General features: G+C 26.1%; 34 protein-coding genes, 1 CRISPR repeat array and 1 riboswitch (1 of these 36 running past the window's edge). Of the genes, 5 read left to right on the plus strand and 29 right to left on the minus strand.

Going from position 1 to position 47196, the window contains the following annotated elements; genetic code table 11:
• The 4 genes from KYD98_RS06040 to hydG form a co-directional block, all read left to right on the plus strand.
• Positions 1–1354: the 3' portion of an amino acid permease gene (locus KYD98_RS06040; protein WP_219778693.1), read on the plus strand. It extends 134 nt beyond the left edge of the window; the window shows 1354 of its 1488 coding nt (coding positions 135–1488); its start codon lies off the left edge, out of view; it ends in the stop codon at positions 1352–1354.
• 385 nt (positions 1355–1739) lie between these two features.
• Positions 1740–5474, plus strand: coding sequence for a collagenase (locus KYD98_RS06045; RefSeq protein ID WP_219778694.1), 3735 nt, complete (start codon positions 1740–1742; stop codon positions 5472–5474).
• 390 nt (positions 5475–5864) lie between these two features.
• A complete protein-coding gene (locus KYD98_RS06050; protein ID WP_219778695.1) occupies positions 5865–6113 on the plus strand; it encodes a TM1266 family iron-only hydrogenase system putative regulator in 249 nt (82 codons plus the stop codon).
• 67 nt (positions 6114–6180) lie between these two features.
• Positions 6181–7599: a [FeFe] hydrogenase H-cluster radical SAM maturase HydG gene (gene hydG / locus KYD98_RS06055; RefSeq protein ID WP_219778696.1), complete on the plus strand. Its 1419-nt coding sequence runs from the start codon at positions 6181–6183 to the stop codon at positions 7597–7599.
• 316 nt (positions 7600–7915) lie between these two features.
• Here hydG and KYD98_RS06060 read toward each other — a convergent pair whose 3' ends face one another.
• The 27 genes from KYD98_RS06060 to KYD98_RS06185 all read right to left on the minus strand — a co-directional run bounded on the left by KYD98_RS06060 (position 7916) and on the right by KYD98_RS06185 (position 42327).
• Positions 7916–9856: a [FeFe] hydrogenase, group A gene (locus tag KYD98_RS06060; protein ID WP_219778697.1), complete on the minus strand. Its 1941-nt coding sequence runs from the start codon at positions 9854–9856 to the stop codon at positions 7916–7918.
• Positions 9857–10348: 492 nt separating this feature from the next.
• The gene (locus KYD98_RS06065; protein WP_219778698.1) at positions 10349–10684 is read right to left on the minus strand and encodes a hypothetical protein; all 336 of its coding nucleotides are present in this window, start codon (positions 10682–10684) and stop codon (positions 10349–10351) included.
• 147 nt (positions 10685–10831) lie between these two features.
• Complete coding sequence (locus KYD98_RS06070; RefSeq protein ID WP_219778699.1) at positions 10832–11299, minus strand: UPF0158 family protein; 468 nt, start codon at positions 11297–11299, stop codon at positions 10832–10834.
• Positions 11300–11509: 210 nt separating this feature from the next.
• A complete protein-coding gene (locus KYD98_RS06075) occupies positions 11510–13120 on the minus strand; it encodes a beta-N-acetylhexosaminidase (protein WP_219778700.1) in 1611 nt (536 codons plus the stop codon).
• Between the two features lie 299 nt (positions 13121–13419).
• A complete protein-coding gene (locus KYD98_RS06080; protein WP_219778701.1) occupies positions 13420–13989 on the minus strand; it encodes a hypothetical protein in 570 nt (189 codons plus the stop codon).
• Positions 13990–14067: 78 nt separating this feature from the next.
• Positions 14068–14781: a protein kinase domain-containing protein gene (locus KYD98_RS06085; RefSeq protein WP_219778702.1), complete on the minus strand. Its 714-nt coding sequence runs from the start codon at positions 14779–14781 to the stop codon at positions 14068–14070.
• A 14-nt stretch (positions 14782–14795) separates the two neighbouring features.
• Entirely contained in the window at positions 14796–15020 is a 225-nt protein-coding gene (locus KYD98_RS06090; RefSeq protein ID WP_219778703.1) for a hypothetical protein, read from the minus strand.
• A gap of 297 nt (positions 15021–15317) precedes the next feature.
• Positions 15318–16400: a phage replisome organizer N-terminal domain-containing protein gene (locus KYD98_RS06095; protein ID WP_219778704.1), complete on the minus strand. Its 1083-nt coding sequence runs from the start codon at positions 16398–16400 to the stop codon at positions 15318–15320.
• Positions 16401–16687: 287 nt separating this feature from the next.
• A complete protein-coding gene (locus tag KYD98_RS06100) occupies positions 16688–17818 on the minus strand; it encodes a deaminase domain-containing protein (protein WP_219778705.1) in 1131 nt (376 codons plus the stop codon).
• Between the two features lie 205 nt (positions 17819–18023).
• Positions 18024–18836, minus strand: a complete 813-nt coding sequence (locus tag KYD98_RS06105; protein ID WP_219778706.1) for a class I SAM-dependent methyltransferase — start codon at positions 18834–18836, stop codon at positions 18024–18026.
• A 59-nt stretch (positions 18837–18895) separates the two neighbouring features.
• Positions 18896–19120 (minus strand): hypothetical protein, encoded by a 225-nt coding sequence (locus KYD98_RS06110; protein WP_219778707.1) that lies wholly within the window; start codon positions 19118–19120, stop codon positions 18896–18898.
• A gap of 572 nt (positions 19121–19692) precedes the next feature.
• A complete protein-coding gene (gene lysA, locus KYD98_RS06115) occupies positions 19693–20991 on the minus strand; it encodes a diaminopimelate decarboxylase (protein WP_219778708.1) in 1299 nt (432 codons plus the stop codon).
• Positions 20992–21009: 18 nt separating this feature from the next.
• Positions 21010–22209, minus strand: a complete 1200-nt coding sequence (locus KYD98_RS06120) for an aspartate kinase (RefSeq protein WP_219778709.1) — start codon at positions 22207–22209, stop codon at positions 21010–21012.
• A 245-nt stretch (positions 22210–22454) separates the two neighbouring features.
• Positions 22455–22625: riboswitch (Lysine riboswitch) on the minus strand.
• 110 nt (positions 22626–22735) lie between these two features.
• Positions 22736–23542 (minus strand): HAD family hydrolase, encoded by an 807-nt coding sequence (locus tag KYD98_RS06125; RefSeq protein ID WP_219778710.1) that lies wholly within the window; start codon positions 23540–23542, stop codon positions 22736–22738.
• Positions 23543–23754: 212 nt separating this feature from the next.
• Entirely contained in the window at positions 23755–25515 is a 1761-nt protein-coding gene (locus KYD98_RS06130) for a 1-deoxy-D-xylulose-5-phosphate synthase (protein ID WP_219778711.1), read from the minus strand.
• A 22-nt stretch (positions 25516–25537) separates the two neighbouring features.
• Positions 25538–25666, minus strand: a complete 129-nt coding sequence (locus KYD98_RS18160; RefSeq protein ID WP_258049666.1) for a hypothetical protein — start codon at positions 25664–25666, stop codon at positions 25538–25540.
• A 355-nt stretch (positions 25667–26021) separates the two neighbouring features.
• The gene (locus KYD98_RS06135) at positions 26022–26894 is read right to left on the minus strand and encodes a DUF4351 domain-containing protein (protein WP_219778712.1); all 873 of its coding nucleotides are present in this window, start codon (positions 26892–26894) and stop codon (positions 26022–26024) included.
• 212 nt (positions 26895–27106) lie between these two features.
• Positions 27107–28000: direct repeats of the CRISPR family, unit length 36 nt; unit sequence GTTTTAATACCATTCAATTTAACACAGCTCTAAAAC.
• Positions 28001–28074: 74 nt separating this feature from the next.
• Positions 28075–28767 (minus strand): type II-A CRISPR-associated protein Csn2, encoded by a 693-nt coding sequence (csn2, locus tag KYD98_RS06140; RefSeq protein ID WP_219778713.1) that lies wholly within the window; start codon positions 28765–28767, stop codon positions 28075–28077.
• Positions 28764–29069: a CRISPR-associated endonuclease Cas2 gene (gene cas2, locus KYD98_RS06145; RefSeq protein ID WP_219778714.1), complete on the minus strand. Its 306-nt coding sequence runs from the start codon at positions 29067–29069 to the stop codon at positions 28764–28766. Before cas2 ends, csn2 begins: the two co-directional genes overlap by 4 nt.
• Before the next feature lie 11 nt (positions 29070–29080).
• On the minus strand, positions 29081–29950 hold the full coding sequence (gene cas1 / locus KYD98_RS06150; RefSeq protein WP_219778715.1) for a type II CRISPR-associated endonuclease Cas1: 870 nt from the start codon (positions 29948–29950) through the stop codon (positions 29081–29083).
• Between the two features lie 2 nt (positions 29951–29952).
• Positions 29953–33930, minus strand: coding sequence for a type II CRISPR RNA-guided endonuclease Cas9 (gene cas9 / locus KYD98_RS06155; RefSeq protein ID WP_219778716.1), 3978 nt, complete (start codon positions 33928–33930; stop codon positions 29953–29955).
• A gap of 335 nt (positions 33931–34265) precedes the next feature.
• On the minus strand, positions 34266–35942 hold the full coding sequence (locus KYD98_RS06160) for an AAA family ATPase (RefSeq protein ID WP_219778717.1): 1677 nt from the start codon (positions 35940–35942) through the stop codon (positions 34266–34268).
• A 324-nt stretch (positions 35943–36266) separates the two neighbouring features.
• Positions 36267–36371 carry a MetS family NSS transporter small subunit gene (locus tag KYD98_RS06165; protein ID WP_219778718.1) on the minus strand — a complete coding sequence of 35 codons (105 nt, stop codon included), beginning with the start codon at positions 36369–36371 and terminating at the stop codon, positions 36267–36269.
• Between the two features lie 118 nt (positions 36372–36489).
• A complete protein-coding gene (locus tag KYD98_RS06170) occupies positions 36490–37974 on the minus strand; it encodes a sodium-dependent transporter (RefSeq protein WP_219778719.1) in 1485 nt (494 codons plus the stop codon).
• Between the two features lie 815 nt (positions 37975–38789).
• Entirely contained in the window at positions 38790–39545 is a 756-nt protein-coding gene (locus KYD98_RS06175; RefSeq protein WP_219778720.1) for a hypothetical protein, read from the minus strand.
• 249 nt (positions 39546–39794) lie between these two features.
• Positions 39795–40913, minus strand: a complete 1119-nt coding sequence (locus KYD98_RS06180) for a DUF1349 domain-containing protein (protein WP_219778721.1) — start codon at positions 40911–40913, stop codon at positions 39795–39797.
• A gap of 430 nt (positions 40914–41343) precedes the next feature.
• Positions 41344–42327 carry a Gfo/Idh/MocA family protein gene (locus KYD98_RS06185; RefSeq protein WP_219778722.1) on the minus strand — a complete coding sequence of 328 codons (984 nt, stop codon included), beginning with the start codon at positions 42325–42327 and terminating at the stop codon, positions 41344–41346.
• Positions 42328–42805: 478 nt separating this feature from the next.
• On the opposite strand from KYD98_RS06185, the gene KYD98_RS06190 reads away from it, so the two are divergent.
• Positions 42806–43363: a hypothetical protein gene (locus tag KYD98_RS06190; protein WP_219778723.1), complete on the plus strand. Its 558-nt coding sequence runs from the start codon at positions 42806–42808 to the stop codon at positions 43361–43363.
• Positions 43364–43504: 141 nt separating this feature from the next.
• Here the strand turns inward: KYD98_RS06190 and KYD98_RS06195 are convergent, their stop codons facing one another.
• Together KYD98_RS06195 and KYD98_RS06200 are read right to left on the minus strand one after the other, a co-directional pair.
• Positions 43505–45250: a 3'-5' exonuclease gene (locus KYD98_RS06195; RefSeq protein WP_219778724.1), complete on the minus strand. Its 1746-nt coding sequence runs from the start codon at positions 45248–45250 to the stop codon at positions 43505–43507.
• Between the two features lie 183 nt (positions 45251–45433).
• Entirely contained in the window at positions 45434–46660 is a 1227-nt protein-coding gene (locus KYD98_RS06200; RefSeq protein ID WP_219778725.1) for a chloride channel protein, read from the minus strand.
• Between the last annotated feature and the right edge of the window lie 536 nt (positions 46661–47196).

Here is a 47196-nt window from a genome sequence, read left to right on the forward strand (position 1 = left end):
AGCACTTTTAGCTTATGCACTAGTAAGTATTATGGTATATTTTTTAATAACTAGTTTAGGAGAAATGGCAACCTTTATGCCAATATCAGGTTCTTTCAGTTCATATGCCAATAAATTTATTGATCCTGCACTTGGATTTGCACTTGGTTGGAACTATTGGTATAACTGGGCTATAACAATAGCTGCTGAAATGGTTGCAGGTTCTTTAATTATGAAATATTGGTTTCCAAATGTAAATGCTTTATTCTGGAGTATATTATTTTTAGCAATAATAGTTGGTTTAAATATTTTATCTTCAAAAGCATATGGTGAATCTGAATATTGGTTTGCTGGAATTAAGGTAGTTACTGTTCTTATATTTTTAGCAATTGGTATTCTAATGATTTTAGGTATAATGGGTGGAGAAGAAATAGGATTTCATAATTACCTTTTAGCTGATGGCCCATTTCATGGAGGAATTAAATCTATATTTTCAATCTTCTTAATTGCAGGTTTTTCATTTCAAGGAACTGAACTTATAGGAGTTGCTGCTGGCGAAAGTGAAAATCCTGAAAAAACTATACCAAAGGCTATACATTCAATATTTTGGAGAATATTAATATTTTATTTAGGAACAATTGTTGTTTTAGGTGCTATAATTCCATTTACTAAAGCTGGTGTTGAGACAAGCCCATTTACAATGGTATTTGAAAAAGCTGGTATAGCTGGAGCTGCTTCATTAATGAATGCAATTATACTAACTTCTGTATTATCTGCTGGTAACTCTGGTATGTATGCATCAAGTAGAATGCTTTTTTCAATGGCTAAAGAAGGTATGGCCCCTAAGATTTTCTCTAAAACTAACAAAAGAGGTGTACCTGTAAATTCTGTAATTTTAACTACTTTAGTTGCTTCTGCTTGTTTTTTAACAGGCATATTTGCTGAAAGTACAGTTTATGTTTGGCTAGTTGCTGCATCTGGTCTTGCTGGCTTTATAGCTTGGGTGGGTATCGCTGTATGTCACTACAGATTTAGAAAAGCATTTATTCACCAAGGTAAAGATTTAAAGGATTTAAAATACAAAGCTATATTATATCCATTTGGACCTATACTAGCTTTAATAATGTGTCTAATTATAATGTTAGGTCAAGGATATTCTTGTATAAAACCTGAAGGAATTGATTGGCATGGTTTAATTGCATCTTATATAGGAATTCCTTTATTTCTTGCACTTTATATAGGTTATAAAATTAAACATAAAACTAAAATTATTCCTTTAGATGATGTTGATTTAACTTTCTCTGAAAATAATACAAATAACAATAAAGAAACTGATTCGGATGAAGTTAAACTTAACACTTTTCAATCAGCTTAATTAAATTAGTATAAAAGTATAAAAATAAAACTGAGGTTTTCTAAGTACAAGAAAACCTCAGTTTTTTATTGAATAATGAATCCTTTTTGCTACCTTATTTCAGTATTCTTAATATATTTATATTATAATTTATCCACTCTACTCTCTTATTAAAAGTTTTGTCTTAAAAAATTACACTTCATAATCATTAAGCTTTAAGTCTAATCAATAAATCCATTAATTTTAATATTTGCAACAATTAAACATTATATAGTATAATATTCCATGTTTTATAAAACTTGCTCAATTATACTTATAAGTAAATTTAATTGATTCTATAGGTTCTCCTACTAGTAGTATTAAAAATTTTATTAAATTATTAAAATAGAAAATTATGAGGTGTAAAATGAAAAGAAAAATTCTTACAATACTTTGTGCTCTAGCTTTAAGCTTTAGTCTAAGTTCAAAATGTTTTGCTAGTATATCTGTACCGACTAATAGCACAAATGAAAATCACTTAAGTAAAATTAGTTCAGTTGATGAAATTAACTCAGAGAACAATTACGATAAAGTAAAAGGTGCAGAAAAAACTTATTCAGAACCAACTACAAAAAAATATTCTTTTAAAGATCTTAATCAATTAAGTAATGAAGAAATTATTGAACTATCTTCAAAAATATCTTGGAAAGATATTTCTGATATTTTTAAATACAATGATGATACTCAAAAGTTTTATTCTGATAAAAATCGTGTACAAGCTATGATAGATGGATTATATCAAAAAGCTTCTACTTTTACAGCTACTGATGATAACGGAATTGATACATTAGTAGAAATTTTAAGATCTGGATTTTATTTAGGATTTTATAATGATTCTTTAAAGTATTTAAAAGATAGGAATTTTCATGATAAATGCATTCCTGCATTAATTGCTATGGAAAATAACCCAAACTTTAAGTTAGGTGAAGAAGGTCAAGATAAAGTAGTCCTAGCTTTTGGTAAGCTTATAGGAAATGCTTCTTGCAATCCAGAAATAGTCAATAAGTCAGTAGCAATTTTAGAACAATATAATAATGAAATAATTAATGAATATCCAGAGGATAGATTAAAATCTGATGCTGTCTTAAAAATCATGAGCGAAATAACATATGATATTAATGAATACAGTTATAATCATAATATAACAGATGGTAAAAACACTCCTTGGTCTGGAAAAATTGATACTTTCATAAATGCAGTTTCAAAGTTTGCATCTATTACTGACATAACTGAAGAAAATGGATGGCTTATAAATAATGGCATATATTTTACTGGTAAATTAGCTAAATATCATAGTAATTCAAAAATTCCACATAAAGTTATAGATACGTGTTTACATACTCTCCCTAATTCATCTGAACAATATATTACTGCTTTAAGTTCATTAAGAGATGAGTTTAAGTGTGAAACTTCAAGTGGTTCACTTGTAGATGTAGAGAAAATTCTTGAAGATGAAAAAAATATCTTCTTGCCTAAAACTTACACATTTGATGATGGAAAAATGATTATTAAAGCTGGTGATAAAGTATCCGAAGCAAAAATACAAAGACTTTATTGGGCTTCTAAAGAAGTAAAATCTCAATTTCATAGATTAATTGGAAGTGATACGCCTTTAGAACCTGGTAATGCAGATGATGTATTGACTATGGTGATTTATAACAATCCACAGGAATACAAAGTTAATAGACTTTTATATGGATATTCCGTTGATAATGGTGGTATATATATTGAAGGAAAAGGTACTTTCTTTACATATGAAAGAACTCCTAACGATAGTATATTTAGTTTAGAAGAACTTTTCAGACATGAATATACCCATTATTTACAAGGACGTTATTTAGTTCCAGGTTTATTTAATCAAGGAGATTTTTATAAAGGAAATCCTTCAAGACTTACATGGTTTGAAGAAGGTTCTGCTGAATTCTTTGCTGGTTCAACTAGAAATACTATACTACCTAGAAAATCAATGGTCTCAGGTATAGGTAAATCTGAAGCTGAAAGACTTAGTGCAAATAATTTATTCCATTCCTCTTATTCAGATGGATGGGACTTCTATAATTATGGATATGCTTTTTCAGATTATATGTATAATAATAATAGACCTTTATTCAAAAATTTAGTAGATTCAATGAAATCTAATGATGTTGATAATTATGATTCTATAATATCATCTTCAAGTAAAGATAAAAATTTAGATAGACAATATCAAAAACATATGGATAAACTAGTTAATAATTATGATAACTATAAAATACCTCTAGTATCTGATGATTACATGAAAAAATGTACTAATAAGAGTCTAGATCAAATAAAAAAAGATATTGAAAAAACTATGGGCTTAAGCAATTCTGAAATAGTTAAAGAAAAGTCTGAATATTTTAATACCTATACTTTAAAATCAACATATAAATTAGGATTAAATAAAGACGAAAATGAAAATTGGAATTTAATGAATAAAAAAATTAATGAAACATTGGAAAAACTAGATAAATTAGGATGGAATGGATATAAAACAGTTACAGCTTATTTTATAAATCCTAAAGTAAATTCATATAATGAAGTTGAATATGATGTGGTTTTCCACGGATTATTATCTCATAATGAAAACTTTAGTGAAGAAACTTCAATCTCATTAAAATGTCCAAGTGAGTGTAATGTAGGTGAAAAAATTCCATTTACTAGTGAATGTTCAACAGATAATAGTGAAATAGTATCTTATAAATGGGACTTTGGTGATGGTAACACTAGTACAGAAAAAGATCCTATTTACACTTATAAAAAACCTGGTAATTACACAGTAAAACTTACAGTTTTGGATTCTAGAGGATTAGAGGTAGAAGAAACTTCAGAAATAGTTATACATAAAATCCTTAATGGAAATCCAGTAACAGAAAAAGAATATAATAATGATTTTGAAAATGCTAATAAAATTCACTTAAATGACTTAGTTTCAGGAAACTTACAAGCAGATGATTTACAAGATACATTCTCTTTTGAAGTTACAAAACCTGATGACATAACTATTACTTTAGAAAGTAATAGTTGTGAAAAAAATAATTTGGTTTGGGTACTATTTAATACTGAAGATACAAATAAATCTATTGCTTTCCCAGAATACAATATGAATCAACTTTCAAAAACTATTAGTCTTGAACCTGGTAAATACTATTTAATTGTATATCAATGTTCAAAAGAAAAAACTGATTATAAATTTGTAATTGAAGGATCTTCAGATGAAAACTCTGAAACAAAACCGGATGAAATTCCTGAAGTAAATCCTGATGAAAACTCAGAAACAAAGCCGGATGAAATTCCTGAAGTAAATCCTGATGAAAACTCAGAAACAAAGCCGGATGAAGCTCCTGATTATGATACAATTAATGTAAAAGAAGAAGAATACAATGATGATTTTGAGTCAGCGAACAGTATTTTTAAAAACCAAGTAATGAGTGGTAATTTAGATCCTTCTGATAGATGTGATACTTATTGTTTTAATGCCTTAAGTGCTGGAACTATAAATGTAACTTTAGAAAATACTAACAGTGATTCCTCTACCGTTAATTGGCTTGCTTTTAATAATGAAGATACTAGTAACTATATTGGCTATGCATCAAAACAAGATGGTAATAAATTTTCTGGAAGTTTTAAAGTAGATAAACCTGGAAAATATTATATAGTAGCCTATGAAACAAATGGCAACAGTTCAGATTACAAGTTAAAAGTAGATGGAAATATTGAAAAATCATCAACAAGTAATGATGTTGTAGAAGATAAAAATGATGATTCCTTTGAATCTGCAAATAAAATCACAACTCACTCTACTATTTCAGATAGCTTAAATGGAGATGATAATCAAGATATTTATTGCTTTGATGTAACTAAAGCTCAAGATTTAGCTATTAATTTAAAGAGTTTAGATAACTTAGGTGTAGCATGGCAACTTTTTAGCGAAAAAGATTTAAATAACTATATTAGTTATGGTTCAAAATCTGGAAATTCAGTTATAGGAAATGTTAATGTTACTCCTGGAAAATACTACTTATTAGTATATAAATATTCATCTGATGATGGTACTTATAAATTAACAATAAAGCAAATTTAATATAAGAGGCTGAAAATTAGATTAAATCTAATTTTCAGCCTTTTATTATTAATTTCTAGATTCATTAATTTACTACAATATAAACGTTAAAGTCGTCCCTACATTATCTAATATTTAGTTTTATTTTAAACAAATTGTTAAAATATAATATTCATTCTAACTTTTGATTATAGTTAATTTTTTGATAAAAATATTAATTTGTGATAAAATTAATTCGAATCTTACTTTAAGGATATTCCTGAGAGAAAAGATAAAAGCTAACAAAATGTTCTGAAGTACATGAGGGGTCTACCCAAGTGATAAGGCAAGTATATAATTAAGTATATATCTCTATGCCTTTTTGGTATGGGATTTTTTTATTTACTTAATTAAGAAGGGAATGAAAATATTATGGATACAAGAATTGCATTAATAGGAATAATAGTTCATGATATAACTGCAACTGAAAAAGTAAATATCATATTACATGATTATAATAAGTATATAATCGGAAGAATGGGACTTCCTTATAAGGAAAAAAATCTCGCTATTATAAGTATCATAGTTGATGCTAGTAATGATATTATAAGTTCATTATCTGGTAAATTGGGTATGTTAAAAGGCATAAATGTAAAAACTATGTATTCAAAAATAGAATAAATTCTCGTTAACTTTAATGTTGTCAGAACAGCTTTATTAAAATTCATATAGAAAGAAGATGTTTGACATGTATAATGTAAAATCAAATGTAGCAACTGAATTTATTAACCATGAAGAAATTTTAGAAACACTTAAATTTGCAGAAGAAAATAAAAGAAATAAAATTTTAATTAATGAAATCTTAGAAAAAGCAAAAAAGTGTAAAGGTCTTTCTCACAGAGAAGCTGCTGTGCTACTTGAATGTGACTTAGATGAAGAACTTGAAAAAATATATGATTTAGCTAAAGAGATAAAGCAAAAATTCTATGGAAATAGAATTGTTATGTTTGCGCCTCTTTATTTATCAAATTATTGTGTAAATGGATGTACTTATTGTCCATATCATCACAAAAATAAACATATAAGAAGAAAAAAACTTACTCAAGAAGAAATAAAAAAAGAAGTAATCGCACTTCAAGATATGGGACATAAAAGACTTGCACTAGAAACTGGTGAAGATCCTATTAATAATCCTATTGAGTATGTTCTTGAAAGTATAAAAACTATTTATAGTATAAAACATAAAAATGGTGCAATAAGAAGAGCTAATGTTAATATAGCAGCTACAACAGTTGAAAACTATAGAAAACTTAAAGAAGCTGGAATTGGAACATATATTTTATTCCAAGAAACTTATAATAAAGAAGCTTATGAAAAACTTCACCCAACTGGTCCAAAACATGATTATGCTTACCATACAGAAGCTATGGATAGAGCTATGGACGGTGGAATTGATGATGTTGGATGTGGTGTTTTATTTGGATTAAATCTTTATAGATATGATTTTGTTGGTTTATTAATGCACGCTGAACATTTAGAAGCTGCTAAAGGAGTTGGTCCTCATACTATAAGTGTTCCTAGAATAAGACCAGCTGACGATATAAATCCTGAAGACTTTACTAACGCTATTTCAGATGAATTATTAGAAAAAATAGTAGCTATTTTAAGAATTACTGTTCCTTATACTGGAATTATTGTTTCAACTAGAGAGTCTCAAGAAGCAAGAGAAAAACTATTAAAAGTTGGTGTTTCTCAATTAAGTGGTGGATCTTCTACAAGTGTTGGTGGATACTCTGAAAAAGAAAAAGAAGAAGAAAATTCATCTCAATTTGATGTAAATGATAATAGAACTTTAGATGAAATAGTTAACTGGTTATTAGAAATGGGACATATCCCAAGTTTCTGTACTGCTTGCTATAGAGAAGGTAGAACTGGAGATAGATTTATGAGTCTTGTTAAGTCTGGTCAAATAGCTAACTGTTGTCAACCTAACGCTTTAATGACTTTAAAAGAATATTTAGAAGACTATGCTTCTTCAAATACTAAAGAAAATGGAGAAAAAGTAATAGGAAAAGAAATTACTAGAATTCCAAGTGATAAAGTTAAAGAAGTAGTACTTAAACATTTAGAAGAATTAAATGAAGGTAAGCGTGATTTTAGATTCTAATTTTTAAATAACGCTATGTTTTAAAATAGGGTTGATATTATAGTATAAACAGAATTCTTAGTATCAGACAAAGCTTGTCTTTGACTAATGGTTAGAAGTCGTTATCCAGGAGCGTGTAGCTGTTATGAAATTACAGATACTAGCTATCGGATAAAGCTCATGGACAGAGGAATTTACTTTAAGAACTCTAAAATATCAACCTTTACTTAAAACATAGCATTAAATAAATATAAAATCTAATCTATAAAAAAGGATGTAGTGAGATTTGTGTAAAAGCAAATCTACTACATCCTTTTTGAATTATTTTAAATAATAATTATCTCTTTTTAACTTTTGGGAAATACTTTGTATGAAGTAGTTCATGAGCTTTATGACTTAATGGATGATCTAAATATTTTTCATAAAGAGCTAGTACTTCTGGGTTTTCATTAGATCTTCTAAGTTCTTTAGATCTATCTATTTCATTTAAACCGTCTGCTCTTTTTTCTAGAACTTGTTGTTTATTCTTTCTTATTTTAGGTTGACCACCGCCACCTACGCATCCACCTACACAAGCCATAATTTCAATTGCATGAAAGAATTCTTCACCTGATCTTATTTTATCTAACATCTTAGCTGCTTCTTTAAGTCCATGTGCAACCCCTATTCTAAGATTAAGATCACCAACTTCAATCTCACAAATTCTAAATCCATCCCATCCTCTAAGACCTTCAAATTCTATATTATCAATTCTTTTGCCTGTCATATTTTCAATTGCAGTTCTAACAGCTGCTTCTATAACTCCACCAGTTCTACCAAAAATAATTCCCGCACCAGTGTACTCACCCATAACATTGTCTATTTCTTCATCTTCAAGTTCTTTTAAATCTATACCTGAGTTTTTAAATATCTTTATAAGTTCTCTTGTAGTAATTACATAATCTACATCATAATTCATATCTACTGAAAACTCTTCTCTTGATGCTTCATATATTTTAGCAACACATGGCATAATTGCAACTGAGGTTACTTCTTCTCTTGAAAATCCTTTTTCTTTTGCCCATATTTCTTTTGCTATAGTAGCGAACATTTGCATTGGTGATTTAGCTGAAGAAGGTACTTCTAGCATATCTGCATAATTTTTTTCTATAAAATTAATCCAAGAAGGACAACACGAAGTAAGTATTGGCAATTTAACATCTTTGTCTCCTGCTAAATATTTTTCAAGTCTTTCTTGAAGCTCTGCGGCTTCTTCCATTATGGTTAAATCTGCTCCCCATGTAGTATCAAATACATAATCTACTCCTAATTTTCTAAGACCTGCTGCTAATTTCTTTTCTACATTTTCTCCTGGTTCAAATCCAAATTCTTCACCTATTGCAACTCTTATAGCTGGTGCCATTTGAGTAATTACAAGTTTATTAGGTGTAGCTAAATCTCTAAGAAACTTAATTGTATTATCCCCTGCTGTTATAGCATCAACAGGACATGCAGATATACATGCTCCACAATGGGTACATCTATTATAATCTATATTATGTTGTTTTTTTAATTCTCCTTCTATACAATCTACAGGACATGCTCTTTTACAACTTCCACATCCAATACATTTTTTTGTAATTGTTAATTTTATAAGATGATTACATTGTGATGTGTAACATTTCTTTTCTTCTATATGTTCTTCTATTTCATGATAAAAACTTCCTACAATTTCTTCTATTAAATTATGTTTTTGATGCAATTTCTTTTTTACATCTTGTGCTAAACTTCTTAAACTATAAACATCACGCATATCAGATACGCCTTTACTTATTCTATCTAAAACTTTTAGCATCCTAGTTATTTCATCTTTAACTATTTCATAATTTTTATAAGTACCTTCTTTAATTTTGGCTAATAAATACTCTATGTAAAATTTTCCATATTGAATTATACAATCTTCTTCAGATAAAATAATAATAACTCTACTAATATTTCCATAAAATAATCCAAAATCAAATTCTTTATCTAACCTATCTTCATTTAAAAAACCTCCAAAAGGGATTCCAATCTGTGCTGCTTTAAACGTGCTTTTATTTATAAGTCCTCCACAAATTTCTAATATCTCTCTAAGAGTTGAACCTTCTGGAACTTCTATTATTCCTGGATTATTAATCTTTCCACAAATGGCTATACTTCTTTTTTCATTACTTGTTACTTCTTTTAGTTCTTCTTCACTAAAAGTTGAAAATACAGAACCTAATGAACTTTGTATAAAAGTATTATTTTTATATGACATAAATTTCACTCCTTCAATATCTAGTACAAACATAACTATTGCATTTTATATATTTATAATTATTTCTTTATTTTTTAAATTTTTTATCTTTATACATTCTAATAATATCTTTTGATTTTTCTGTAATATAATCCCCCTTTTTAACAAATAATATAAATTTTTAATTATTTCTTTAATATATAAAAATTAAACTATTTTTATATAAAAGTAATAACTCCTTATCTATATTATACATATTTTTAAACATTAAAATAAGAGCTTAAAATCAAATAAACTCTTATAAAAATTATTTTATCCTTAACTATACAAATATATCCATTATATTTTTTATTATTACTCTAAATATACTTAGAAATTATAATATAACTATCATAAGTGTATACTTTTTTTAAATATATAAATTTTAATAAAGTTTATAACTAAAAATACTCCAGTTTAAACTTTGCTGAAGTATTTTTATAAATAACTATTTAAAAATATTTTGAATTAATACTAATGTTGATGTGGAATTACTTTTGTATAATCCAAAAATGAAAATATTGGCATACGTTGAACATAACAACCCCATATCTTATCATATATATTTTCTATATCTTTAACGATCTTAGTTATTACTTTATATAGTCCACATACATCTTTATATCTTGCTACAACAAAAAATCTATTATAGTACTCATTACTTTCATAAAGTTGTAAACCTGCATAATACTTATTATATTTCTTTAATAAATAATTATTAAGTTTTTTAGAAAATTTCTTATATGAATCTTCAAGTTCTGGTTTAACAACTATTTCATTTACATTATATAATGCATTGTAGTTATTCATACTCTTTATCTCCTACCATAATGTTTCCTTTTGTATTATATATTATATAATTTAAAAGAAAATTGTTACTATTTTGTGTTATAAATGTGCTTATACTAAAATATCACCCCAAACATTAAATACATGTCTAATGTTTGAGGTGAAGTTTTATTCTATATATTCTATATTATTTTTTTCACACCAATTAATAGCCAATTGATATTCAGCCTTCTCCCTGTAATCATACCACTCACTAAGACGCTCAATACTTTCAATATATTCTCTTAATTTACGTATTGAATATTCTTTTTGTATTTCTTCTAAATCCTTATCTTTAAAATTTTCATCACTTAAAGACCTACAAAACTCTACCATCATTGCATATTCATTAATTTCATATTTATTTGGTAATTGAATATAATCTTCAAAATTTTCCTTTAAGTCATATAAACAACTTATCAATTCCCTTTCCCATTCCTCAAAATTTTTAAGATTGTTAATGTCTTCTGCTTTATAATTTGAAGTACTTTCATCTTCAGCATATATAATTACACCTGTTTTTTTATTGTAATAATGAGTCAATAAATCCCCTTCAAATTCTATTGCCTCTATTACATCTTTTAAATTAACTTGCATCGTTTACCCCTTAAATTAATACTTTTATTTAAATTTACATTATAATTATAAACTATAACTTAGTTACATAAAACATTTATTACATATAAGTTCCAATAAAGTTTGTTCATTAATATAAATCTTAGAATATTTATAAATCATATAGCTTATCAATATGGAGATAAAGTTATATAGAATATTTATTATATATATCATAAATTACAGTTTATATTAATTACTTTTTGTATCTTTCCATATGCTACTATCATTATAATAATTTATTCCTTGATTTTTCATTCTTTCACCATGCTTTTCTAATCTAATCTTATATTCATTCCAGTCTCTATTAGCTTTTGGTGTCCAACCTATTTCACCATATCCTAATAATCTTGGGTATATCATATAGTCCATAGCTTTTGTATCAGAAATTGTTTCTGTCCATAATGGTGCTTCTATACCTAAAACTAATTCTTTTGGAGCATAATCAATAGGATCCCATTTATATGCAGTTTCAACTGGAATATAACCAGCCCATGATAATCCATATGGTGTTCTTTCGTTATATTTCATATCTAAATAAGCTTTTTGTGCAATTGAAATAATCATTTTCATATTTTTTTCCCTAGCTGCTTTGTTTGAATCCTTCCAATTTTGTAATATTACACTTGAATCTATTTCTGGAGATGTATCAATAGGATCCCAACCTATTGGAGTTTTTCCATACTTTTGAGCTATTTTAGATACTCTTCCTACAAAGTAATCATAATCACTTTTTTTAGTCTTATCTGCTTCATCTCCACCTATATGAATATATTTTGAAGGTGAAATTTGAGAAACTTCATTAATTACATCATCAATAAATTCATACGTCTTTTCACTATCAGTCATAAGAGAACTAAATCCTACATCTGTTCCTGTATATAAAGGCTTTTTTTTGCCATCTTTATTTAAAAATCCATAGGATGCTAATGCTGCATTACTATGACCTGGCATATCAAATTCAGGAACTATTTCTACATATCTTTCTGATGCATATTTAACTAAATCTTTAAATTGCTCTTGAGTATAATAACCTCCTTTTCCTCCACCTACTTCAGTGCTTCCACCTATAGTCGTTAAATCTGGATATTTTTTTATCTCTAAACGCCATCCTTGATCATCACTAAGATGCAAATGAACTTTATTTATTTTGTATTGAGCTGCATAATCTATTTGACGTTTAATTTCATCTACAGTAAAAAAGTGCCTAGCCACATCAATCATTAATCCTCTGTAAGCATATTCAGGTTTATCCTCTATTGTTACAACCGGAAGGCTCCATTCTACATCCTTAACTACAGTATTTTTTTCAATACTTGGTGGTAATAATTGTCTTAATGTTTGAATTCCTCTTGAAATTCCTTCTGGCTTATACGCTATAATTTTAACATTTTCAGAAGTAGTTATAATTTTATAACCCTCATTGCCTTGATTTTTATCTGAACCTATAGTTGTTAAATAAATACCACCTTTTTTCCCTTCTTCTCCTTTAATAATATTTAGTTCAAATCCTGTTGAAATCTTTAGTTTTTCTTTTATGAATTCTGCAATTTTACTAATCTCTTCTGTTTCTTGTTCATTATTTCCTTTTACATAAATCTTAGCATCTTTTGTAAGTATAAATTTACCCTCACCCTTTTTATAACTTAAGGGTTTTGGAATAATAATATTATTACTGTTTTCTACTGCAAAAATTGTTTTAGAATTATTATTTCCATTTAAAATTATTGAAATAGAAACTATTGACATTATTAATAATAGTGTCATTATAAATATAAACTTTCTATTAGATACATTCTTCATCAACTCACACCCTTACACATTTTAGAATACATTTTTGTAATACATTATTATGTAAATCACTAAATTAGTTAAACCTTCATTATTATTTTATAACCTAAGATCCTTAAGTATATACTATAAAATTATAATAAATATATAACCCTATATATTTATTAATACTATTTTACTTTTGCTCATTAAAAATGAGCTTTTGTAAAGCTCATTCTACTTACTTAATTTTAAGATAAGTTATTAATTTGAATTTAATTACATTCTTATAACTTATTGTTTCTTATATCTAAACTTTTATAACAAAATAACTAATTATATTTTTTAAATATATCCTCTATAATTTTTTCAAAATTTTCCCTTTGACTACGTTTATTACCTTCATATATATCTTTTGAAGTTATTATAGAATTTAATTTTTTAGCATCTAATGAATACATTTCTTCAAATTTTCCTTTTTCATATAAATCTCTTAACGTTTCTCCTATCCATAAAAGACTTTTATAATGCATTCCACTTGAAAAGCCTCTGATTTTAGACGTATCCAAATCTTTCTTATCAAAAAATAAAGATTTAGCAAGCCACCCCTCACCTGCTACTCCATTTTTTGTAGTATTAGTTAAAACATAATTTATATATCTTGTAAATTCCCTAAAAATTCCCGTATGAGTTTTTATTCCAACTATTGGATACCATAATCCTTTAATCTTTCCACTATTAGTTCCTGATGATCTAAAAAAAGATAAAGTCACTCTTTCTATTGTGTCAATATATATAATATCTACATCTATCAATCCAATCATTCTAAATGGATGTCTTGTATATAAATTTGCTCTAAAACTTTCAGGATATATTTTAAATATCCCAATTGAATTTGGCATAATATATACCTCCTATTTTAGTATTTAACAATAAACCATGTAACTTTTAAATTATCATAGTTACATGGTTTATTTTTATTATTTTATATTTTTAATTTTCTCTAATTGCTCTTTTATTTCTTCAATATTATGATAATTATCTTCAATACCCATTAGTCTTTTAAGAAAAATTTTTTCTTCTTCATTTAAATCAAGTTCTTCAAACCAAGGTTTTTCTTCTTCATTAGTTGGTTTATAAGATGAATAGTATAAGTGAATTAAAAAATCCGCTATATACCAATAATCCATTTCCTTTACATATCTTTCATTATCTATAAATCTAGATAAACCAAAATCAATCAAAGCTAGCTCATTATTTTCTTTTAATATTACATTTGGAAGTCTAATATCTCGATGAACTACATTATTATTTTGTAGTAATTCTACTAATTCTAAAAGTTGACTTGCAACTTTATAAATATCACCCTTGGTAAAATTATATCTATCTTTAAATAATAAATCTTCAAATACTCTTCCTTGAATATATTCTAATATATATCCTTCTCTATATTCATCTTTAAATTCACATATAAATTTAGGAAAATTAGGGCTATTCAAACTTTGTAATATCTTTTTTTCATAAAACAATTTTTCTCTAGTTTTCTTAAGCATGTCTTGTTTTAATTGTTTTATTACACATTTTTCATTTTTATAATTTGTAGCCAAATAAACAATTCCATATCGTCCTTGTCCTATTATTCTTATAATAGAATATCCATTTACCACTTCTTCTTTCTTGTAATATTTATCCATTTATAAGCATACCATTATTTGCTATAAGATTGACTTGAATTGCTATATGGTCTACTATATGATTCAGATTCACTGTATGAACCACTGTATGAGCCAGAACCGCTATATGATGCTGATCCACTATATAATGCTGATCCACTATATGATTCACTTGCATTACTTCTTGAATCACTATAAACGTTCCCTCTTGGTCTATAATAATTATGACCTCTATAAGACTCATTTGCATAACAATTCATATAAAACACCTCACATTATTTTATCATTTGTTTAAATTTGTATTCCTTGATATATATTATGATTTATAGTTATATTGTGTTACATTTTTTTATTATATCTTAAGTTTTTTACAAATTTTAATATATACAAACTTAAAGTTATCACTTACACTAAAAGCATAATTGTTACTTACAATTTCTTTTAAGATAAATCTAGAAATGTAAACTAAATATAATAAATATTTCTATTATAATTAACATAATAATTCATATTTTAATTCACATAATAACTTTAATATAACAAAATAAAAAAACGTATTAAAAACTAAAGAATTTAACTACTTCACCCTCAATTTTAGGATTTTCTTCCCAATCACACATTTCTCCCAAACAATCATCATCATCTATTTTAAAAATATCATTATCATTTTCTATATCTTTCTTAACACTATTCTTGGTTTTTTTATTTTTTTTACTTGTTTTCTTCTTTTTCTTATTATCTACTAATAAATCCTCACTAAATTCTAACTCTTTATTACTATTCAATTGTTTATTTTGACATTGTTCATCTATATTATTTAAAATAGTATTTTCACTTTGAGAATTTTTAAATTCTATAATTTTCTTTTCTTTTTTTAACTTATCTTCACTTTTAAACTTCTTTTCACTTTCTTCTTTAAATGTATTATCAACATCCTGATAACTTGGATTATTTGACTTTGCATTTAATAGAACTTGACTAATCTTTTCATTTTCTTTTAAAACTTGCTTATCTAAATCTTTCTTCTTTATATTTTCTTTATTTTCATTTTTTTTGTTATCATTTATATTTTGAATACTATTTTTAATTTTCTTTTCCTTAATCTTCTTAGATTTCTTTTCTATACAGTCTTGATTTTTCAAATCCTTATTTTCTAAATCTTTTTCTTCCTCAATTTTATCTTTCCTATCTATACTTGTAGCAATATTATTAAATTCCTCTTCCATATACTCTTTATTTTCTAATTTTTGATTTGATAAATTTTCTTTATCATTAAATTCTATATTATTATCTTTATTTTCTATTTTTTCCTTAACCTTAATATTTTGATGCTTTGCAAAATTTCTTATCTTGTAAACATTACTTTCAGTTAATTCAACCATCTCTAAGTCTTTAAATACATTTAAAGCTAATTGGATTTTTTCAGTACTTCTATTAAACTCTATTGATAAAGTTTCTACTGTATAAGGAATATTTTTTGACATATATAACTTTCCTTCTAAATTCACTTTACCAGCTAAAGCTAATAATCTAGTCCAAATGTAATGAATCACATCTCTTTCTTCCATCCTATCTATTATCTTAAACTTAGTATCCTCATACATATCAACTCTTAATTTAACAAATTTTCTATCTCTCATTATTAACAACCCCTTTTAAATTTATATTACTAATTAAAAATTATGTATTTTTTATCTTTTCAATTAATATATATGCTTTAAAAAGAAATTTTGTATATAAAATTTAAAATTTTTTAAATTTTTTAAAATATTTTAATAAAGCCCACGTTAATCAGTACATTGAAGTACCTTAAACGTGGGTTTCATATATTATAATTTTTTATTAAACTCTTCTTTTAGAGGTTTATTAGCTATTATAATTATTTATATATTTAAATAGAAATTCAAATTTCCATTAAATTAAGATGTTATTCACCATATTTTTTACTATATTTCACTTGTACTTTTATATTGGGATGTTTTTTACAAAACTGACTAATTACAAAATAGCAGCTTGGACATGGTTCCCATTTACTATATAAAATAAGTTCCCCTTCATTTTTTAATAGTTTCTCTTCTATTTGTTTATGTATTTCTTCAAGTATCTTTTTTTCACTATCGTTAACTCTATTATATCCTATACCTAATTTGCCTAATTTATTAACTTTACTACTTTTAAAACTCTCTTCTGCAAGCGAAGGTGCTTTACAATAACCTGCTATATTATTGCTACCACTAATTGCTTTAAACTCCTTATTATCATATACTGCTATTGCTATATTTATAGAGTCTTGCAGTGCTTTGCTTTGATCTATGTTAAATGTTGTTTTCTCTTTTTCTTGAGCTTTCATATATTTATTTATATTTTTTATTAAACGCTGCATTCTTGGTATATTACTTTTTAAATGTTGATGATATTCTACGGTGCCTTTCTTTACTGGAATATAATCATAAGTTATCTTTTCAGGTATTTCTATTGATATTGTTTTAGTTCTTGTTTTAACATTATATTTTTCTTTTACAGCTTCTTTTTTTAAAAGAAGCATTTTTTTTAATAGTTCAATATCCTTTGCATAAAGATAGTCTTCATTTATTTCTTTTTCTAAACTTTCCAATCTTGCTTTTTCTTCTTCACTTATTGTTCTAGATATCTTACTTTTTATTTTTTCTATCTCATTTAGAATGTCTTCTACATTATCCTGGTAGCTCGGTTCCCGTTCATATTCAATTCTATCTATATTTAGTCTTTTTACATCTCTTATTGTTTTACATAGTTTGTGATGTTCATTTTCAAACAACATAATTTTTTCTATATAATTTATAAAATCCTTAATATCATTTGCTCTATAAGTAATATTAGCATCATTAATGCATTTATATATTTTTTCTGTTATGCTATTATCCTTTTTAAAAATCTTTTTTATTTCTTCTTTAAATATTTCCTCATCAAATTCGTTTATCTTATATCCTTCTCTTTTTAATGCATCTTTAAAATCATTTATATTATTAATATTTATTCGTTCTTTTTTCTTCTTTAATGGAATACTTATTTGTGTCATATTTACCTCTTATCTTTTGTCCCTATTTATCCATGGACTATTTACTAACTAAATAATATTTTACTTAGTTCTAATAAGTATGTCCAACAATTTATATTAACACTAAACTTCTTCCACATATTTTCAAATATTATCATACCTTTATATAAGAAATTCTTTACTCATAAATACTTTATAAATAAGATACTTTTATAAGTAAACTCTATTAATTTATTTTAATTTTTATTATTTTCATCATTCTTTTAAATCTCGGAATACACCAAAGTATTCTCATCTTTCTCCACCTTTTGCCTCCGATATCAAAATGATACCACTCTTTTATAAACTTAAGTCTATCATCAAAATGTTCAATCTCTTTTCCAGATTTGAACCCAGAATTAAATTCAGATTGTGTTTTTAGTTTTTTCACTGACTCATGATGCTTTGCTGTTCCTACAAGCATAGGATCCATTGCTTCAAAAATTATATTCGAATTTGTAAACCTATCTGCTAGGTTCTTAAATAACTCTTTTAATTGTTCTCTATTAAAAAACATAAATATTCCTTCTGCAATAATTAATACATTATCTTTTTTATCTATTAAATCAATCCATTCATACTCAAATACAGATTTTCCTATAAATTTGATTTTATCTGTTTCCTTTATGAACTTTCTTCTTATATTTATTCCTTCCGTTAAGTCTATATCATACCATTGAGCATTTTTTATATTTATTCTAGTAGGTCTTGTATCTAGACCTGCGCCTATATTTATTATGGTGCCATTAGGATTTTTTTCGACATATTCTTGAGTTAAACTATCTAATATTTTAGTTCTTGCAGCAACACCAACTTGTGTTTTATAAAATTCATCATATTCTCCAAATACAGAAAAATCATAATCAATTCCTTTTACTATATCTAAAGCTTTAAAGTCTTTTATAATGCTATCTGATCTTTTAGTCTCTTGTGCTCTAGCCCATATTGGTATAAGCATTGTTTCTGGAACTCCTGCTAATTTTGATTCATATTTTCTCATATTCAGTCACCCCTTCTTCATATTTAAATGTTTATTTCCATGTTCTTATAAAATAACTATCACAATTTCAGATATTGATATTCGTTATCAATAAAATAATTATATTCTAACATATTACTAATGTCAATTATAGGAAATATAAATCCTACTACTTCACCTTTTCTAACTAATTTCTTTTCATTTCTATTAATGTCTATTATATTAATTACTTCATAATTTAATTTGTCTCCAACCTGTTTTGCAACCCATTTAGAATTCCCTGTACCAGAAAAATAATAAATCATTATCTCATCCCCTAAAACTTATTTAAATATTTCGCTATGTTTTAAAACAGTGTTGATATTATAGTATAAGTGCGAACTGGCATTGGAATTTGCTTTTTAGAACTCTTAAGTGGAAGTCAAAATTTTATATTTTGCTACTTGAACTTACTCAGCGAATGTACATGAGTCGAGTTTCCTTTTAGGCTTACAATTAATTGCTTGTCATCAATCTTTGATTGGGAGCATGCATTAATTGGACTAAACTTTATTTTAGAGTTCTTAAGTGAGAGTCAAAATTTTATATTTTGTTCCTCGAACTTACTGGACGAATGTATATGAGTCAAGTTTCCTATTTCATTTCTGTCCATGAGCTTTATCCGATAGCTAGTATCTGTAATTTCATAACAGCTACACGCTCCTGGATAACGAATTCTTATCATCAGCTAAAGACAAGCTTTATCTGATGATAAGAATTCTGTTTATACTATAATATCAACATTCACTTAAAACATATCTAAATATTTTATAATATTATACACCAAAATGGCTGTATCAAAATAAATTTAATTTTGATACAGCCTATTTATATATTCTTAATCTAAAATTTCTCTACTTATTACATCTTCATAAGTTTCTCTTCTACACATAACCTTAGACTTTCCATCCATAACACTTACTACTGCTGCTCTAGGTATTTTGTTATAATTGTTTGACATTGAATATCCATAAGCACCAGTTGAAAATACAGCTAAAATATCTCCACTATACATTTCTGGAAGTTCAACATCTTTTAATAATATATCTCCAGACTCACAACATTTCCCTGATATAGAGACAACTTCTTTCCAATAGCTATCTACTCTATTTGCAATAGCACATTCATATTCAGCTTGATATAGTGCAGGTCTAATATTATCTGTCATACCCCCATTAATAGATGCATATTTTTTAACATTTGGTATATTTTTAATTGAACCTATTGTATATAAAGTAATTCCTGCATTTCCCACCATTGAACGACCTGGTTCTATTATTAGTGTTGGCATATCCATTTTTAAGTTTAATGATGTCTGCTTTGCTTTTTCTAAAATACATGAACAAAAATCTTCTATTTTTTTAGGTTCATCTCCTTCTTTATAGTAAATTCCAAAGCCTCCACCTAAGTTTAATTCTTTAATAGTATAACCTGTTTCTTCTTTTATACTTTTAATAAGATTTAACATTAACTCAACCTCATCTAAGTATGGTTCTATACTAAATATTTGTGAACCTATATGACAATGTAATCCAACAAGTTCTAAATTTGAATACCCAATAACTCTTTTTACTGCACTTAAAGTCTTATTATTTAACATAGTAAATCCAAATTTTGAATCTATAGAACCTGTCTTTATATATTCATGTGTATGCGCTTCTATTCCTGGTGTTATTCTTAAAAGTACCTTTTGAACCTTATTATGTTTTATAGCTAATTCATTTATTTTGTCAATTTCATAAAAATTATCCACTACAAAGTTACCAATATTAAAATTTATAGCCATTTCTATTTCTTCTGGTGTTTTATTATTTCCATGAAAATATATGTTTTCCATAGGAAATCCGCTTTTATAAGCAGTATATAATTCTCCACCTGAAACTACATCAAGGTTTAACCCCTCTTCATTTATAATTTTACACATAGCAAGTGTTAAAAATGCTTTTCCTGCATATATAACCTTATTATTATTTTCTTTAATCTTAAAAGCTTCTGCATATCTTCTGCAATTATCTCTTATTAACGCTTCATCCATTACATAAAGTGGTGTTCCGTACTTTTCTACAAGTTCTACTGAAGATACCCCTCCTATATGTAATGTATTATCAATTACTTTCATACTTCCAAAAAGTTTCATAAAAATCTCTCCTAACTACTATAAATCAAATTCCTTAGCTGTAGCATTTATAGCTTTAACCTTATCATCCTTTTTAATTGCACAAGTTATTCTTATTTCAGATGTAGTAATCATTTTTATTGAAATGTTATTTTCAGCAAATAATTTAAATAATCTTCCTGCAACTCCTGATGTTGTTTTCATCCCAATACCCACTATTGAAAATTTAGTTATATCTTCATCTATAAAAACTTTATCTTTTTCTGTAAATTCACTTATTATATTCATACATTCTCTTAAATCATCTTTTGGTATTGAAAAAGATAAATTAACATTTTCCTCAATCGGAGAAGTTTGACTTATCATATCTACATTAATTCTTTTACTTGCAATTTTCTCAAATAAATTTGCAATAATATTTATATCATTTTTAACTTCTTTTAAAGTTATAATTATATCCTCTTCACTTGTAGCTATTCCTGTTATTGGTTTACTTTCTAAATTCATATTTTTTACCTCCCTAATTACAGTTCCTTTAATATCACTATTACTTAATCCCACATATACTGGAATTTTATATTTTTCAGCAAGTTCTATAGATCTTGAATGCATTACTTGTGATCCAAGACTTGATAATTCAAGCATATCTTCATAGTCTATTTCATCTAACTTTTTAGCATTAGAATATTTTCTTGGATCTACAGTATATATTCCATCAACATCCGTATATATCTCGCATTCACCATCAAGTCTTACTGCAATTGCCACTGCTGAAGTATCTGAGCCTCCTCTACCAAGCGTAGTAATATCTCCATCTTCATTTATTCCTTGAAATCCAGCAACTACAACTATCTTTCCTTCTAATAAACTTTCTCTTATTTTTTCTCCATTAATATTTTCAATAAGAGATTTTCCATGTGGTCCTAATGCTCTAATTCCAACTTGATAAGCAGTATAACTTACCGCATCATATCCTAACTCTTTAATAGCCATAGCCAAAAGAGAAGAAGAAATCATTTCCCCAGTTGCTATTAAAGCATCTAACTCTCTTCTATCAGGTTCTTTAGAAATTTGTTTAGCTAACTCTATTAAATTATCTGTAGTATCTCCCATCGCTGAAACTACAACAACTAAACTATCTCCACTTTCTTTTCTTTTAACTAAAGTTTTTGCAACCTGCTTTATTTTATTAACATCTCCAACTGAACTTCCTCCATATTTTTGTACAATAACACCCATATTATCAACTCCCTATAAAATTTAAAACATCAAGTAAATTTTCCACTCTAGGCTTTTAATAATTTTTAGATTTCTATACATTTCCTAACGTCAAAAAGGGTGTAGCAAAGAACTCTCTGCTACACCCTTGTATAAACCTTTTACAATTTACAAATTTAAAATATCACTTAAATAAATATTAAAAAAATTCATATATTTTTGATATTTATAAATTTCAAATTTATAAATTTACGTTAAACAAAAATGTACCTTGTAGCTCTCCACTATATCATTAGCGACAGTATTACACATATTATATGCAACACCAGAGAATAAACTCGCCAATTTAATCTCTTCGGCAATATTTCCTTTGACTATTCATCATAGCTTGCCAGCTCCAAATAGTTACTCTTAAATATTGCTCCTCTACCCTAGGTATATTTACTCATTCAATTTTATAAAAATTCTAACACTTTATATATAAACTTGCAACACTTTTTTGGAAAAAACTGATTTATTTTAAAAAAATCCAAATTTTCCAATATAATTATGCCATCTTTTGTTCTTTTATACAAAGTTCATTTATAACTTTATATACTCCATTATCATTATTACTTTCTGCAATAAAATTAGCATGTTCTTTGACATCATCTGGAGCATTTTTCATAGCATAACTATAATGTGCTGTCTTAAACATAGTTAAATCATTATAATAATCTCCAAAAACCATAGTATTTTTTCTATCTATGTTAAACTTTTTCTGAAGCATTGCTATAGCATGTCCTTTGCTTACACCTTTATTCATTATATCTATCCATTTATCACCTGATACAACAAACTCTAGTTCATCACTAAGATTCTCTTTTAAATATTCTACTATTTCTGGTTTGACATCATCAGAAACATAATAAGTTATTTTATAAATAGGAACTTTTACTTCATCAAAAGATTTTACTACTACTGCTGGGACATTAAAAAATTTAAATTTATCCATCATATCATCTGTAGGATTTTCTATATAAGCCGTATTATCACTTGCTAAAAATATTTCTTCTCCAAATTCCCTCTTTAAGTCTATCACCTTTTTTATATTCTCTTTAGATATACAATTTGAATATACTGTTTTACCATTTTTATTGTATTTTACAAGTGCACCATTATGTGCGATAAACAACATATCATGATTTACCTTTTCAAAATTTTTATTTAATTGATAATAAAATCTTCCACTAGCTGCTGCAAATTTTATACCTTTTTCATCTAATGTATTTATCAAATGAAACATTTTTTCATTGATTTTTCCATCACTATTTACAAGTGTTCCATCAAGATCTGATGCAATAAGTCTTATCATAAGTATTCTCTCCCTCTCAATTTTAAAATTCATATACTATTATATACCAGACTTCATTTTTATTACAACAAATCCTAAATTTACACATATGTTTCTGATCAGTCCTCATTATAAGAATAAACCGCAAACCACAATAATCAATTTAATCAATTATTATGGTTTTATTTAAATTTATTACAAATAACTTTCCGTAGATCAGCATGTATAATACCTTATTTTATGATACTTATAATATCTTCTACTATCTGAATATCTGTAAGTCTATTTTTTTTCATAAGTTCATCTGGAACATAACGGTCTAGTAATTCCTTCTTGATACCATAATTTAAAACCTTCATGTCAGAAGGACCATAAAATCTTGCAATCTTCTCACCAAAACCACCATCTAAAATACCATCTTCAAGAGTAATTACGAGCTCATGCTCTTTTTTCAAGTTTTCTAGTAATTCTTCATCAATACCTGTGATATACTTTGGATTAATCAGCGTAGCTTCAATGCCATTTTCATTTGAAAGCTTTGTAACAACTGCCTGACCAAGCTGATAGAAATCACCCAGTGCAATCACTACAACACCTTTTCCGGCTTTTGTTACCTGATATTTATTCAATTTAAAGTAATCTGTCTTATCTTCTACTCCACTTTCAATTACTCCCATTGCTGGAACACGGATAGCCACTGGATGCTCTTTTTGACTCATGCCCCACTTAAGCATCTTAAAATATTCTTCCTTACATGTCGGAGCAAGATATACCATATTGGGAATGTTACTCATCATACCAATATCGTATAATCCAAGATGTGTTACATCATTCATTCCATAAACAGATGCTAAATATACTAGTATTACTGCTGGATTATTATTTATACATAGATCCTGTGAAAGCTGGTCATATGTTCTTTGAAGAAACGTACTACATACTCCATAAACTGGCCTTCCACCATTTGCTGCAATTCCTGAAGCCAAAGCTACTGCATGTTCTTCTGCAATACCAACATCAACAAACTGTCTGCCTGCTTCTTTTCTTTTTTCTTTCCCAAAACCAAACACTGCGGGAGTTCCTGACGTAATGGCAACTACTTTTGGATCATTTTTCATAGCATCTAATAAGTATTTTCCAGTTAAATAGTCATAATCTTCTGTATCACCCATAGGAAACTTTGATTCTCCTGTTTCTAATACAAAAGGCATTCCCCAATGCCAATGTTCCTTGTTCTTTTCAGCAAATTCAAACCCTTTTCCTTTAATTGTATGAATATGAACAACTACTGGATGCTTTATATCCTTAACCTTGTTAAATACTTTGATTAACTGCTCAAAATCATGTCCGTCTTTTACATAATAATAATCTAATCCCATTGCCTTAAAGAAATTACACTCACATTTTCCTTCTGAGTCTCTAAGCTTTTTAAGATTTTTATATAAACCACCATGATTTTCTGCAATGGACATGTCATTATCATTTACAACAATAATCATGTTTGTTCCTGCTTCTGCTGCATTATTTAGTCCTTCATATGCTTCTCCTCCACTTAGTGAACCATCTCCAATAATAGCAATGACATTATCCTTCTCATCTTTTAAGTCTCTTGCTTTAGCAAGACCACAAGCAAGACTTATAGACGTGGAAGTATGTCCTATAGTAAAAAAGTCATGATTGCTTTCTTGTGGATTTGAATAACCAGAAACCTCATCATATTTTTCTGAATTAATAAATGCCTCTTTTCTTCCAGTAAGTATTTTATGAGTATAACTCTGATGAGAAACATCATAAACAATCTTATCCTTTGGTGAGTTAAATACATAATGCAATGCAACAGTCAATTCCACAATTCCAAGATTAGGGCCAATATGCCCGCCATGCTCACTTAACTTTTTAAGTAATAGCTGACGGATTTCTGCACTTAAATCTTTCATTTCATCTATTGATAATTTTTTTACGTCTTCTGGTGAATTTATTTTTTCTAAATACATACTTCATCCTCCTAAAATTCATTTATTTTACTGCACACATTTTTTCTATCTTCATCTTCTTATTCATCATCTTGTTTTGCTTATGAATCTCCTCTGTGCCAGCCTTAATTGCAGTTTCATAGTACCATATCTTATATTTGATAGTTTCCATAATCTTCTTTAATCCCTCTATCTGCTTTTGAACAACTTCCTTTCTTAACTGAGTGATTAATAATCATAATTAATAGAACCTACAAAACAATCATAAGGGGTAAAGTTAACTTTATGTCAATACCTCAATTTAAAAAATATTTATTTGTGTAATAAAAGTTATTCTTTTCAAATACAATTAATGCCATTAGTGTTAGTATAAAGTAGTGGATCCATGTAAGCGTAAAAGATTTGACGTATAGTAATTCAAATTTAAGAATGCTAAAATAAACCCTGTAAGTTACTTAAAGGTAGTAAATTACAGGGTTTTAAAATTTAATATGTTTGAACTAGATTATTAATTAAGTTATTTTATTCTAGAAATATTGTTCTAACTCTTCTATTGAATTCAGTTCAAATATATCTGTTGCAATTATTTCTAATGTTTCTTCTGGAAGTGCTTTTATTTTTTTCTTATATTCATCAGGTAATTTTTTAAACTTTTTTATCAACATTTTAATTAAAAGTTCTGACTTTCCTTCTTCTCTACCCTCTTTTATTCCTTGTTCCATTCCTTCTTGTATTAGACTTTTACCAAGTTCAGTCATTCTCAATTCCTCCTTTACTTTCTCCAAATCTTTTCCACTTAAAAATTTATTTGCAAAAGCATATAATATTGATTCTGCATCATACTTATAGTCACTGTTTATGTCCTTTACTATATGTATTGCATTAATTATTTTATCTGCTATTCCTACCTTTCCTCCCATAATAGGAGTGAATATTAGAGCTATTATATCTTGTTTTGTAATCTCTATTTCTGATTTTATTTTTTCTACAATATCATTATATATCTTATCTCCATCTCTACTCCACATAGATATCGAATTAACTTTGTATTCATTTATTCCTGTTTCTAAAACATTGCCTGGATCTTTTATATTGCCTGAATAAACAACATATGTAATTACATCTTTTCCTGTCTGATGACTTAATAACGCTTCATAAGCTCTAAACCTTCTTAAATCCATTTTCCCTTTATTAGTTGTTTGAAACTCAAAATGTATAAAAGTATCATCTTCCATAAGAAAAGTATAATCCATAAACATATTTTTAGTTTCTAAAACTACTAATTCTGTTGGCCCAAGTTCCTTAACTTTTTGATTTATTCCAAAGAATTTTAATCCTTCTTCTGCAAAAAGATCCATTGCTCTTTTCATAATTAAATCTTCATAGTTTATAGGTTTCATTAGTTCACCTTCTTCACATCCTAATTATATTCTCATTTTAAATCATTATTAAGAAGAGTTCAAACAAATTTAATACAAAAGCCACTCCCAATCCCATCCTTTGGAATCAGTGTGGCTTTCTATTCCTCTATAGTGTCAATTACCTGTGACATTGCAAGATTTAATGCTTATTTTATTGGAACACCACTATTCTTAAGAAAATAAGGTGAAAAATTTTAATACCATTCAATTTAACACAGCTCTAAAACTCTAGTACATGTATTACAGCTTCATTTATAGTTTTAATACCATTCAATTTAACACAGCTCTAAAACTTCTTTGTAATGTTCTAACTAATAGGTCTGGTTTTAATACCATTCAATTTAACACAGCTCTAAAACTAAGATTAAATAATAACTCCATTGTTTCTTGTTTTAATACCATTCAATTTAACACAGCTCTAAAACGTGATGATATATGGTTTTGTGATATTGCAAGTTTTAATACCATTCAATTTAACACAGCTCTAAAACTGTCCACTAAGACCGCAAACAAGTAAATGTGTTTTAATACCATTCAATTTAACACAGCTCTAAAACGGAAGTAGCAGTTTCCTGTACTTCCTGTTGGTTTTAATACCATTCAATTTAACACAGCTCTAAAACTAAGATTAAATAATAACTCCATTGTTTCTTGTTTTAATACCATTCAATTTAACACAGCTCTAAAACGTGATGATATATGGTTTTGTGATATTGCAAGTTTTAATACCATTCAATTTAACACAGCTCTAAAACTGTCCACTAAGACCGCAAACAAGTAAATGTGTTTTAATACCATTCAATTTAACACAGCTCTAAAACGGAAGTAGCAGTTTCCTGTACTTCCTGTTGGTTTTAATACCATTCAATTTAACACAGCTCTAAAACATTTGACTTTCGCTTATTTTTATTCTGTATGTTTTAATACCATTCAATTTAACACAGCTCTAAAACGATGCTTTAGGTATTAAAGAACATAAAGAAGTTTTAATACCATTCAATTTAACACAGCTCTAAAACCATTCTTTTCTATTGCAAATACTAAACTTTGTTTTAATACCATTCAATTTAACACAGCTCTAAAACCTCAAATCTGAGTTTATTGCATAGAATCACAGCAAATTCTTGAAAAAAAGAATGATATTTTTTTATTCTATTATTTAATTTATATAAAATTCATCAAAATCTTCATCAATTAAAACCTTATTTTCATAAGCTTTATTACTTTCCCCTTTATAATATTCAACAAAAAGTACATTTATCCTTTTATAAACTATCATTTTATAAATTTCTACTAATTCTTCTTGTGTAAAAAAACATTTTGCATTAACAAAAATTAATACTTTACATATTTTAAAATTAGCTATTAAATCGATTAATAGAAATACATTTTCTAAAGGTTTATCATAATAATTTACATCAAATCTTACATCCATTATTTTTAATAAGTCTTTTATTTCTATTGTCTCTTTTTGTGTTAATTCGTAATCATATTCTATTAAAATATCTCTAACACTTTTAATTAAAGGCTTTTGCAAACTTATTATTGTTTCATCTTCATAATTAAACTTATATTCTTTTTCTATGTCATCATAAAAACCCTTAAGTATTTTGGTCTGATTTGAAAATATATTATAAAAATCATGAATAATCATGCAATTTCTATTTAAATCTATTTCTTCATTTTTCTCATATAAATACATTTCTCCAAAATATTCATTTGTATTTATATTTTTATTTAATGCATAAACAACTTTATTAAATAGCTCCTTATTATTAATCTCTAAGACGTTCACTTTATTAATATTAAACTTAATACTTTCATCTAATAATTCTGTACAAAGTTCTATCACAAAATCACCATCCTATTAGTATCACTTAAAATTTTACTTGTATTACCTCCAGAAACATATTCAATAGCTGCATACTGTTTTTCTGTAATAACCATCATTTGAATAAGTCCACCCTTAACTTTATTCTTCTTAACCTTCTTTTTTATTAGATTTGCAGTAGTATTATTTAATGCAATTTTACTATAAATAGATTCTTGCATCATTATAAACCCTTCATTAATTAAAAATTTTCTAAATTTTCTATATTCACTTCTATCTCTTGTTGTTAAAGTTGGTAAATCAAAAAATACAATTACTCTCATATACCTAAAACTCATATAACTTCAATATCAATAATACTTTCAATCTTTTTATCTTCAATAGCTTTAAAAACACTTTTTAAATATAATGAAATTCCATTTGATAGATAATATTCACTCTTATCAATGCATATCTTTTCATTTAATACATTAATTAACTTATATTTAAATTCTCTGTCAAAATTAAAATTTCTATTTTCATAAACAACTTTATCAACAACTGGTCTAAAAATTTCCATAAGATCACATCCAAGATTAAATTGATTAAATTCATTTTTATGATTAATTCCAATTTGGGTTATATAGCCATTATTAACTATTTCTCTGTTAATAGCTGATAATAATATTGTATAGCCATAATCTAATGCTGAATTGATATCTGAATCTAATTCTCTATTAAATTCCATACCAAAAAGACTATTAAAGTAAACTTTCGCACTATGTCCCTCTCTATTTGTACTGTCATTTTCTTGAACTTGTTCAATGTATTGATTAAGTTTTATAATATTTTCTTTATTAAATTTTTTTAATATATTACTTTGATTTTTTATCTTTTGTTTAATAATTTTTTTCCAAACTAAAGCTTTGATATTTTTATCCCATCCTGCCTGCATTGCAACTTTCTTACTTGTATTATGACTTCCATAGTAAGGCATAACTTCACCATTTGGATTATGCTTTTCATCACAAAAAATAATCTTAATCTTTCTATTAAGTAATTCACAAATAAGTATGCTAGTAATAGATACTAAAGTTGTATCTATTACCAAAGTGTTAATTTCTGACAAATGAATCATCTTAACATCATCATTTCTTACAATTAAATAATTATTTTTATAACTTAGTTTAGATTTTGATGATATAACTACTGTCCTCCAACTCATAATTAATACTTAACCTCTCTTTTATTAATTCCAAGATATGACTCATATACAAATATTACATTAGTCATATCTTTACCTTCTTTACCATTAAGCTTACCTGCTTCCTTACTACACTTTAACTTACTTAAGTCTGCTTTACTGGAATCAGCTTTTGTTAAGTTTAATATTTGATTTATTATATATAACTTACTATCACTATTTAAATTTATAAAATCTTCCCTTTTATCATTTAGATCTTTTATTGCCTTCTTATATGCATTTTTATATTCCTTTTCTAATTTTTCTAACAAATAATCAAAAATTTCTATTAATTGGTTCTTCTTTTCATTTTTTTCTAATTCTTTAAAGTATTTGGGGTCATTTAAATTACATATATTATTATAATATTTACTAGAAATTTTAAGTTGTTTTGCATTACACCATTCCTTTTCAGAAATTATATAATATTCATGTCCTTCATACACTATTTTTTGATATATTGGTATCTTAGGTATTAAAATTTCAATCACTTCATATCCTTTATTCTGAAAATATTCTATAAGTTTGTCAGTGCTTTTTCCAATCTTATCTTTCATAGTTATAGGTACTTTTGCAATTATATTTTTATATTTATTTTTATCTTTTATCTTTATAAGACTGCAATACGAAATTTTCAAACTTGTATAATATCCATATTTACACGGATCTAAAAATACATCCTTATTATTCTTTAATGGTATTTTATTTTCATTTTTTTCACTTCCATTTTTATCATATCTAGTTAGATTAAATAATTGACCTGTCATAACCTCAGTTTTCTTAACTACAAAAGGATCATTATATTCAAATATCTTCTTGATTTTGCTTATCTCACTTTTAGCATCCCAAACAACTACCCCATCTTCATTTATAAAATCAATAGTCATTGAAGAAATAATAAATCCAAATTTATTTTTACAAGTAATTTTTTTTAAGTATTGTTTATATTCATCATAAATAAATTCACTATCTAAATTTCTAAACCTCTTTTTAATATACTCTCCAACAACAGCAACTGCATAAGCATCTTTAACATGATGAAGATCATTTATTTCTCGACTTTTATAAATATTAAATTGTTTTTTAAAGTTATTTACAAGTTCAGCCTTAATTGCATAAACTTTCGTCCCTTTATCTCCATATGCTCTATTTAATAGGTTAACAACATGCTTTGAAATTTGTCTAACTTCCACTAATTGTCTATTAATAAATCCTTTTTCAGCTTCTTTTTCAAATATACCCGTTCTATTTGTTAGATTATCAAATTTTCTCTTTGAAATTAATTTATAATCTAAGAGACTCTTCCAAAAATAAGCCATATTGTTAATTATCTTATCCTCTAAAGCTCCTGAAGATTTCTTTTGATTGTATTCTTTTATAACCAAAACTTTGTTTGAAAAACTATCATCCTTAATTAAAGAACGAGGAATTATGTGGTCCACTTCATAATCTATAAGATTACTTATTTCTAGTGGTCTTCCTGAATACATACATTTTCCTCTCTGCATACAATAAAGATATAATCTTTCATTGTCTATCTTAAAGCCTTTTTCTTTAAGCTTTTTTATTATTTCCTTGTCCTTATCTTCTAAAGCTTCTATTCCTTCATAAAGATCTAAAAGCTTCTTATTTCTAGCTAAAGTTCTCTTTGATTTTCCATCCTCCCTTGCAACTTCTATATAAATGCTTTTGGGATATTTTCCAGTAAGTTTTATAACCTCTTCTATTTGTTTAACAGCTTGATAAATTCCTTTTTTTATAGCAGGTGATCCTTGTAATGTTTTTATATGCTCCTCAAAATTAATTTTTTCTATTTTATCAGAACCATTTTTCTCTTCAATAATTTTATTAAAGCCTAAATTACTATCATTAATTATTTGCATAAAATTAAGGTTAGTTTCTTTTAAAATATCTATAATACTCTTTTTTATATATTTCCCATTTCTTACCTTAATACCATTTAATAATTGTGCTGATAATCTTCCCCAGCCTGAATAATTAAGTTGTAAAATTTCCTTTTTAGCTTTATCATTTAATTTAAATTCAGTATTTAATTTTCTTTTAATGATTCTCTTATCTTCAAAAACTGTAAGATAATAAATTATTCTTTCAATTTCCTCTATATTATCTTTAGTTATTTTTCCATATATTCTTGTAAAATCTTTAATTGGTTTTAAAGTTACACTAGCTTTCTTATCACCTATAAATCCTGTTACTTTAATGTTTCCAGCTGCTGGATAACGCTTTTTATACCAACCTAAAAGCTTTTGTTCACTAACATTATTATAATTCATAAATAATTCCTGTTTAAGTATTTCTTTTTCTGTAGAATCAAGCGTATTATCACCAAATCTAATTTTATTTACTTCATTATAATAAAGATACTCTGTATAAAGTATTGAATTAAAAGGCAAAACTTTCTCACTAGGTAAATAAGAACAATAACTAGTCATTCTAGTTATAAAACCTTCTGCTGATTTTTCTATATCAACAACATCATTAAAATTCCAAGGAAAAATTCTCTCTCCTTCTTTTCCCTTATTCATTTCTATCCAGCCATATTTTTTATTTTGATTTTTATCCAAAGGTCCAATATAATAAGGAATTCTAAATGTAAGAATCTTAATTATTTTATCTTTATTTTCTCTCAAAATAGGATAAAATTCTCCTTGATTTTCTAAAATTTCCTCAAGCTCTTTCAACTGAAGCTGATAAGGAATAATAGAATTTATCGTAGTATTAAGCTTAATTAAAAAATTTTCATTTTCAATTTCACTTAATATATAATCTGTTTCCTGATTTTCAACATCTTTTAAAATTGATTTAAGTTTATCATAGAAAACCTTCTTTTTATCTTCAACACGTTTCTTATTTCCATTAGCTTTTATTTTATTGTTAATGTAGTTATTATAATTAGGCTCATCTTTCTTAATACTTTTAAAAATATCAAAATAAACATTTTCAGTACAATTTTCACGAATAACCTTTTTTAATAGATTTAAATCATATTTAAACTTGTTAAATCTTCCAATCATAGCAGCTGATACATAATCTGTTCCACTTAAAATATCTTTAAGTTTAAGTCCACTATAAAGTTTTTTAACCGTTTCTAAAACCACAAAGTTCTCACCCATTAAATTAGACAATGTATCAAATTTTTCATCAATATCGCTATCTGACATATTAATTTTTTTAAGTTCTCCAAAATCAATATCAGGTAATAATTTACCTATGTCCATAGACAGTCCCAAGATGCCATTAAATATCTCTTTTACTACTATCTTATCTTCTTTAATGTACTTTTCTAAAGTTAAAATTTCATTTATTTTATCCTTTCTACTTTTATTTTTATCCTCCAAAATTTTATAAATATTTTTTTCAGCGTTATTAATACTAATATCTAAATATGTTGAACAATTACTTATTAATTCATCAATTAAATCTTCATTATTACCAATAACCTTAGAGAAATCTTCTCCTTCATATAAAAAATGACCTCTGTATTTAATGATATGATGAATAGCCATATAAATAAGTCTAATATCATATTTTCTTTTATCTTCAATCAGTTTATTTCTTAAATGATATATAGTTGGGTAGTTTCTAAAATAATCTCTATCATTAAAGTTTTTTTCTATAAACAAATTAAAATCGTAACTTTTATCTCTTCTATCTTCCTTATGCTTAAAAGAATCTTCTAATCTATGAAAAAAGGTTGGATCACTTTTCATTATTTCTTCTTCAATAAGCATTCTGAAATTATTAATTCTCCACTTTCTTCTAGTTAAAAGTCTTCTAGTTCCTCTTTTAATTCTTCTAGCTTCTGCTGTTTCTCCTTGAGTAATCTTAACAACGCTCCAAAGATTCTTGTTTTTAACTTTTAGAAGCTTAAAATCATCAGTTATTACTGAAATTCCACTAGAATTTGTTCCTAAATCTATCCCTATACTGTAATCTCTCATAATTCCTCCAATTCTATATATTAAAACTTATTTATACTATTATAATCATAATACATAATATCATATTTTTACCATATTCTTTATAAACATTTCATATAATTGTTGATTCCTTTATAATTTTAAACTATAATATAAGTAAGTTGATACCATTCAACTTAACACAGCAAGTTAAAATAAATTTTAAAACACAATGTTTTACTTAGAGTCATTCCCTATTTAGATAGGACAAAAAAGCATTATTAATCCCACAAGATTAATAATGCTTTTTTGTTTTTTCTTAAAGTCCTTAATAAATTTCTAACTGAAAAACTTAATAATATACTTGATATAAACAATTACTCTTTCAATTTTATTATACAATCTTTTCTATAAAATGAGATACCATATTTTATTATATCTTCATATCCCTCATCTATAAGTTCTAAGTCATATTTATTTCGTTCTATTTGTTCTAATGCTTCATCACATTTTTTGAATATTTCTTTAGGCTTGTCACATACTTTTAGTTCTATTATTACTGCGGGCTTAAAGATAGATAAAGATTTTATATAAATATCGCTTCTACCTTTTCCACCTTCCCTATTAGATTTAATAATATAATCATGCATATTTGCTAAAACTCCAAGTACAAAGCCATGATAGAAATTCTCATAGGCATCATTAAAACTAATTGTTTGTATAAGCATATTATTTAATTCCTTTTGAAAGGTTTCAACATCCCTATTTAATAAAGCTTCATACATTTTAGATAAATCTTTTACTTTAACCTTATCATGAAACCATTTTAGAATTTTGTTCTTAAAAATATATTTAACTTCTTTATTAGGTATTTTTAAGCTTATATAATGATTGTCTTCTTCATCCATTCTTTCACCAACTTTTTTAAAGTACCCAGTAAAGAACATGAAATTCCAAAGATTTTCCATGCTATCATAAACTTCATCATAAGTTATATCTTCATGAACTCTTTTTTCTATAGTATTTCCTTCAATCAAAAGCTCAATTTCCTTTTTGGTTACACTATCTGCTTTTTCAATTAAACTTTTAACAATACTATTTGAGCTTGTATTTGCCCAATAAGATGTTGGGAATGCATTTGTATTTATTTTCAAATCCTTTATAAAACGTACAGCACTCCAAGGATTATAAACTTTAGCATCACCAAAAATATAACCATTATACCAATCTTTTATTAAGGTTTCTTTATCCATTAAATTATAATCTTCAAGCATTTTATTTACCTCTTTTTGAGTAAAACCAAAATACTCATCATAGGATTTATTTAAAATTGATATTATTTCTAGATTATTAAGTCCAGTAAAAATACTTTCCTTTGAAATACGTAAACAACCTGTTATTACTGCAAATTCTAAAGAAGAATTTGTTTTTAATGCAGATTCAAAAAGTGATCTTAAAAATGAGATCATTCTGTCGTAAAAGCCTTCAAAAAACGAATTTTCAAGTGGTACATCATATTCATCAATTAATATTATTGCTTTTTTCTTATGATATTTTTCTAAACATTGAGATAAAAACTTTAATGATGTTATATAAAGTCCTTCTTCATCATCACCTTTTACAATTCTCAAATATTGTTCCTTTTCATTAGTTAATTCATCGCTTTGTAGAATATACTCATGTCTTCTAAATTCATTAGTTATCTCTTCTTTTATGCACTTAAAAGCTAATTCAAAATTAGGTTGTTTTGCAGATTTTAATGATAAATTAATTACAGGATATTGTCCCATATGAGAAGTATATTTTTCTCCTGCCTGCATTATATTTAATCCTTCAAAAAGATAAGAATTATTCTCTTCTCTTTTTTCAAAGAAATATTGAAGCATGCTCATATTTAATGTTTTTCCAAATCTTCTTGGTCTTGTAAATAAGTTCACATCTGCTTTATTATCAATTAAATCCTTTATTAATAATGTCTTATCTATATAATAATATTCTCTAGTTATTAACTTTTCAAAATTGTCTATCCCTATAGGTAACGCTTTAAAATCCAAAACATAACACTCCTTTTAATGTAACCTAAAATATATTTATATTATAGCCTACTTAGTAATTTTCATAAACTAAAATCATAATTATATTTTTGTATCAAGCATTCCATAGATAATTTTTACTAACTTACTTTTTGGCTTATAATCACTCCTACAATATAGTAACATTCCCTTGCTAAAATATTTTCAGTAATCAAAACATTGATATTATTCTTAAACTCTATCTTTCTTACACAAATATGACTATATCTAATTGTATTGCTGCCAATACGATTAAAGTCCTTAATAAGTTTCTAAATTAAAAACTTACTAAGGACTTTATAACTACTATCTTACTTTTTCATTTTTAATAGTTATTCCTAAAGTTAGCATTAATCCTCCCCAAAGAATTGTTGCTCCTAATAATAAAAACGATACAGCTTGTCCTGTCATGTATACTACCTCCTATTTCCCACTCTATGTTTTGATTAAACGTTTATATTGTATTATAATGACTCAATGAGACTGAAATTTGCTTTGTATCACAATATAAACACTATTTTAAAACATATCAATTTTCACTTTTATTTTTCCAAGATCTTTTACTTATTAATATTCCACCTATAATTCCTAAAGCTATAATTGCCCATCCATATAATAATAACGGTATTAAATCATATCCTCCATATGGAGTTTTAAATTCTTTTATAAGACTTTGAATTAATGTTATTGTTAATAATGTAGGTGTAACAAACTTTATAATCACGTCCCACCATTTTCCTATTTTAAAATAAGACATAGAATTTGTATGTTCTCTTATTGTCTTAGGTTTAACTATCCATCCAATAACAAATGCCTCTAATAATCCAACTACAACTATTCCATAATTATTTATGAAATTGTCCATAATATCTAATAGATATAAGCCAGCATTTGTTGCAAAAACTGTGCTTATTAAAAATCCAACTATAGAAAGAGTTGTAACAACTTTTTTACGTTTCCATCCAAATTTATCAATTATAGCTGCTGATATTGCTTCAACTAAAGAAACTGATGAAGTAATCCCAGCAAATGATAAACATACGAAAAATAAAACTCCTAATACATTTCCCCATACTCCCATGATTGTAAATATCTTAGGGAATGCTATAAATGCTAATCCAATTCCACTTGTTGCAACATCTTCAACTGCTACTCCTTGGCTTGTTGCCATTGCTCCAAGAATCCCAAACACTCCAATAGCACATAAAAATTCAAATCCACAGTTTGCAAAAGCTGTCATAAATGCACTATTATTTATATCTGTCTTTTTAGGAAGATAGCTTGAATATGTCATCATGATTCCAGTCCCTATACTTAATGAGAAAAAGACTTGTCCATACGCAGAAATCCAAATTTGAGGATTTTTTATCTTATCCCAATCTGGTGTAAATAAAGTGTTTAATCCAACTGTAGCACCTTCTAAAGTAATCCCTCTTATAACTATTATTATCATTATTACTAATAAGCATGGTAATAATAATTTACTTGTCTTTTCTATTCCTGATTTTACTCCATTGTAACAAATATACCAGTTTATTATCCAAATTAATGCTATTCCAATTAATATAGGCCATACCATCTCACCTATATTCATAGGTGAATCAGATAACTTTAAAAATTCCTTATAAAAAAATTCATTAGAATCTTCTCCCCATACTTTTCCAAAGCTGAATGTTAAATATTTTAAAGCCCAGCTTAATATCATTGAATAATAGCATAATATAATTGATGAACTGATTATTGACCACCATCCAAACCATTCAAATTTTTTATTAGCTCTTGATAAAGCAAGAGGTGTAGAACCCTTAAATTTATGTCCCATTCCATACTCCAATATTAAAAGAGGAATTCCTGCTGTGAATATAGCACAAAAATATGGTATTAAAAATGCTCCTCCTCCACTTGAATAAATTACATACGGGAATCTCCATATATTTCCTAACCCTACAGCTGATCCAATTGCTGCAAGTATAAATCCTACCTTTGTCCCCCATTGTTCTCGATTTTCTTCCATTTTTAAATCCTCCTAAGTTAATTATTTGCTATATTTTGATTAAATGTTTCTATTAGATATAAACCTACTTTTAAAACATAAACCAAATTTAGAATATTTATAATAAAAAAATCTCATAGTTATTTATGAGACTTTTTAACCTAGGATATAAAAAAGCCTCATACTTAATCTATGAGACTTTTTGATATATAAAATAATACAAAAAATAGCCTCATAATACTCTATGAGGCTATTTCATCTATAAAATATAAATTAGCCATCATAGATACACTCACTTTAAACAGCAATTGCATCTATGACAGTAATAAATATAAATTCATCAAATCATAAACACAATTGCTACAGTAATTCGGCTAACAATAAGAGTACTCTATTAAATTTTGATTTTATTTCAAATTTTGCTTTTATTGAATTCATAATATTTCCTCCCCTTCATTTCTTTGTTATTTATAATATCAAGTATTTTATAATTCGTCAATACTTTAAATATTTTTTTGTTAATTTTATAATAAATAAAGGTTTATAATAACATTTTGTTTATAAATAATTGTTTTAATATCGTATACTTTGCAAATTTATATTTAAATATTAGATACTATTTAATAACTTAATTAAATATTTTTAAATTTCTATGTTCTAAATTTCTAGAATATATATGTTGTAATATGATTTCTACAATCAAATTTTAAACTTAATTTTAAATTATCTTCAACAAGATTGTTTAAACAAATGTAGATTTTAAATTGCAATATATATATATATTGATTTTTAGATATCATTACTATATTATATACGTCTAATTAACTTAATACTTTTTATAAAAAATCATATCTATAATTAATTGCCATTCCATTATCTAATACTAAAATAAATATTTCTTCAAATGATTCAATATCACTGCTATTAAATTTATAAGCTTTATATGTGTTAATCAATTCGTTAATACCTTGTTCTATTTTGCAAAATTCATCAAGCTCATTGCTTTTTTCATATACTGTTAACGCTTTATTAATTATATCCATATTCTTTTCCTCAATAAAAACTACTTTTTTTGTTTCTTTATTTCCCTCTTTAAACTTTTTAAATCTCTCATCACCTATACTTTTTATTAATGATTTTTTATTTTTTGTATGACCTTCTTTTACTAATTTAGCTCTCTCTTGATACTTTCTATATAGTTCCTTTGAACTAACTATACCACCCTTACTGTATAAATATTTAATTAGTTCTAATTCATTTTTATTTAATTCAATAAATCTATATCCTGGAACATTTCCTCCAAACTCTTTTAAAATATGATATTGACCATCTATATATTTTGCTAACATCCAATTATTTTGTATTTCTTCTTCTGTATCTGCTAAAATACAATGCTTACTTCCATGAGATATAAAATTCCAATGATCTGATATTCTTAAACTTCCTTCAGGTTTATAATCCCAAGAAACTCCTGGTACATTATAATAACTTAAACTATATGGACTTTTATTAATATATTCAAACTTGTTAATTTCATCTAATACTTCCTTTGGTGTTACCTTTGCACTTTGTGGTAATAATAATTTCCTCATAAGTATTCTCCTAACTACTTTATCTAATAAACAAACTCTGCGTAAATTTAATAATTATATTATGTAAATAGTATGCGTATGTTTAATCTTAAAATTACCCTATTGTATATTTTTTATTTTTCATACTAAAAAACAGACTAGAAATTAATCTAGCCTATTTAATATTTATCAGTTATTTAGTTTTTTACTATGTTTTAAAACAGTATTGATATTGTAGTATAAGGGCGAACTGGCATTGGAATTTGCTTTTTAAAAATACTTCTCTTCTATTTTTAAATCTGTAAATAATACTTCATAACCATTATCAATAGGGCTACAACAATATATTCCGCATTTAACCATTTTTTCTTCACTATGAAGGTGACAAATTCTTAGTTGTCTCCATCCTCTATTTAAAACATTAACTTCTATTTTATAATCTTTTCCTTCTCTACTAATTCTAAATTCAGCTTCATTTACCTCTGAATCTAATTCTTCTGTAGACCAGTCTGAATATCCTAAATTAGTTACAACTGCACCTAGCTTTGGTGGATTACTTAATTCATATTCAATAGAAGTTTTTAACCAATTATCTTCATCTACTCTTACTACTAATCCACATTGGTCAAATTGATGAATTGCATTAAACTTAACCTTTGTTGTCATTATAAAGTCTTTTTCAGTTTCTATATATAACATATGAGCATTATCATTTCTAAAACCATAATGAGTTCTTTGCCAAAAATCTGTTATTCTATCAGTCTTTACAAAAATACCATCTTCTCTAAATTCCCATGCTGATGGTTCATATAACCACTTCATCTTATTTAATGATTCCTTGTTATTTAATAAGTCAACAAAAACTTCTGGATCATTTTCTAACACTTTATCATTTTTTATTATTATATCCACTTTGCCCTTAGGATTATCTATTGAAAAATGTTGCCTTTGAAGCCACATAAAATAATCTCCGTATAATTCCTTTTTATCTTTACTGCTTCTTTCTATTGATGATGTAAAAGTACAATCTAACCATACCTTTATATCAAAATTAATATCTACTGTGTTTTTAAATAACAATAATCCTTCAACTATAACTATATCACTTTTTTTGTAACATTCTTCAATTTTTCTTTTTAAATTATAAAAATCATAGGCATTTTCATAATAAAACTTACATGGATTCTTATCATTAAAAGATTCTTTAAATATATCTTCATTTTCATCTAAAGAAATTACAGAAACATCATAATTAGATTCATAAAATTCCTTTAGTTTATTAGCAAAAGTAGTTTTACCACTTAAGCTTATGCCACTTATTCCAATTACTACTTTCCCATTTTCCTCTATCTTCTTATGTATTAAAGAAGATAACTCTTCATTTAACATCTATTCTTTTTCCCCCTTATGATCCCCCTTAATTTTTACTTTTATCTCTACTTCGTTATATTATATTTAATAATATAAATATTTACTTGCAATAATTTGATAATAAATAACACTAAACTGACTTTATTAATATTTTACTATTTTTTAATAATGTTGATATTATAGTATAATGGCGAACTGGCATTGGAATTTGCTTTTTAGAACTCTTAAGTAAGAGTCAAAATTTTATATTTTGCTACTCGAACTTACTCAGCGAATGTACATGAGTCGAGTTTCCTTTTAGTCTTACAATTAATTGCTTGTCAACAATCTGTGATTGGGAGCATGCATTAATTGGACTAAGCTTTATTTTAGAGTTCTTAAAGTAAATTCCCCTGTCCATGAGCTTTATATTATAATACCAACATTCACTTAAAATATAGTTTAAGATTTAATTATCTGCTGGAAATACTATACCTGCATCTTTTCTAGCTTTTACTGCAGTTTCAACTACATTTAAAGAATGCTCTAATAATTTATAACACATATCTTTATTATCATTATTAAAAATTTCTTTAAAATTCTTTAATTCATATACCATTCTATTAGACACTTCTTGGTTATTGTAACTTTCTATTTTCCCATCTATACAAGTTTCAAAAGAAAGACACTCATTAGTTGAACTATCTAGTTTTACATATCCATTCCTACCTTGTATATATACAAAACTTGGACTCATCGTATCTTTTGCTCCAACACATTCACACACAAAATCTTTATACCTTAATGTAACTATTCCTGATGTATCAATTCCATTCTCTGCAATATTAGCTAAATATCTTACATCTACAGGCTTTCCAAAAAGACCTATAACAAAATGTAAATTATAAATATTTATATCATATAAAGCTCCACCTGAAAATTTAGGATTAAATACATTAGGTATTTCTCCATTCATAAACGAATTATACCTGCTTGAATATTGAGAAAAATTACATTGAACTAACTTTATGTTTTGTAACTCTTTAATTTTATTTTTAATATCAATAAAATTAGGTAAATATATTGTTGTAATTCCTTCAAATAAAAATAGATTATTATCTTTAGCTATTTTTATTAAATGTTCACTCTCTTTTATAGTAGATGTAAATGGCTTTTCACAAATTACATGTTTTCTGTTTTCTAAAGCTTTTAATGCATAACTATAATGAAGACTATTAGGTAATGCTATATAAATAAAATCTATTAATTTATCTTCAAGCATCTCTTTGTAATCAGTATATACAGATTTTATATTATACTTTTTAGACATCTCATCTGTTCTATTGCTTATTTTTCTTGAACATAATGCTATACATTCTACCCCATCAACTTTTGATACGGCTTGTAAAAAAGTTTCTACAATACCACCTGTTCCTACAACTCCAATGTTCATATTACTACCTCCTACAAAATACGTTTAAAATCATAAATTTTCTATATAAGTTCCTCACCATAATGATAAATCATATTATTTATAAATATTTTTTAATTTATATAAATAAACAAACTCCTCAGAACTTATATATCTATATTTCCAACTATTATATATTAAAATTCTTCTAATAATTAAATTATATAATAAATTAAATTCCATTACTATCTTCAATTACTATAAATAACACATATGTACATCCAAAATTATAATAAATATTATAATTTTCATTAAACAAATTAAATCTTTATTGTTTATTTCTTCATTTTTTTCAATTTTTATTTCAAATTCATCATTTTTCTACAATTTATTTCATAAAACCGTTTACTATTAGTAGCATAATTATACCATAATATGATATAATTTCTTCCTAAACAATTAAATGTAAAGGAGATGAATTATTATGAATTCAAAAAAATCTTTTAGTTCCTTATTACTAATGCTAATATCTATTCCAATCATTGCACTAATAGCTGGTTCTGTAGTAAATTTTATCACTACAAAGACAAACTATTCAAATTACATTGCTCTTGGTGGTGCTATCGTTTCAGTGGTTTTAATAATAATTGTATTAAGTCTTTGTAAAATTAAGAATATAGTTATAGCAATCATTTATTCTTTTTTAGTAGGAACTTCAGTATATATGGTTCATACTTATGGAGACTATGTTCGTTTTGGTAAAGAACTTGCAATAGAACAAAACTTAACTGACACTAGTGAGACTAAAGCTCTTGCAGATAAATTTCTTGAATCTGAAACTGGCACCTCAGGCGTATGTGGATATGTGAAATATGTAGCCAAGGTTGGTATTATAACTAAATCTAGCAAATCTCATCAAGTTACAAAACATGAAGGTGCAGATGCATGGATGGAAATAGGATTTGATTTACTTTCATATGTTGCTGTCTCTATTGGATGTATATATTATTATATGAAAGATAAGAAAAAAGAAGAATTAGATGAAACCGCCAATGGGGCACTAAACCAAAAGAATTAATAGAATCTATATCTTTTAATAAAAAAAGATATGAAAACACAAATATTTAACAACTAATGCTTAAAAACTCTTATCAAATTATTAATAGAGTTTTTAAGCATTCTTATTTTTAATTACATATTATAAAATGTAATTATCTTTCTATTTATTGCTATTAGTAATTTCAATAGCTAACTCTGAAATTCCAAAGTTATTTTCATCAAACATTATCTGTTCATAAGAATTATATTTGGATATATCATCTAATTCACATAATTCCTTATTTGTAATAACAGATTTATCCTCATCTTCCCCTATTGAATATTGATCACGCTCTAAATTAAGCATATCAAGATTTAATTCTTTATTGAATTTATTTAGAGGGATATCAGTATCTTCTTCTACTTTTAAAAATTTACAATCTATATCTTTAATAAATTTAGAAGGTATACCATTAGATGTTATAAATAATTTTTCAGTAGCTCTTGTCATTCCAACATAAAGTAACTTTCTTTCTCTAAACTCTAACATATCCATATCCTCTTCTTCAACTTCCACTGGACATAATGGCATTACTGTAGAGTTAACTCCTGCAATTATTACTATCTTAAATTCAAGACCTTTAATAGAATGCATTGTTACAAGTTTTACACATTCTTTATGAAAATCAAGTTTATTGGCATTATCAAATATTAAACAAGGTATATTATACTTATCTAAACAAATTTTAAATTCTTCTAGCTGTCTTTTTTGTCTAGCAATTATAACTATATCCTCTAATTTATAATCTTCCATAAGGTTTTCCACTATTAAATTACCTATATATAAACCTTCTTCATTTGCATCTTTAAAATTTCTATATGTTGGATAATCGCCTTGCTTGTCTATTAAATTAGGTTTAACAAAATTATCATCCTGAAGCAAGTCTTTATTACTATTAATTAAACTAAAGGCCGCCTCAGCTATTTGTGTTGTTGTTCTATAATTTTTAGTAAGTGCATTAGATTTACCTGTCATATCATATCCAAGACTAGTAAATGAACGATTTTTAATTAGCCATGCTTGAGAGTATATACTCTGAGCAACATCTGAAATAAATGTTATACTAGAATAAACTTTTTTATTATATAATGTCTTTAAAAATTCTAATTGAACCCTTGTTAAATCTTGACTTTCATCTATTAAAATGTGAGTATATTTTTGAATGGGACATTTCTTAGCTTCCTCTAATGCAATTAATGCCATATCTTGAAGATCCACTTTATTTATCTTTTTTAAATTATCATTATATTTTAATAAAACATCAAATATAGCATTTCTTTGTTTAGACTTTTTTCTAAGTTTTTGAGGTCCATCACTATTGATATTACTAACTCTCCCTATTCTATCAACGCATTGATATTCTTGGAGATCCATATAATTACAAGCCTTAATCCATATAATTTCTTCTTTAATAAATTGAAGATATTTAGAATTAATTACTTCAACGTTTTCATATTTATTGCTAATAAACTTAATAGCATCTATTAATTCATTCTTGCACTCTTTTTGTGATGCGATAGTTAATTTCTCATTATGCTGATTTTTATACCTATTAAAATACATATACATTATTGAATTTATTGCTTTAATATACAACTTGCTACTATTTTCTTCATCAAATAAATTTGCTTGAGCATTAATCTCATCCTTAATATTATCATATATAACTGATACATATTTTTGAAGTGCTTTATTATAAGTTACCATAAGTACACTATCATCTTTATATGGGCAATAGTGTCTTAATAGTAGTGGTATCTTGTTTGCAGCAACAGTAGTCTTACCAGAACCTGCTACACCTTTTATTAATGAATGACCATTTGGTTTACTCTCAATTATTCTTTTTTGTTCTATATTAAGTTGCATTTCTACTCCCTCTTTACATATATTTTCTAAAATTTGGTAATTATTATATTAATTGTACTATATTCTGTGCTTATATGTAAAGTTTTGAATGATTCTAAATTTAAAACATATAAAATTAAGAGGATATTTCAAATATATTTTTTGAAACCTCCTCTTTTCTCTCTAATTCTCTTTCTAAATTATTTAAATAACATTATTAGATAACTTTCCTATGGCAGCTGATAATATCATTGGTAATATAGTGTTTAATGGAAAAAAGAATATAAGTAATATCATAGGTATAACCATATTATCCATAGCTTTACTCACAAAACATGTAGTCACTACAACTACACTAAATACTGGATCAATTCCAAATAAAATTGATAATCCATATCCAATACAACTTCCTGAGAATATTATAGGAAAAATATGTCCACCTCTCCATCCAGTTGATAAACAAATTTCTGTTAATAATAACTTAATTAATCCTATAATAATTAACATATATGCCCCTATACTGTTCCATTCAAAAACCAACTTTTTTAATTCATGCTCACCTGAAAATAATGTATAAGGTAATAATGTGCCTATTATTCCTATTGATATTCCCCCTATTATTGCTTTTACAATCTTTTTATCCTCAAAGGCTTTCAATAATTTATGAAGTACTTTGCCATACATTTTATAAATAATACCTACTAATATAGCGATTAATAGAAGTATCACTCCAAATAGTATTTCACGCCTACCTATTTTACATTCTCCAAATTTAACTATAAAACCCTCTCTATTATCTATTTGTGATAATAATATAAAAACTGAAAAACCAGCAATCGTAGTAACTGTATATATAATAGTTTTTATCTTTTTTATTAAACTTTTATCTTTATCACTATTTTCTCCAAGAGTATATACTCCAAATAAAGGTGCATTAAATATCATACCTATACTTGCTTGCATACTAGATTGAGTTATTTCATCTGCATACTCATTAATAATATTATTTTTCTTAAATTTTTCATTCATCTTATCTCCAACAAATGTAATAATACCACCAATTATCCCTGTAAGTGCTGCTTCTGGACCTAAACTAGCTCCAAAAAATAAAACAGTAAGTGCTGCAATAGTAGCTTTTGGTACTGATTTATACTCTACTTTTTTATTCTGTTTAAATTCACCTAAAGTTTGATTCATAAATTTAGGATAATCTCCAAAATATTTTTGAGTAAGTCCTACTAATATTCCACCTATTATTCCAATGATTAAAGTCCAATAATTTGTATTAAAATAATTAGGTAATGTATTCCACATAAAGTGAATCCCTAAATTAACCACACTTAGAAATAACCAAGTTAAAAAACCTACCATTCCTCCCATAACAATACTATATATTATTATTTCAAGGTCTATTCTTATAGTTTTGTTCATAATCTTCTCCTTTTATATTTATATGAATAATTATTTATATATTTAATTCTCATCAATAAATTCAAATATATAACATCATTTTTTACCTGTCAATATATATATTGTGGAAGTATAGATTGTAATTGTATATTATAAAAAGAGCACCTACTTACATAAGTACTCTAAAAATCATTCTGTTTTTATAGCTGTTCAAGTTAAATTATTTGTGGATTATAAAATTAAGAAAATTGCTATTGAGGACAAATCTTATGAAGATATTAGATTTTCTCTTCGCTCTTGCTATTTTTCTGAAAAAGATATAGATAGTGGTGTTAGTATAAAGTAGTGGACACATTAAGTCGAACTAAGTAAAATAATATTTAGTTAAAAAAGGATGTGTCCATCTGACCTACAGACAGTTATTTGTAATAAATTTTAATAAAACCATAATAATTGATTAAATTGATTATTATGGTTTTCGATTTATTCTTATAATGAAATTTTATTACATAACTGAATTAATATGTAAATGAATAATTAAAAGTATTCAAATGTAT

Origin of the sequence: Clostridium weizhouense (assembly GCF_019431045.1) — a bacterium.
GTDB lineage: Bacteria > Bacillota > Clostridia > Clostridiales > Clostridiaceae > Clostridium > Clostridium weizhouense.

Excerpts from the sequence above, each read along its gene's own strand:
- cas9 (WP_219778716.1), bottom strand. The coding sequence starts at position 33,930 with ATGAGAGATTACAGTATAGGGATAGATTTAGGAACAAATTCTAGTGGA.
- KYD98_RS06060 (WP_219778697.1), bottom strand. The coding sequence starts at position 9,856 with ATGTCATATAAAAATAATACTTTTATACAAAGTTCATTAGGTTCTGTA.
- KYD98_RS06050 (WP_219778695.1), top strand. The coding sequence starts at position 5,865 with ATGGATACAAGAATTGCATTAATAGGAATAATAGTTCATGATATAACT.
- KYD98_RS06130 (WP_219778711.1), bottom strand. The coding sequence starts at position 25,515 with ATGTATTTAGAAAAAATAAATTCACCAGAAGACGTAAAAAAATTATCA.
- KYD98_RS06110 (WP_219778707.1), bottom strand. The coding sequence starts at position 19,120 with ATGATTTATTATTTTTCTGGTACAGGGAATTCTAAATGGGTTGCAAAA.
- KYD98_RS06195 (WP_219778724.1), bottom strand. The coding sequence starts at position 45,250 with ATGCAACTTAATATAGAACAAAAAAGAATAATTGAGAGTAAACCAAAT.
- KYD98_RS06075 (WP_219778700.1), bottom strand. The coding sequence starts at position 13,120 with ATGAAGAATGTATCTAATAGAAAGTTTATATTTATAATGACACTATTA.
- hydG (WP_219778696.1), top strand. The coding sequence starts at position 6,181 with ATGTATAATGTAAAATCAAATGTAGCAACTGAATTTATTAACCATGAA.
- cas2 (WP_219778714.1), bottom strand. The coding sequence starts at position 29,069 with ATGAGAGTAATTGTATTTTTTGATTTACCAACTTTAACAACAAGAGAT.
- KYD98_RS06165 (WP_219778718.1), bottom strand. The coding sequence starts at position 36,371 with ATGACAGGACAAGCTGTATCGTTTTTATTATTAGGAGCAACAATTCTT.
- KYD98_RS06180 (WP_219778721.1), bottom strand. The coding sequence starts at position 40,913 with ATGTTAAATGAAGAGTTATCTTCTTTAATACATAAGAAGATAGAGGAA.
- KYD98_RS06105 (WP_219778706.1), bottom strand. The coding sequence starts at position 18,836 with ATGAGAAAATATGAATCAAAATTAGCAGGAGTTCCAGAAACAATGCTT.
- KYD98_RS06185 (WP_219778722.1), bottom strand. The coding sequence starts at position 42,327 with ATGAACATTGGAGTTGTAGGAACAGGTGGTATTGTAGAAACTTTTTTA.
- KYD98_RS06190 (WP_219778723.1), top strand. The coding sequence starts at position 42,806 with ATGCTAATATCTATTCCAATCATTGCACTAATAGCTGGTTCTGTAGTA.
- KYD98_RS06045 (WP_219778694.1), top strand. The coding sequence starts at position 1,740 with ATGAAAAGAAAAATTCTTACAATACTTTGTGCTCTAGCTTTAAGCTTT.
- KYD98_RS06200 (WP_219778725.1), bottom strand. The coding sequence starts at position 46,660 with ATGAACAAAACTATAAGAATAGACCTTGAAATAATAATATATAGTATT.
- KYD98_RS06175 (WP_219778720.1), bottom strand. The coding sequence starts at position 39,545 with ATGAGGAAATTATTATTACCACAAAGTGCAAAGGTAACACCAAAGGAA.
- cas1 (WP_219778715.1), bottom strand. The coding sequence starts at position 29,950 with ATGAGTTGGAGGACAGTAGTTATATCATCAAAATCTAAACTAAGTTAT.
- KYD98_RS06070 (WP_219778699.1), bottom strand. The coding sequence starts at position 11,299 with ATGCAAGTTAATTTAAAAGATGTAATAGAGGCAATAGAATTTGAAGGG.
- KYD98_RS06125 (WP_219778710.1), bottom strand. The coding sequence starts at position 23,542 with ATGATAAGACTTATTGCATCAGATCTTGATGGAACACTTGTAAATAGT.
- lysA (WP_219778708.1), bottom strand. The coding sequence starts at position 20,991 with ATGAAACTTTTTGGAAGTATGAAAGTAATTGATAATACATTACATATA.
- KYD98_RS06095 (WP_219778704.1), bottom strand. The coding sequence starts at position 16,400 with ATGAGAGATAGAAAATTTGTTAAATTAAGAGTTGATATGTATGAGGAT.
- KYD98_RS06065 (WP_219778698.1), bottom strand. The coding sequence starts at position 10,684 with ATGAATAACTACAATGCATTATATAATGTAAATGAAATAGTTGTTAAA.
- KYD98_RS06080 (WP_219778701.1), bottom strand. The coding sequence starts at position 13,989 with ATGCCAAATTCAATTGGGATATTTAAAATATATCCTGAAAGTTTTAGA.
- KYD98_RS06090 (WP_219778703.1), bottom strand. The coding sequence starts at position 15,020 with ATGAATTGTTATGCAAATGAGTCTTATAGAGGTCATAATTATTATAGA.
- KYD98_RS06100 (WP_219778705.1), bottom strand. The coding sequence starts at position 17,818 with ATGACACAAATAAGTATTCCATTAAAGAAGAAAAAAGAACGAATAAAT.
- KYD98_RS06135 (WP_219778712.1), bottom strand. The coding sequence starts at position 26,894 with ATGAAACCTATAAACTATGAAGATTTAATTATGAAAAGAGCAATGGAT.
- KYD98_RS06085 (WP_219778702.1), bottom strand. The coding sequence starts at position 14,781 with ATGGATAAATATTACAAGAAAGAAGAAGTGGTAAATGGATATTCTATT.
- KYD98_RS06170 (WP_219778719.1), bottom strand. The coding sequence starts at position 37,974 with ATGGAAGAAAATCGAGAACAATGGGGGACAAAGGTAGGATTTATACTT.
- KYD98_RS06120 (WP_219778709.1), bottom strand. The coding sequence starts at position 22,209 with ATGGGTGTTATTGTACAAAAATATGGAGGAAGTTCAGTTGGAGATGTT.
- KYD98_RS18160 (WP_258049666.1), bottom strand. The coding sequence starts at position 25,666 with ATGGAAACTATCAAATATAAGATATGGTACTATGAAACTGCAATTAAG.